This is a genomic window from Marinobacter litoralis (assembly GCF_003336705.1).
Taxonomy (GTDB): domain Bacteria; phylum Pseudomonadota; class Gammaproteobacteria; order Pseudomonadales; family Oleiphilaceae; genus Marinobacter; species Marinobacter litoralis.
In genome coordinates this window covers 850,761-903,369 of sequence record NZ_QMDL01000002.1, presented here as the reverse complement: position 1 = coordinate 903,369, position 52,609 = coordinate 850,761, and the positions used below count along the sequence as shown (strand labels likewise).

General features: G+C 55.4%; 51 protein-coding genes. 25 read left to right on the top strand and 26 right to left on the bottom strand.

Going from position 1 to position 52,609, the window contains the following annotated elements; translation table 11 throughout:
• Positions 1–225: 225 nt before the first annotated feature.
• The 4 genes from DOQ08_RS09765 (at position 226) to DOQ08_RS09750 (ending at position 3,644) form a co-directional block, all read left to right on the top strand.
• Positions 226–2,073, top strand: a complete 1,848-nt coding sequence (locus DOQ08_RS09765) for a DUF4209 domain-containing protein (protein WP_114334694.1) — start codon at positions 226–228, stop codon at positions 2,071–2,073.
• A 105-nt stretch (positions 2,074–2,178) separates the two neighbouring features.
• Positions 2,179–2,454 (top strand): hypothetical protein, encoded by a 276-nt coding sequence (locus tag DOQ08_RS09760; RefSeq protein ID WP_114334693.1) that lies wholly within the window; start codon positions 2,179–2,181, stop codon positions 2,452–2,454.
• A gap of 25 nt (positions 2,455–2,479) precedes the next feature.
• Positions 2,480–3,097 (top strand): DJ-1/PfpI family protein, encoded by a 618-nt coding sequence (locus DOQ08_RS09755; protein ID WP_114334692.1) that lies wholly within the window; start codon positions 2,480–2,482, stop codon positions 3,095–3,097.
• A 19-nt stretch (positions 3,098–3,116) separates the two neighbouring features.
• Entirely contained in the window at positions 3,117–3,644 is a 528-nt protein-coding gene (locus DOQ08_RS09750) for a GNAT family N-acetyltransferase (protein WP_114334691.1), read from the top strand.
• A 37-nt stretch (positions 3,645–3,681) separates the two neighbouring features.
• Here the strand turns inward: DOQ08_RS09750 and DOQ08_RS09745 are convergent, their stop codons facing one another.
• From DOQ08_RS09745 to DOQ08_RS09735, 3 genes are all read right to left on the bottom strand, one after another.
• Positions 3,682–4,224 carry a hypothetical protein gene (locus DOQ08_RS09745; protein ID WP_114334690.1) on the bottom strand — a complete coding sequence of 181 codons (543 nt, stop codon included), beginning with the start codon at positions 4,222–4,224 and terminating at the stop codon, positions 3,682–3,684.
• 13 nt (positions 4,225–4,237) lie between these two features.
• Positions 4,238–5,413 (bottom strand): hypothetical protein, encoded by a 1,176-nt coding sequence (locus DOQ08_RS09740; protein ID WP_114334689.1) that lies wholly within the window; start codon positions 5,411–5,413, stop codon positions 4,238–4,240.
• An 88-nt stretch (positions 5,414–5,501) separates the two neighbouring features.
• Entirely contained in the window at positions 5,502–6,959 is a 1,458-nt protein-coding gene (locus tag DOQ08_RS09735) for an exonuclease domain-containing protein (RefSeq protein ID WP_114334688.1), read from the bottom strand.
• 312 nt (positions 6,960–7,271) lie between these two features.
• On the opposite strand from DOQ08_RS09735, the gene DOQ08_RS09730 reads away from it, so the two are divergent.
• From DOQ08_RS09730 to DOQ08_RS09720, 3 genes are read left to right on the top strand one after another with little or no spacing between them, the layout of a single operon-like run.
• Entirely contained in the window at positions 7,272–7,658 is a 387-nt protein-coding gene (locus DOQ08_RS09730) for a DUF6632 domain-containing protein (RefSeq protein WP_114334687.1), read from the top strand.
• Positions 7,659–7,711: 53 nt separating this feature from the next.
• The gene (locus DOQ08_RS09725; RefSeq protein ID WP_114334686.1) at positions 7,712–8,137 is read left to right on the top strand and encodes a group II truncated hemoglobin; all 426 of its coding nucleotides are present in this window, start codon (positions 7,712–7,714) and stop codon (positions 8,135–8,137) included.
• A 21-nt stretch (positions 8,138–8,158) separates the two neighbouring features.
• Positions 8,159–8,536: a nuclear transport factor 2-like protein gene (locus DOQ08_RS09720; RefSeq protein WP_114334685.1), complete on the top strand. Its 378-nt coding sequence runs from the start codon at positions 8,159–8,161 to the stop codon at positions 8,534–8,536.
• 24 nt (positions 8,537–8,560) lie between these two features.
• On the opposite strand, the gene trpE is transcribed toward DOQ08_RS09720, so the two are convergent.
• The 6 genes from trpE to DOQ08_RS09690 all read right to left on the bottom strand — a co-directional run bounded on the left by trpE (position 8,561) and on the right by DOQ08_RS09690 (position 14,030).
• Positions 8,561–10,048, bottom strand: coding sequence for an anthranilate synthase component I (gene trpE, locus DOQ08_RS09715; RefSeq protein WP_114334684.1), 1,488 nt, complete (start codon positions 10,046–10,048; stop codon positions 8,561–8,563).
• A 31-nt stretch (positions 10,049–10,079) separates the two neighbouring features.
• Positions 10,080–10,769, bottom strand: a complete 690-nt coding sequence (locus DOQ08_RS09710) for a phosphoglycolate phosphatase (protein WP_114334683.1) — start codon at positions 10,767–10,769, stop codon at positions 10,080–10,082.
• Positions 10,769–11,452, bottom strand: a complete 684-nt coding sequence (gene rpe / locus DOQ08_RS09705; protein ID WP_114334682.1) for a ribulose-phosphate 3-epimerase — start codon at positions 11,450–11,452, stop codon at positions 10,769–10,771. The genes DOQ08_RS09710 and rpe overlap by 1 nt, the downstream gene beginning before the upstream one ends.
• A gap of 96 nt (positions 11,453–11,548) precedes the next feature.
• Positions 11,549–12,298 (bottom strand): co-chaperone DjlA, encoded by a 750-nt coding sequence (locus DOQ08_RS09700; protein WP_114334681.1) that lies wholly within the window; start codon positions 12,296–12,298, stop codon positions 11,549–11,551.
• Positions 12,295–12,987 (bottom strand): N-acetylmuramate alpha-1-phosphate uridylyltransferase MurU, encoded by a 693-nt coding sequence (gene murU / locus DOQ08_RS09695; protein WP_114334755.1) that lies wholly within the window; start codon positions 12,985–12,987, stop codon positions 12,295–12,297. The genes DOQ08_RS09700 and murU overlap by 4 nt, the downstream gene beginning before the upstream one ends.
• Complete coding sequence (locus DOQ08_RS09690) at positions 12,984–14,030, bottom strand: aminoglycoside phosphotransferase family protein (protein ID WP_114334680.1); 1,047 nt, start codon at positions 14,028–14,030, stop codon at positions 12,984–12,986. Before DOQ08_RS09690 ends, murU begins: the two co-directional genes overlap by 4 nt.
• A gap of 239 nt (positions 14,031–14,269) precedes the next feature.
• Between DOQ08_RS09690 and DOQ08_RS09685 the strand changes: the two genes are divergently transcribed.
• From DOQ08_RS09685 to slmA, 9 genes are all read left to right on the top strand, one after another.
• Positions 14,270–16,594, top strand: coding sequence for an LPS-assembly protein LptD (locus DOQ08_RS09685; protein WP_114334754.1), 2,325 nt, complete (start codon positions 14,270–14,272; stop codon positions 16,592–16,594).
• A 68-nt stretch (positions 16,595–16,662) separates the two neighbouring features.
• Positions 16,663–18,006, top strand: coding sequence for a peptidylprolyl isomerase (locus tag DOQ08_RS09680; RefSeq protein WP_114334679.1), 1,344 nt, complete (start codon positions 16,663–16,665; stop codon positions 18,004–18,006).
• Positions 18,003–19,013 (top strand): 4-hydroxythreonine-4-phosphate dehydrogenase PdxA, encoded by a 1,011-nt coding sequence (gene pdxA / locus DOQ08_RS09675; protein WP_114334678.1) that lies wholly within the window; start codon positions 18,003–18,005, stop codon positions 19,011–19,013. Before DOQ08_RS09680 ends, pdxA begins: the two co-directional genes overlap by 4 nt.
• The gene (rsmA, locus tag DOQ08_RS09670; RefSeq protein ID WP_114334677.1) at positions 19,010–19,840 is read left to right on the top strand and encodes a 16S rRNA (adenine(1518)-N(6)/adenine(1519)-N(6))-dimethyltransferase RsmA; all 831 of its coding nucleotides are present in this window, start codon (positions 19,010–19,012) and stop codon (positions 19,838–19,840) included. The genes pdxA and rsmA overlap by 4 nt, the downstream gene beginning before the upstream one ends.
• A complete protein-coding gene (locus tag DOQ08_RS09665; RefSeq protein WP_114334676.1) occupies positions 19,833–20,636 on the top strand; it encodes a symmetrical bis(5'-nucleosyl)-tetraphosphatase in 804 nt (267 codons plus the stop codon). Before rsmA ends, DOQ08_RS09665 begins: the two co-directional genes overlap by 8 nt.
• 64 nt (positions 20,637–20,700) lie before the next feature.
• A complete protein-coding gene (locus tag DOQ08_RS09660; RefSeq protein ID WP_114334753.1) occupies positions 20,701–21,021 on the top strand; it encodes a DUF423 domain-containing protein in 321 nt (106 codons plus the stop codon).
• Between the two features lie 17 nt (positions 21,022–21,038).
• Positions 21,039–21,239, top strand: coding sequence for a sulfur carrier protein ThiS (gene thiS, locus DOQ08_RS09655; protein ID WP_114334675.1), 201 nt, complete (start codon positions 21,039–21,041; stop codon positions 21,237–21,239).
• 81 nt (positions 21,240–21,320) lie between these two features.
• A complete protein-coding gene (locus DOQ08_RS09650; RefSeq protein WP_114334674.1) occupies positions 21,321–22,130 on the top strand; it encodes a thiazole synthase in 810 nt (269 codons plus the stop codon).
• A gap of 83 nt (positions 22,131–22,213) precedes the next feature.
• Positions 22,214–22,801, top strand: a complete 588-nt coding sequence (gene slmA, locus DOQ08_RS09645; RefSeq protein ID WP_114334673.1) for a nucleoid occlusion factor SlmA — start codon at positions 22,214–22,216, stop codon at positions 22,799–22,801.
• A gap of 11 nt (positions 22,802–22,812) precedes the next feature.
• On the opposite strand, the gene DOQ08_RS09640 is transcribed toward slmA, so the two are convergent.
• From DOQ08_RS09640 to DOQ08_RS09615, 6 genes are all read right to left on the bottom strand, one after another.
• Positions 22,813–23,637: an inositol monophosphatase family protein gene (locus DOQ08_RS09640; protein WP_114334672.1), complete on the bottom strand. Its 825-nt coding sequence runs from the start codon at positions 23,635–23,637 to the stop codon at positions 22,813–22,815.
• Between the two features lie 52 nt (positions 23,638–23,689).
• Complete coding sequence (locus tag DOQ08_RS09635) at positions 23,690–24,985, bottom strand: pyridoxal phosphate-dependent aminotransferase (RefSeq protein ID WP_114334671.1); 1,296 nt, start codon at positions 24,983–24,985, stop codon at positions 23,690–23,692.
• A gap of 109 nt (positions 24,986–25,094) precedes the next feature.
• Entirely contained in the window at positions 25,095–26,411 is a 1,317-nt protein-coding gene (locus DOQ08_RS09630; protein ID WP_114334670.1) for a substrate-binding domain-containing protein, read from the bottom strand.
• Positions 26,412–26,483: 72 nt separating this feature from the next.
• On the bottom strand, positions 26,484–26,795 hold the full coding sequence (locus DOQ08_RS09625; RefSeq protein ID WP_114334669.1) for a DUF3301 domain-containing protein: 312 nt from the start codon (positions 26,793–26,795) through the stop codon (positions 26,484–26,486).
• A gap of 155 nt (positions 26,796–26,950) precedes the next feature.
• A complete protein-coding gene (locus DOQ08_RS09620; RefSeq protein WP_114334668.1) occupies positions 26,951–30,031 on the bottom strand; it encodes an efflux RND transporter permease subunit in 3,081 nt (1,026 codons plus the stop codon).
• Positions 30,031–31,128, bottom strand: coding sequence for an efflux RND transporter periplasmic adaptor subunit (locus DOQ08_RS09615; protein ID WP_114334667.1), 1,098 nt, complete (start codon positions 31,126–31,128; stop codon positions 30,031–30,033). Before DOQ08_RS09615 ends, DOQ08_RS09620 begins: the two co-directional genes overlap by 1 nt.
• A 357-nt stretch (positions 31,129–31,485) precedes the next feature.
• On the opposite strand from DOQ08_RS09615, the gene DOQ08_RS09610 reads away from it, so the two are divergent.
• Positions 31,486–32,001: a DnaJ domain-containing protein gene (locus tag DOQ08_RS09610; protein ID WP_114334666.1), complete on the top strand. Its 516-nt coding sequence runs from the start codon at positions 31,486–31,488 to the stop codon at positions 31,999–32,001.
• 1 nt (position 32,002) lies between these two features.
• On the opposite strand, the gene DOQ08_RS09605 is transcribed toward DOQ08_RS09610, so the two are convergent.
• The gene (locus DOQ08_RS09605) at positions 32,003–32,806 is read right to left on the bottom strand and encodes a secretin N-terminal domain-containing protein (protein ID WP_227537568.1); all 804 of its coding nucleotides are present in this window, start codon (positions 32,804–32,806) and stop codon (positions 32,003–32,005) included.
• Between the two features lie 368 nt (positions 32,807–33,174).
• Here DOQ08_RS09605 and DOQ08_RS09600 point away from each other — a divergent pair, with 368 nt between their 5' ends.
• Entirely contained in the window at positions 33,175–34,227 is a 1,053-nt protein-coding gene (locus tag DOQ08_RS09600) for a 3-deoxy-7-phosphoheptulonate synthase (RefSeq protein ID WP_114334665.1), read from the top strand.
• On the opposite strand, the gene DOQ08_RS09595 is transcribed toward DOQ08_RS09600, so the two are convergent.
• On the bottom strand, positions 34,172–34,843 hold the full coding sequence (locus DOQ08_RS09595) for a LysE family translocator (protein ID WP_114334664.1): 672 nt from the start codon (positions 34,841–34,843) through the stop codon (positions 34,172–34,174). The two genes, DOQ08_RS09600 and DOQ08_RS09595, sit on opposite strands and share 56 nt — an antisense overlap.
• A 136-nt stretch (positions 34,844–34,979) precedes the next feature.
• On the opposite strand from DOQ08_RS09595, the gene DOQ08_RS09590 reads away from it, so the two are divergent.
• The gene (locus DOQ08_RS09590) at positions 34,980–36,419 is read left to right on the top strand and encodes a dihydrolipoyl dehydrogenase (protein ID WP_114334663.1); all 1,440 of its coding nucleotides are present in this window, start codon (positions 34,980–34,982) and stop codon (positions 36,417–36,419) included.
• 19 nt (positions 36,420–36,438) lie between these two features.
• Here DOQ08_RS09590 and DOQ08_RS09585 read toward each other — a convergent pair whose 3' ends face one another.
• A complete protein-coding gene (locus DOQ08_RS09585; protein WP_114334662.1) occupies positions 36,439–36,714 on the bottom strand; it encodes a DUF2061 domain-containing protein in 276 nt (91 codons plus the stop codon).
• Between the two features lie 224 nt (positions 36,715–36,938).
• Here DOQ08_RS09585 and DOQ08_RS09580 point away from each other — a divergent pair, with 224 nt between their 5' ends.
• From DOQ08_RS09580 to DOQ08_RS09570, 3 genes are all read left to right on the top strand, one after another.
• Positions 36,939–37,412: a Dps family protein gene (locus tag DOQ08_RS09580; protein ID WP_114334661.1), complete on the top strand. Its 474-nt coding sequence runs from the start codon at positions 36,939–36,941 to the stop codon at positions 37,410–37,412.
• A 243-nt stretch (positions 37,413–37,655) separates the two neighbouring features.
• On the top strand, positions 37,656–38,300 hold the full coding sequence (locus DOQ08_RS09575) for a DUF2057 domain-containing protein (protein WP_227537566.1): 645 nt from the start codon (positions 37,656–37,658) through the stop codon (positions 38,298–38,300).
• A gap of 35 nt (positions 38,301–38,335) precedes the next feature.
• Complete coding sequence (locus DOQ08_RS09570) at positions 38,336–39,274, top strand: porin (protein ID WP_114334660.1); 939 nt, start codon at positions 38,336–38,338, stop codon at positions 39,272–39,274.
• Between the two features lie 90 nt (positions 39,275–39,364).
• Here DOQ08_RS09570 and DOQ08_RS09565 read toward each other — a convergent pair whose 3' ends face one another.
• From DOQ08_RS09565 to DOQ08_RS09540, 6 genes are all read right to left on the bottom strand, one after another.
• Positions 39,365–40,489 (bottom strand): NAD(P)/FAD-dependent oxidoreductase, encoded by a 1,125-nt coding sequence (locus tag DOQ08_RS09565; RefSeq protein WP_114334659.1) that lies wholly within the window; start codon positions 40,487–40,489, stop codon positions 39,365–39,367.
• Positions 40,489–41,799: an SAM-dependent methyltransferase gene (locus DOQ08_RS09560; protein ID WP_114334658.1), complete on the bottom strand. Its 1,311-nt coding sequence runs from the start codon at positions 41,797–41,799 to the stop codon at positions 40,489–40,491. The genes DOQ08_RS09565 and DOQ08_RS09560 overlap by 1 nt, the downstream gene beginning before the upstream one ends.
• Positions 41,800–41,955: 156 nt before the next feature.
• Positions 41,956–43,251, bottom strand: coding sequence for a TRAP transporter large permease (locus tag DOQ08_RS09555; RefSeq protein ID WP_114334657.1), 1,296 nt, complete (start codon positions 43,249–43,251; stop codon positions 41,956–41,958).
• A complete protein-coding gene (locus DOQ08_RS09550) occupies positions 43,248–43,793 on the bottom strand; it encodes a TRAP transporter small permease subunit (protein WP_114334656.1) in 546 nt (181 codons plus the stop codon). Before DOQ08_RS09550 ends, DOQ08_RS09555 begins: the two co-directional genes overlap by 4 nt.
• 106 nt (positions 43,794–43,899) lie before the next feature.
• Positions 43,900–44,976, bottom strand: coding sequence for a TRAP transporter substrate-binding protein (locus tag DOQ08_RS09545; protein ID WP_114334655.1), 1,077 nt, complete (start codon positions 44,974–44,976; stop codon positions 43,900–43,902).
• A 176-nt stretch (positions 44,977–45,152) separates the two neighbouring features.
• Positions 45,153–46,196, bottom strand: coding sequence for an acyltransferase family protein (locus tag DOQ08_RS09540; protein WP_114334654.1), 1,044 nt, complete (start codon positions 46,194–46,196; stop codon positions 45,153–45,155).
• A gap of 171 nt (positions 46,197–46,367) precedes the next feature.
• Here DOQ08_RS09540 and DOQ08_RS09535 point away from each other — a divergent pair, with 171 nt between their 5' ends.
• The gene (locus tag DOQ08_RS09535) at positions 46,368–47,435 is read left to right on the top strand and encodes a beta-N-acetylglucosaminidase domain-containing protein (RefSeq protein WP_114334653.1); all 1,068 of its coding nucleotides are present in this window, start codon (positions 46,368–46,370) and stop codon (positions 47,433–47,435) included.
• A 3-nt stretch (positions 47,436–47,438) separates the two neighbouring features.
• Here the strand turns inward: DOQ08_RS09535 and DOQ08_RS09530 are convergent, their stop codons facing one another.
• Entirely contained in the window at positions 47,439–48,452 is a 1,014-nt protein-coding gene (locus DOQ08_RS09530) for a ChaN family lipoprotein (RefSeq protein WP_114334652.1), read from the bottom strand.
• A gap of 18 nt (positions 48,453–48,470) precedes the next feature.
• Complete coding sequence (locus DOQ08_RS09525; protein ID WP_114334651.1) at positions 48,471–48,659, bottom strand: CopG family transcriptional regulator; 189 nt, start codon at positions 48,657–48,659, stop codon at positions 48,471–48,473.
• Positions 48,660–48,756: 97 nt separating this feature from the next.
• Here DOQ08_RS09525 and dauA point away from each other — a divergent pair, with 97 nt between their 5' ends.
• A complete protein-coding gene (gene dauA / locus DOQ08_RS09520; RefSeq protein WP_114334650.1) occupies positions 48,757–50,499 on the top strand; it encodes a C4-dicarboxylic acid transporter DauA in 1,743 nt (580 codons plus the stop codon).
• 23 nt (positions 50,500–50,522) lie between these two features.
• Positions 50,523–52,469 carry a CASTOR/POLLUX-related putative ion channel gene (locus DOQ08_RS09515; RefSeq protein WP_114334649.1) on the top strand — a complete coding sequence of 649 codons (1,947 nt, stop codon included), beginning with the start codon at positions 50,523–50,525 and terminating at the stop codon, positions 52,467–52,469.
• Positions 52,470–52,609: the final 140 nt, after the last annotated feature.

Here is a 52,609-nt window from a genome sequence, read left to right as displayed (position 1 = left end):
CGGATAGCGGCTGTTGGTGCTTAGTGAACGGTGTAAGGTCCTGAAACTATAGCACTTTCAGCCGCTTTCTTTTATCCCCTCATGAGAAATCCGGGCTAAAGAGGCGCAGCAACTCGCCGTCGGCGGCCAACTGACGCCCTGTACGTGGCTCCTTCGTTGTCATCGTTCTTTCGTGTTATGAGTCTCTACGAGACTAGGCTTTGCGTTCTAAAAGGAAAGGAATGTATGGAGACTGCAGTAAAGTTAAATCGGGAGATCTTTATAGAATGCGGCTGGAGTTATGACGTATCCCCGGATAACCACTATGGATACTCTTCAGTTATGGGTTGTCTGCAAAAATCTGCAAAGGCAATGGATGAAACGGGGAGGCCTGAGCACGCCAAGGTCCTAGAGCTGCTCTCGAAAGCAGCTTCAATGATGATGAGACCCAGTAGTCTCAATGATCCTTTCACCGCATATAACCAAGACTTTCAGGCAGGAAAACGGTCTTCTCGGCCAGAAGACTTTACCGAGGAAGAACTAATTTTCTTCGAATCTATTCTAAGTGATATTGATGAGCCATGGTTAAGAGCAAGGTTGGCAGATCTACTTTGGCTGCTAAGAAAACCGAAGAATCCCGAGCATGCAAAAATTGCAATAGATTCGTATATTGATAATCCGATTGATTCGGAAACTTGGCACCGCGATGTTAGAAATGGATGGGAGCGAGCTGCTCGTTTATCCATGCAAATCCGAGATTATGATCGGCTAGATAATATAAAAAATAGTTTGTTTTCTGCGTTCTGCTCTGAACATCCAAGAAGTAAGTTCATGACGTTGTGGGTCGCGGATTTAATGGACCAGCTAAAAATTGATAGAGATTTTAAAGAAGATATAGCTTCATCGCTAAATAAAAGAGCGATCGATTTGAAGCGTGAAGGCGACTTTCACTCTTCGAGATCGTATTTTGAGTTGGCAGGAAAAAAATATCAGCAGTGCTCTGCGGAGCAAAGCTGGCTGAAAGCAATGATAGCGATAGCCGACTGTTTCGAACTGGAAGCTGATTCGAGATCGCAGGGTAGCAACATGGTTGCCAATTCTTTTTATGAGAACGCAATACAGGCATACCGTCGAATCCCCAATAAGCACAGAGAGGGTTACGATGTCGATAGCAGAATTTCAGTAATACGAAATAAAGTTAAAGAATCAGGGCGTGCGACATTAGACGAAATGGAATTTATCGAAACGCCTGGGGTTGATATATCTGAGATTGCAAAGTCATCAATGGCGCATGTTGCCGGGAAAGGCAGTCGGGAAGATGCTTTGATGTACTTTAGTGGTTTGTTCAGTGGTCCGAAATATCAAGAATTGGCTTCTAACGCAAAAAAAAGTATGCAGGAATGCATATTTAGCAGTCTGTCAGGGGCCAGCCATATGAGTAGTGACGGTCGCGTTGTTGCTAAAACCCCTCCTATGAACTTGACAGCTGGTGAGGATGATCCAGCCAATCAAGCAGTTTTGAAAAGGCATGTTCATCAGCAATTTTCTATTGAAGTGCAGCTCGTGGTGCAGGGTCAAATACTACCTGCATTGAGACAGTTGCTTATGGAGCACAGGTTTACAAAGGACTTGTTCATAGCTGCGTGCTATCAATCCCCTATTGTCCCAAAAGATCGAGAGCAACTCTTAGGAGGAGCGTTATGGCTAGGTTTCGAGTACGAATTTGGTGATGCGATCCACTTACTTTGCCCTCAATTTGAGCACATTGTTAGGGCGCAGCTTAAGGAATCCGGTTTCCATACAAGTACGATTTCTAACGATGGAATAGAAACTGAGAATGGACTTAGTACGTTGATGGATTCTCCGGAAGCTGTTCAGCTATTTGGTGAAGATCTGTCCTTTGAAATAAGAAGTGTTTTCACTGAAGTTCTCGGCTTTAACCTACGTAATGAAACAGCGCACGGGCTACTAGACGACAATGCATCTTCCTCTCTGTCTGCCATTTACGCGTGGTGGATGGTTCTCAGATTGGTCCTTCGCTCAATTGTGTTTGGAGGCATCAAAGCCGATAAGCGACGTGCGGATGGACAGTGAATTATAGAGGCACATAACCAAACCATGCGACGGACGTCAAAACCTTCGCTTCGATATGCCCTTGCCACTAGTGATGGCGAGCGTTATATAATTAAGTAGTTGATCATGGCAAATAATCGCAACCAAGGCGGGCCGATTGAATCAAGGCTGATCAGCCTCTTCGCATCGCTGTTCTTCTCTATCCCAACGGCAGCATTCGTTTGGTTCTGGGTAAACCTGGAGCTGGCCGTGTATTGGGATGGTTTTCTCAGTAGTCGTTACCTCGTCACCTGTATTATCGTTTTTGCCGTGTTGGCCTTGCTGCTCCCGAAACTGTTTCCAGCCATTCTCGGGGGCATCTGGCGCGGTATCGGCAAGATATGGAATTGGTGGGGGTTTTAGTCTTTTGAAAGGATAGGTAGGCTCCATGAAAAACAAACGATCAATAGGCGTTGTTCTCTTCCCCGGATTTGAGCTGCTCGATGTCTTTGGCCCGCTAGAGATGTATGGCTTGGCACCGGACCATTTCGAGATCCAACTGGTGTCGGAAAAAGGCGGTGAAGTGGCCAGCGCCCAGGGGCCGAGGTCGGTGGCTGATGTGGCATTTTGCGATGCACCGAGCTTCGATATTCTTTTGGTGCCGGGTGGTATAGGAACACGGGCGGAGGTTTTGAACGACGTATTCCTGCAATGGGTTGTCGGTCAATCCAAAACCTGTGAATACGTTACCTCAGTATGTACCGGTAGTGCCTTGCTGGCAAAGGCCGGAATACTGGATGGCGTGAGTGCCACAACCAACAAAAAGGCGTTTGATTGGGCCGCCTCTCAAAGCGAGCGGGTTCACTGGGTAAAAGAAGCGCGCTGGGTTGAAGATGGGCGGTTTTTTACGTCTTCCGGCGTATCGGCTGGAATCGATATGACCTTGGCTCTGATTCAGAAAATGCTGGGGCCTGACATGGCGAACAGTATTGCTACGCTGGCCGAATACGAATGGCAAAACGATGCCAGCCGGGATCCCTTTGCACGCATCTATGGGCTCGTTTAATGCGTAATAGGAGAACGAATTGCTCTTAGCCGAATCCATTGAGCTGAAATTGCTCAACCTAAACCATAAAAACGAGCTATTCGCCCTCGTAGACAGCAATCGCGAACACCTGCGCGAATGGTTGCCCTGGGTCGATGCAACTCAGTCCCCGGCAGATTCCGAATCCTTCCTCGAATCGGCAATTAACCAATACCAATCCGGCCAAGGCCCGCAGTACGCCATTTTCTCGGGCTCGGTTTTATGCGGGGTGTGCGGCTTTCATCCTTTCGACTTGGCAAATCGCACCGGTAGCCTAGGGTATTGGCTGGGCCAATCTTATTCAGGCAAGGGCATCATGGCGCTGGCGGTGAGAGCACTGGTCGAGCAGGGTTTTCGGGAATACGGCTTAAACCGAATCGAGATTGCCTGTGCCACCGGCAATACCAAAAGCCGAGTCATTCCAGAGCGTTTGGGGTTCAAGCTTGAAGGCGTGTTTCGGGAGCGGGAGTATGTGAACGGGCGTTATCTCGATCAGGCAATTTACTCGATGCTGGCCTCAGAGTTTTAAGCGCTGACTTTGATGCTACCTGCCGAGCTCTGAAATCCTACAAAAAGTAATCTTCCTCAAGCGCATTGATGATTCTGCTGCTCATCGCCGGCGTGGACTGCTCCACGTATTCTTTATGCTTGTCCGCGAGTTTCCCGAAGTAAAACGGATGCGTCAGCACTTTGCTGCTGCCATCGAAAAAATAGTCCTTTGCCGGCGCGCCGTGTTCGAAGGTCTCGACACGAACCTCGTATTCCGTTGTTGTGGTAATGGGTAGAATGAAGAAAGAGGCAAGGGGGAAGATCATCGTGGCCATATCTGCGCCAGTTTGGTCCACGCCGCACTCTGAATCGAGAAAAAGTGCGAGATCCGCTTTATATTCGGATTCGGCTTCAACGTAGTTCAATGCCTCAAAGCGATCTTTCAGTTCTTCGATGAGCCTGCTGTCATGACAAGCGGGGTTGCTGTTGGCTGCGCTGGCGATGTAAACGCTTTCTTTGCCGGTTACGGCTTGTTGGTTGAAGCCTTTGTCACTGGGCGGGAACGCGATGGCGCAGCCTAGCAAAGACTGCGTTAGAGCCAGCAGTAGCAGGTACTTCATAACGATTGCCCCTCTATTGTTTGTATTCGCAGGTATGAACGATCTGAACCACGCAGCGATATTCCTGATTGCGGTTTTCTACGCATTCTTTCTTTTCCATGTTCGGGTCGCCCAGCGTGCTGATCATGCCCCGGTAGTTTTCTCGGCATGATTGCCGGGCCTGGGTGTCGGCATTGGTGGCCGCGAGGTTCAGCGCTTGGTCATAAGGGAAGTGCATATCCGTTGTTCCGCGGGCCTGGATTTCTGCCGTGGCTGTTTTGCGGGGCGCTCTGGTTGACGGTGTCTTGGCTGCGGCCGGAGTTTTCGGGCGGCTTTGAGTGGAGCTGCCAGAAGGCTGGTTTTGGGGTGGCGTGGTTTGTGTTGTTTGCGGCCGATGAGTTACAGAGCTGTGAACAGTATAAGCCGGTGTTGTATTAGGTGCTGTGAGCGGGTCATAACTGGCTGTGGGCATGTTATCCGCGGCTTTGGCTGCTGATGAAATCGCACTGCTCCAATCCGCTTCTGCGGCGCTGTTGATAACGATAGCAACGGGCGCTAAGACACCATAAAGCGTTTTGCCGACGGCTTTCATAACAATGGTGCTGCCGTTTATATCTTCGTCGTTTTTCACCGTTTCCAGTTCACGTGTGACATCCAGGCCGTTGGCCTCTTTGATCAAGAGATCAAATATACGGATGCTTCGGGAGATCGCATCGGTCGCGATGGCGGTTACCGTTCCACAGTTTATCAAGTGTTTGGCATCCGAGAACGTCGAAACTTCGTGGCGGCCGTTTGTCTCGATCTCCACATCGAACAACGTTTGGGGAGTCCGTTCCAGCGTCGCCAACGTGAAATGGGTGTCGAGTGTGCCTTCTGTGGTGTGGCTGAATTTTGTATTGATACACTCCACACCGCTTTCGGAAGGGGAGGCCTTAATTTTTAAAATGTACAGCTTGTCACGGGAGCCGCTGAAAAGGCTGCGGTTTCCCTGTAGCCTCTCTTTGGCGACAGCCTGTAGCTCCGCCAGAACGTCGCCGTCTGCAGAGTCGTAACCATCATTAATGCCGTAAATCGAAACGCGGGCCAGGGTGCCGTCGTAAGCGGAGGTTTCGAGCTCTTCACCTTCGAACTGAATGCTCTTGTTGCTGCTGCAGCCGCCAAATGTCAGTAGTAGAGTCAGTATGCAAATGGTTCGCTTTAAAGAGGTCATCCTACTGCCGTTATTGGTATGAAGGCTGAGTATTGCATGAAATTTGGTCGCGATCAGCTTTTTTGTAGGTGGTAGTGCTTACTAAACACTAACCGCGAGTGGTTGTCATCAGCACATCGGGCGTACCCACGGCCGGCAGTTCGATCAGGGAATGGTTTTTAGGCCCACTGCCCATCAGCGCTTTGACCAGTAACTTGTAAGAGTCCAAGTCAAAGGTGACCGACTGGCCAGACAGCGACAGGTCATAGAGCTCTTGTTCGTCGTGCACCGTGGTCACGTGAATCCAGTTGTAGATCACCAGAATATCAGGCTGCGCCCCATCACTTCGATGCTCCACAATCGCGACCGGGCCTTTCCACGGCCAGGTTTGCAAGCGTAATTGGTGAAAGGCGATCTGCACCCTCAGATTGTACCGAGTCACGTCTTCAATCCCTTCGCAGGCGCCTTTGCAGCGCCCCAGCGCGCGCTGAAAGCAAGGGCCATCCCGTTCCGGTTCAAGTCCTAACAGTTGGTTGCACAGTTCATTTTTGGCGGCAATGCCGGTCAAAGCACGCTCGGCATCGCGCTTGCTGCGAAACAGTCCGAAATAACTGGCAAGCCGGTGTGGTTCTATCTCCCGAACCAACCGTGCCTGCAGATAACCGGACTCGTTCGGTGTCAGCTCGATACTCACCAGGTTTTTCGCTGCGCGGGATCGGCGATTGAAAAGCGGGTTCAGCGTTTTGATCTGACGAAGCTCCAGCAACAGGGCACCGAGTTCGCCGGCGGTTTCGGTGTAGTCGATTCTCCGCAGGCTTTCAGAAATGCGTACGCCTTTGCTGGTGTTGTGATCGCCGGAGAAATGCGAGGCCACGCGCTGGGAAATGTTGGTGCTCTTGCCCACATACAAAAGCACGTCGTTTTCGCCGTAAAACCGATAGACGCCCGGTCCCCGTGGCAAATCACTCAGGGTGTCTGGCGGCAGGTGTGAGGGAATGCTCGGCCGTTGCAGTAGGGTGCCAATGGCCGCTTCCATTTGATCATCGCCTTTTTCCGCCCGTGCGTGAGTAAAAAACTCCATCATGGCAGACACATCACCCATGGCCCGGTGCCGTTGTACCTGAGCCAAGCCGTGGCGTTCGATCAGCGTGTCCATGTTGTGCCTGCGAAATTCCGGATACAGGCGGCGGGAAAGCTTCACGGTGCAAAGTACCCGTGCCGAAAACAGCCGCCCGAGCCGGCGGTATTCCGATTTGATGAATCCGTAATCGAAGCGCGCGTTGTGGGCAACAAACACGGTGTCTCTTAACTTCTCTTCGAGCGTATCGGCTATGGCTTCAAACGGCGGTGCCTCGGCGACCATGGCGTTGGAGATGCCGGTCAGTTGTTCGATAAAAGGCGAGATACGCATGCCCGGGTTCAGCAGCGTTTGCCATTCGTCCACCACCTCTCCGGCGCGCCAGAAGCGGATCCCGATTTCAGTGATACGGTCGTGGGAGGAATTCCCGCCGGTCGTTTCAATATCCAGAAACGCAAACGTGGTTTGTTCGAGATAGCTGGTTGTCATGGTCTCACACAAGTGGCGGTAGTTTCTGTCGGCGAAAGCTCGCCGTCCGAGTATGGTAGCTCACCAAATTCTGGGGTGCCCTAGGCGCTAACCCAAAAGTGGTGCCCCACGGGGTAACGAACTACCCTAAACCTAATGATGTTCGTTTTCTAAGCTGTTTTCGTGACTGGTCTGTATAGAGCCAGCGGCTGTATCGGCATAGGGAATGGTGCACTTCCTGCCGCTCTGTACGGAGTGTGAGCAACAACAAGGCACGTATTCGGAAGGCATTGCTTGGCATTGTTATTGACTAACAAATGCTGGAGAACGGCCATGCAAGATGCTCAAAGAACCAAGTACCTCAGTGTCGCCCTGTATGTCTTTGGGGCGATTTTCATAGTGGGTGTGCCAGCCATGATGATGGTTATCTGGCCTTCCGGTTGGAGCTGGGAGCCGGCGCAGCCTGAATACGAACAAATGATCATGGGGATGTACATCACGCTCGGTGTGTTTTTGATTCGTGCGGCTAAAGCACCCATGGAACATGCCAGTCTTATCTGGTTTACTATCTGGTCCAGTGTTGTTCACGCTGGCATTATGCTCGTGCAGGCGCTTATGGATGAGGCCGAGTACGCGAACCTATTGGGCGATATTCCAGCCTTGTTTTTAGTCGCTTTTGTTCTTTTCTATTTGATGCCAAAACGTTCCGGGGCTCAGTGAAGTAACTGATACTCGAAAGGTTGGGGTGTCACGCAAGACTTGAGGTGAGTTGTTTGAATTCTGAAGCACTGCAATACGGTCAGGGTGACACTTCATACCGCGCCGCCGGGGAGCTGGATGGCATTACCCGGTTGGTGAACGCGTTTTACGATTACATGGAAACGCTGCCGGAAGCCCGGAAAATTCTGGCGATGCACCGGCCGGATTTAACCGAATCCCGCACCAAGTTGGCTTACTTTTTATCGGGCTGGTTAGGCGGGCCAAGGCTTTATGCAGAGCATTTCGGTAGCATCAACATTCCTATGGTTCACAGGCATTTGCCCGTGGGCGAAGAAGACCGTGATGCCTGGATGCTTTGCATGAAGAAAGCCGTGGCGGACCAGCCATTTGATGAGTCGTTCAAGGTGTATTTGATTGAGCAGCTTTGGGTGCCGGCGGAGCGAATCCGAAGCGTTTGTAGTGCACCTGTTTCACGCTAATAATAATCGGAGTTTTTAGTCATGCAGCCGAAAGACATTGTGGCGCAATTTATCGCTGACGTTCACGGTCAGCGTTTGGATCAGGCAAAGACGCTGCTGGCTGAAGAGGGCTTTGAATACGTCGGCCCGAACATGCGTTTCCTGAATCGTGACGACATGGTGTCGTACCAGTTCGGCATGGTGGCCATTCAGAAAGACTTGGTGCTGCGCCAGCTCAGTGCCGATGGCGAGCATGTGTTCGCGATTCTGGATTACAAGACCTACTTCGAGCAGATTGGCGATGTGCGTCTGGCGGTGTGGTTCAAGGTTCGGGACGATAAGATTCAAACCGTGGAAGCGTTCTACAACGCCGCCGTGGTTGAGAATATGTTGGGGGGAAACCTGCCGTCAGCGAACTGATCGGCAGGTAATTCGTTCCGGGCTTTAGTGGTCGTAGTCGTTGTAAGTCATGGCGACGGCCTTGAAGATGGCCCGGCCCTTGTTCATGGTTTCTTTCCATTCCAGGCGGGGTACTGAGTCGGCGACCACGCCGGCGCCTGCCTGAATGTGCAGGGTGTTGTCTTTGATTACGGCGGTGCGGATTGCGATGGCCGTGTCCATATTGCCGTTGAACGACAGGTAGCCCACAGCCCCGCCGTACACGCCGCGCTTCACCGGTTCCAGTTCATCAATGATTTCCATGGCCCGAATCTTCGGGGCACCGCTCAGGGTGCCTGCGGGCAGGGTGGCGCGCAGAACGTCCAGGCAGCTGGTGTCTTTGTCCAATCGGCCGGTGACGTTAGAGACGATGTGCATCACGTGGGAATAGCGTTCCACAATCATCTTGTCGGTCAGGCGCACGGTGCCGGTTTCGGATACCCGGCCAGCGTCGTTGCGGCCCAGGTCGATCAGCATCAGGTGCTCGGCGATTTCTTTCGGGTCGGCCAACAGTTCTTTTTCCAGTGCGTTGTCTTCAGCATCGGTAGCGCCACGTTTGCGGGTGCCGGCGATGGGGCGCACGGTCACTTCTTCGTCTTCTACCCGGGCCAGGATTTCCGGCGACGATCCCACAATGTGGAAGTCGTCCAGATCGAGGAAATACATGTACGGCGACGGGTTGAGTACCCGCAGCGAGCGGTACAGGTTCAGCGGGGGCGCTTCAAACGGGATCGACATGCGCTGGGAGATGACGGTTTGCATCACGTCACCATCCAGCACGTAGCCTTTGATTTTATCCACAGCGGCTTCGAATTTGTCTTGCGAGAAGCCAGAGACAAAGTCGCTTTCGTCCACTTCTTTGCCGCGCAGGTGCTCCGGTGTGCGGGGTGCATCAGCGGTGGTGCGGTGCAGCTGGTTTTCCAGTTCGTCGATGCGGGCCTGGGCTTGTTCGTAGGCACCCTCAATGGCCGGGTCAACGTGTACGATCAAGTGCAGCTTGCCGCGCAGGTTGTCGAATACCACGATTTCGTTCGACACCATCAGCAGGATGTCCGGGGTGCCGATTTTATCCGGCGGGCAGCTCTTGCGCAGGCGCTTTTCGATGTAGCGCACGGTGTCGTAACCGAAGTAGCCCACCAGTCCGCCGTTAAAGCGGGGCAGCTCGGGCAGGTCTGGTGCGTTGAAGCGCTTCTGGTATTCGTCCACAAAGACGAGAGGATCTTCCACTTCGGCCTGTTCCACCACCTTGCCGTTCTGGCTCACTTCAATGCGGTGATCGTAGACTTTCAGCACTTCTCGCGAGGGTAGGCCGATGATGGAGTAACGGCCCCACTTTTCACCACCCTGAACGGATTCGAACAGATAGGAATACGGGCCACTGGCCAGTTTCAGGTAGGTGCTCAGAGGTGTGTCCAGATCAGCCAGGACTTCGCGGTACACCGGAATCCGGTTGTAGCCGTCTTGGGCCAGTCTGGAGAAGTGCTCAGGTGTCATCTTGTCGTTTCCTGAATTCGGGTCTGCGTGTTTATAAAAGCTCGGTCAGCGAATCCACCACCGCATCGGCGCCGAGGCTGTCGATGGAGGCGCCGAAGTTGTAACCATAGCGCACGGCCACGCAGGGCATGCCTGCTTTCTGGGCCGCGTTCACGTCTGCGGCGGAGTCTCCCACCATCACGGTGGTGCCGATGGTGCTGCCCAGTTTTTCCATAGCGTGCAGCAGCGGAGCGGGGTCCGGTTTTTTCACGTCTAAGGTATCACCGCCCACAAACAGTTCGAAATAGGGCGCCAGTCCGGTTTGTTCCAGCAAGGGCGCAACAAACTGGTCGGGTTTGTTGGTGACCACGGCCATGCGGCAGCCGTTGGCTTTCAGGTGGTCCAAACATTCGAACACACCTTCGAACACCACCGCGTGGCGGCCGTTCAGTTCGGCGTAGCTCTGGTAGAAAATGCTCAACGCATCCGGGTGCAGGGCATCGTCTTTCGGCAAAGCAGGCTCCCAGTCGGTTTTACCAGCCAGTGCCCGGCGCACCAGAATGCTGGCGCCATTGCCCACCCAGTTGCGTACGTTGGCAAGCCCGGCCGGGCTTCGGCCCAGTTTGGTGAGCATGTCATCAACGGCGGCTGCCAAGTCTGGAGCGCTGTCTACCAGTGTGCCATCCAGATCAAACAGGGCAGCCGCAGGCCAGCGCGGGTTAAACAAGCCTTTCAGGCTCATTAGACGATCACCTTGCGGGCCTGTTCCAATTCTTCGCGCATGGCGTCGATGGTGGCCTTGTAATCCGGGGTGTTGAAGATGGCAGAACCGGCCACGAAGGTGTCGGCACCGGCTTCTGCAATTTCACGAATGTTGTCGATTTTCACGCCGCCGTCGATTTCCAGACGGATGTTGTAGTTGCTGTCGTCGATGCGCTTGCGGGCTTCCCGCAGCTTGTCGAGCGTGCCGGGGATAAACTTCTGGCCACCGAAGCCCGGGTTGACCGACATCATCAGTACCATGTCGAGCTTGTCCATCACGTAATCCATGTAGCTCAGTGGTGTGGCCGGGTTAAACACCAGCCCGGCTTTACAGCCGCCGTCGCGGATCAGTTGCAGTGAGCGGTCAATGTGGCTGGACGCTTCCGGGTGAAAGGTGATGTAGCTGGCGCCAGCGTCGATAAACATGCGGATCAGGTCATCAACAGGAGACACCATCAGGTGAACGTCGATGGGGGCGGTAACGCCATGCTTGCGCAGTGCTTCACACACCATGGGACCGATGGTGAGGTTGGGCACGTAGTGATTGTCCATAACGTCGAAGTGCACCACGTCGGCACCCGCGGCCAGTACGTTATCGACTTCCTCACCCAGGCGAGCGAAATCGGCGGAGAGGATAGACGGAGCAATCAGGAAAGGGTTCATCGGCGCACTCTCGATCAGGTGAATTACGGCAGCTGTTAAAGCTTGTAAGTCTATCAGCTTGTCGCCGGTTTTCGCAGCGCGAGGGATGTGGTTTTGTTAACGGTTATGGCGTTTGATCAACTCCCACGCTTGTTGGTAGCGCAGAAGTTGATCTTTGGCGGCACCCAGCTCGGCAGGCGACAGCTTTTGTTGAGAGAGTTTGTCCGGATGGCAGGTGGACAGGCGCTTGCGGTAGGTGCGTTTGATGGTTTCAAAACTGTCTCGGCGGGTAACGCCCAGTATCTCGCAGGCTTGTTCGTAGTTTTTGGGCTTCTCGACGGTGCTGGCGGAGCGAATCCACACTTTGCTGGCGTAGCTGGAAAAGATGTCGTCGCTGACGGCCATGGGTAAACCGAGGTTGTCGATGGCGTCTTCACAGCGGTAACGCCTTTCTTTACTGGGTTTGCCGAGAACTTGTGCGCCGTGGCACAGGCACATGGCCATTTTGATGGCGGCTCCGGGTGACAGCTTGGCCACGATGCGGTTCCAAAGCCCGCGGTGGAACGCGATACCGCTGGCCTCTTTGCCAAGCTGGTATTGTTCGATGGCTTTTTTACGTTGGCGAGACGATAGCCGCAGCGCTTTCATCAATAATTCCGCATAGCGGATATCGCCTTCCATCACCCGGCCATCGGCTTTGGCGATGTAGCCCAGAAAGAAGAACAGGGGCTTGCGGCAGCGGCGTGGCAGCCTTGCACGTTCGATCAGTGTGTTGGCTTGATGCCCGCAACTGGACAGCTCGCGCAACAGATCCGAGAAAACCGATTCGATGCTTGCCGGCAAAGACGGCCCTGTGGCTTTGGTCATGGTTGCGGTGTGTTTTCCGTCAGCAAGGTGTCGAGTTGTTCCAGCCGGGCAGGGGTGCCCACATCAATCCATTGGCCCGAATGCTTCAGGCCTCTTACTCGTTGCTGTGCCATGGCATCGCGAAGTACCGGGCCGAGTTTGCCGGCGGTGTCGTCGAATCCGCTGAACAGTCGGCGGCGCAGCAGACTGATGCCAGTGAAGGTGAGCTTGGTGTCACCGTCTGAGAATAGCAGGCCTTCCGGTGATAGCTGGAAGTCGCCCGTTGGGTGGTGTTCGGGGTTGTCGGTGAGCACCAGCATGGCATCGCAGTTCGGGTCGGCCGGAGGCTGCAATTGGCCGAGAGGGAAGTCGGTCCAGATGTCGCCGTTGATCACCAGAAACCAGTCGTCGTCATTGTCAGCAAGCAGGGGCATGGCCCGCACGATGCCACCGGCGGTTTCCAAAGGTTCGCCCTCGGGAGAGTAGTGCAGGTTTAAGCCAAATTGTTCGCCGCTGCCCAGTTGTTGCTCGATTTGCTCGCCCAGCCAGGCGTGGTTGATCACCACGTCTTGAAAGCCGGCCCGCTTCAGGTTTTCCAGATGATGAACAATCAGCGGCTTGCCGCCGGCGCGAAGCAGAGGCTTCGGGGTTGTCAGCGTGAGTGGGCGCATACGTTCGCCTTTGCCGGCGGCCAGAATCATGGCTTTCACGATGAGCATTTCTCCGGGAAGGGCACCGGGCCAATTTTGTTTTCAATCACCGGGATGACGGTGCAGCAGAGCCATTCATGGAAGTGCCGCAAGGCTGGCTGGCGGGCGCTGGCATCGCGGATGTAGCTGACTGTGCGGGGGATGTCTCCCAGATAACCGGTTTTACCATCGCGAATTGCCAGGCGGGCAAATATACCGGCGGCTTTCAGGTGCCGCTGCATGCCCATCAGTTCGAACCATTGGCGGAAGGTTTCCGGATCGGCCTTATGTAGGCCAGCGTTCAGACTGGCCACGCGGTAGTGTTCCAGCCATTCCACAATCTGCTCTTCCGGCCAGCGGACGTAGCAGTCTTTCAGCAGTGAGACAGCGTCGTAAGTGACCGGGCCGGTGACAGCATCCTGAAAATCGATCACGCCGGGGGCGCTTTGGCCATCGCGGATCAGCAGGTTGCGGGAGTGATAGTCACGGTGCACGGTCACTTCCGGTTCGGTCAGTGCGCTTTCTTTTAACAGGCTGAAAGTGGTGTCGAGCAGCGCCCGCTCCTGATTGCTGAGGTTCAGACCGAGATGTTGTTCCAGCAGCCAGTCGGGGAAGAGTGCCATTTCCCGGTCCAGCATGGCGTCGTCGTATTTTGGCAGCGGGTAATCAGCGGGAGCCGACTGCTGCGCAATGCGAACCAGTTCGTCCAGCGCTTGGCGATAGTAGGTGTCGGCATTGTCAGCGGTGGTCGCGCCGAGCATCAGGTTGTCGCCGAAATCTTCGAGCAACAGGAAGCCCTGGTTGAGGTCTTCGCCGGCGATGTCGGGCACGTGAATGCCGTGCTGGTGCCAGTGCTTGGCAATGGCAACGAAGGGCTCGCAGTTTTCGTGTTCAGGCGGTGCGTCCATCACGATGAACGGCGTGCGCGCTTGCCCGGAGTTTTCCCGCCATACCCGGAAGTAACGGCGGAAGCTGGCATCGCCGGAAACGGGCTCCGGGCTGGCGCTGTCAAAACCGGGAAATTGTCTGACCCAATCGGTCAGCTGCTGAAGACGGGTATCCATGATTTTATGGTAATTCCTGAGTTGTTCTGTTGTGTAGCAACGTTAGCAGAGGAGTATAAAGAGCGTAAAACGGATTTGCAGCGGTGTTTCCGTTAACAAGCTCGGGGGGCGCGTGTAAACTAGGCAGCTGTTCTCGAAAACAGCCACCATTCATCTGAAACAGGAAGCCTGCCGTCGTGCCCAGCCGTTACCGTCAGCAGTTGTGGTTTAAGCCCCGTTTAACCGGGCTTTTGCTGGCAATGGTTGTTGCGCCAGTGGCCTCTATTGCGGAAGAGCATAGCCGCCAATCCCCGAGCGCGGCGGAGATCGACTGGCGGCCCAGAAGTGAGCTGCCCCCTGAGGTGCAGGCGCAGGTTCCGGTGTTTTGTGGCGGTGGGTACTTGCCGTCTACTTCTGCGAGTGGCGACATCCCCGTGTTGTCTGCCGGTGCAGTGGGGGATCAGCCTTTGGAGGCCAGCGCGCTGGATGCCCGCTACAAGGTGGATGCCGAGCTGTACCTGAAAGGTGATGTGCGCCTGCGGCAGGGCAGTTTTCAGGCCTCCGGTTCTGAGGCCCGCTATAACACCCAGTCCGGCCAGTTGAGCCTGCAAGGCCCGATGGTCAGTCGCGGCGAGGGCTTTTTGCTGACCGGTGAAAACGCCCATTATTCGGCCGATTCCGGCCAGTTGGATATCAATACGGCCACCTTTCTGTTGCACCAGTCCGAGCTGCGTGGCGAGGCCTCGTCGCTGTCGAGGGTGGGCGAGAATCAGGTGTTGATCACCGATGGTCTGCTCACCACCTGTGGCCCGGGCGAGAATGATTGGGCGATTGTGGCTTCCGACATCAAACTGGATCAGGCCGAGGGTTTTGGGACTGCCAAGCATGTGCGGCTGGAAGTGCTGGATGCGCCGGTGTTTTATTGGCCCTACATTACGTTCCCCATCGATGACCGCCGCAAGACCGGTTTTCTGTACCCTCAATTTGGATCTTCAAGCGCGGGCAGCGGTGCCTTCTTCGCGCTCCCTTATTATCTGAATCTGGCGCCCCATTACGATGCCACGCTTACGCCCCAGTACATTCATGGCCGGGGGCTGTTCACCGAAGCGGAAGGGCGTTATCTAAGCCGGTATGGCGAATCGGTGCTGCAGTTGGGGTATATCGATGATGACCCCGCCTATAAAGACGAAGTCGCCGGTGCCGACGGTGAACGCTGGGCGCTGGATTTCTCCACCCGCGCCAGTTTCGGTGGTGGTTGGCGGGGTTACGGTGATTTCTCCGTGGTGTCGGATGAAGATTACCTGAGCGATTTGAACCGCTCGCTGGAAATTGACCAAACCACGCATTTGCAACGCCGTGGCGGTGTGAGCTATTCCGACCGGTACCAGTATTTCGATGCCTATTTGAACGATTACCAAACCGTGGCCGAACGCATTGCCGACGTTAACAAGCCCTATGCGCAGTTGCCGGAAGTCCTGTACGCCGGAGCGGTAGATGTGGGCGCGTTCCAGACCGGAATCGAAAGCCAGTACACCTGGTTCTACCGGGATAACGATAATCTGACCGGATTGGATAAGGCCAACGGCCACCGGCTGCGGGCGATTCCGGAAGTGGCGTTGCCAATGCGAGCGCTGTGGGGCTTTAGCCGGCCTTCAGTGAGTCTGGATTACACCCGTTATGAGCTGGAGGATTACACGCTGGCCAACAGCAGTATTGACCGTACTGTGCCGGTGTTCGAATGGGACAACGGTTTGTATTTTGACCGCCGCTCCAGCCTGTTTGATATTCCTTACAACCAAACATTAGAACCCCGTTTGTACTACGCTTGGGCCGACGCGGACGCGGACCAGAACGACATTCCGGATTTTGATACCGATGTGAAAAGCTTCCGCTTTGATCAGTTATTCGAGCGTAACCGTTTTAACGGCGGCGACCGGGTAGGGGATGCGAACCAACTGACGGTAGCATTGACCAGCCGGTTCAACGATCTGATCACCGGTGCCGAGCGTGCCCGGATCAGTATTGGCCAGATTCGCTACTTTGATGACCGGGACGTGAACTTGTTCGGTGCAGGCGCGTCTGATCGCGCAAATTCACCGTTGGCGGGCGAGTTGGTGTTGAACCCATTGGATAATCTGGAAATTCGTACCTCGGGGCTTTGGGATCACGACACCCAGAAAACCGAAGAAGGGCGCAGTCAGTTGATCTTCCATTCCGAGGATTATCGTTATTTGGCCACGCTGGGCCACACCTATAGCCGCCCGGATGAACTTGAACAAACCGATATTGGCACGGTATTCCCGGTAACCAATAAACTCAGTGCCATTGGCCGCTGGGTGTGGGACTCGGAACTCGACCGCACGGTTGGGTCGCTGGCGGGTCTTGAATATAACAACTGCTGCTGGAGTTTCCAGGTGGTGCACCAGAACTACCTGACCGATGACGAACAACTGGATACCCGTTTGCTGTTCCGTATTGAGCTGAAAGGCCTTGGCGGCAGCGGCGGTGCATCTAATAGCATCGGTGATGCGATCTACGGTTATGACGAGCGCGAACGCCGCCGTTTTGGAACTAGGTACCGTTAAAACGAACTAAGGCTGTTAACCCTGACGCACGCCGGGGCGGCTGAGAATTTAAAAACCAAGAGGTGATTATGAAGGCGACTGTACGCCACGGACTGACTCTGCTGTTGGCACTGACCATGATGGCCTTGTCAGTGGCAGCCCAAGCGGAACGAAAAGTATTGGATCGTGTGGTAGCCATTGTCGATGACGGTGTGATTCTTCAAACCGAGTTGGAAGCCCGGTTGAACACCATCATCGGCCGTTTGAGCACCCAAGGCACCGGATTGCCTCCTCGCAAGATGCTGGAAGAGCGCGTGCTTGAGCAGTTGATTGTGGAGTCGGTTCAGCTGCAAATGGCCGACAAAATGGGCATGCGGATCAGCGATAACGAACTGAACGAAACCCTGAGCAACATTGCCGCAAGCAACGGCCTGACGTTGGCCCAGTTTGAGGAGCAGCTGGCGGAGGAAGGTGTGACTTATCGCCAGGCTCGGGAACAGATTCGTAATGAGATGCTGACCAGCCGGGTGCAGCAGAGCCGAGTGGGTAATCGCATTCGTATTACCGACCGCGAAGTCGAAAACTACCTGCAAGCCCAGAAGGCTTCCGGTAGCCAGGGCGCGGAATACCGCTTGGCGTACATCTTCATCCAAGTGGACGACCCCGGTAACGAAGGGTCGGTCAATGAAGCTCGTGAAACGGCCGAGCGTTTGCGTGAGCAAATCCTGAACGGCCGGGATTTCCGGGAAGTGGCCGTTGCAGAATCCGATGCCAGCAACGCCCTTGAAGGCGGTGATATGGGCTGGCGCGCAGAAAGCCAGTTGCCTTCATTGGTTGCGCCGGTGGTGCCGAATCTGGAAGTAGGTACGCCTTCGGAAGTGCTGGAAAACAACAGCGGTTTCCACTTGGTGATGGTGATGGACAAGCGTGGCGGTGAGCCGCAAACCTTCATTGAACAGCATAAAGCCCGTCATATTCTGATCCGCCCGTCTGAGGCCGTGACCGAAGCGGAAGCCGAGCGCAAGATTCGCGACACCTACCGGCAGCTGCAGAACGGCGCTGATTTTGAAACGCTGGCCCGTAAAGAGTCGGATGACCCCGTATCGGGATCTGACGGCGGTAATCTGGGTTGGGTCAGCCCCGGCCAGATGGTGCCGGAATTCGAGAAGGGCATGATGGACGCTGAGATCGGCGAAGTGTACGGCCCGGTTCGTTCACAGTTCGGTTGGCATCTGATCTTGGTGGAAGAGCGCCGCAATCAGGATGTGACTGCCGAGAGCCGAGCATCAAAAGCGCGTCAGGCCATTTACATGCGTAAGTTCGAAACCGAACTGCAGAACTGGTTGCGGGAGATCCGTGACGAAGCCTTTGTTGAGTTCAAAGGCGAGTACGCCGATATGAACGAAAACAGCGAGGAAGAAGGCGCATCATGACGAAACCGGTCATTCTGGCACTGACCGCCGGCGAGCCGGCCGGTATCGGGCCGGAGCTGTGTTTGCAGCTGGCGGGTGAAAACCGGGCTGCAGGCATTGTGGTGGTTGCCGGCAAAAACCTGATGGAACAGCGAGCCCGGCAACTGGGTCTTGCGGTGCAACTGCACGACTGGCAACCCGGTGTGCAGCCGGAAACCCGAGCTGGGCATCTATCGGTTTGCCACGTAGACGGTTGTCATTTTACTGAAGCTGGCAAGCTGAATACCGGCAACAGTCAGTACGTGCTGGATACGCTGACGCTGGCGGCCCAAGGCTGCGTGAACGGTAATTTTGATGGCATGGTCACTGCGCCCGTCCACAAAGGCGTGATCAACGAAGCCGGTATTGCGTTCAGCGGCCATACCGAATTCCTTCAGGAATTGTGCGGCGTTGAGCGAGTGGTGATGATGCTGGCTACCGAGGAGCTTCGAGTAGCCTTGGTAACCACTCACTTACCTCTGAAGGACGTATCCGCAGCGATCACTCCGGAACGCCTGAAGCAGGTGACGCGAATTCTGAACGCAGACCTGAAAACCTTCTTCGGCATTGAGCAGCCCCGCATTCTGGTAACCGGGCTGAACCCTCATGCTGGTGAAGGCGGCCATTTGGGCCGGGAAGAAATCGAAGTGATCGAGCCCACGCTGGATCAGCTTCGGCAGGAAAACATACAGCTGACCGGCCCGCTGCCGGCAGACACTTTATTCACACCCCATTGGCTGGACGATGCCGATGCGGTACTTGCCATGTACCACGATCAGGGCCTGCCGGTGCTGAAGTATCAGGGCTTTGGCCGTGCGGTCAACATTACACTGGGGCTGCCGATTGTGCGCACCTCGGTGGACCACGGCACCGCTTTAGACCTGGCCTGTACAGGCAAAGCCGATGCAGGCAGCCTGCACACCGCCATTCGCGTGGGTGAACACATGGCCCGCTGCCGACAGGCGGCTACAGCCGGAGAGCTTTCATGAGTAACCAACATGGCCATAAGGCCCGTAAACGCTTCGGCCAGAACTTTTTGCACGATCCGGGCGTGATCGAAAAGATTGTCCGCTCGATCAACCCGAAACCCGAAGATGTGATCGTTGAGATTGGTCCGGGTTTGGGCGCGATTACCGAAGAAATTCTGGCCATCAACCCGCGCTTGCAGGTGGTTGAGCTGGATCGGGATTTGATTCCGGTGCTGCGCACCAAATTTTTCAACTACCCGGACTTCAAAATTCACGAAGCCGATGCGCTCAGCTTTGATTTCAGTCAGCTGGCAACGGATCGCCCGCTGAGGATTGTCGGCAACCTGCCGTACAATATCTCGACCCCGCTGATATTCCACCTGTTGGCCCAGGCCGGTGTGGTGCAAGACATGCACTTCATGCTGCAGAAAGAAGTGGTGCAGCGTTTGGCCGCAGTGCCGGGGGATAACAATTACGGCCGTTTGGGCATCATGGCCCAGTACTTCTGCAAAGTGCAGCCGTTGTTCGAAGTTGGGCCGGGTGCGTTCCGGCCAGCTCCGAAGGTGGATTCTGCCATTGTTCGGCTGGTGCCTCACAAGGAACTGCCGCACCCCGCCAAAGATCTGAAAACTCTGCAAGCGGTGGTGCGGACGGCCTTCAATGCTCGCCGAAAAACCCTGCGCAAGGCGCTGGGGGCGATGGTAACGGTAGAACAGTTGCAGTCTTTGGACATCAACGACGGCCTGCGCCCGGAAAATTTGAGTCTTGCCGACTATGTTCGAATCGCTGATCTATTGGCCGATGTGAAATCTGCGAACGGCGGCACTGAAGAGGTAAGTAATGACTGACTACGCCATTGGCGATATTCAGGGTTGCTACGATCGCTTGCGGGATGTGTTGGCCTCGGTCGATTTCTCGCCCTCGCGGGACCGGCTGTGGGTAGCCGGAGATTTGATCAATCGGGGGCCTTCGTCGCTGGCTACCTTGCGATATCTCGAAGGTTTGGGCGATGCCACCAAGGTGGTTCTGGGCAACCACGACCTGCACTTATTGGCGGTGGCCTTGGGTGGCCATAGCCCGAAAAAGAAAGACACGCTGCACGACATCCTTGAAGCACCGGATTGCGATCGTTTGCTGCACTGGCTTCGCCAGCAGAAGCTGTGTGTTCACGATGCCGGCCGAAACCTGATGATGACCCATGCCGGGCTGCCTCATATCTGGAATGTGGATCAGGCGGTGGCCTACGCCCGCGAAGTGGAAGCAGTCATTCAGGGCAGCGATGCCGACGAATACTTCAGCCAAATGTATGGCAATAAGCCAGAGCGCTGGTGTGATACCCTCTCTGGCATGGACCGTTGGCGAGTGATTACTAACTACTTTACCCGTATGCGTTTTATTGCTGACGACGGCAGTCTGGAACTGACGGCCAAAGAATCGGCCGACAGCGCACCGGAAGGTTACGCACCCTGGTTCAGCTACCCCCGGCAGGATGACGTGCAAGTGATTTTCGGCCACTGGGCAGCCATCGAAGGGGATACTGGCAGCGATCGCTTTATAGGCCTGGATACCGGTTGCGTATGGGGCGGTGCGCTGACGCTGATGAATCTCGACACCGGAGAGAAAGTTCACTGTGATTGCAGTTAGCCCCAAAACCATTGTGTTGCGCTGGGCCCTGGTAGCCGGTGCCTTTGCCGGCTTGTTGGCGGTAATGGCCGGTGCGTTTGGTGCTCATGGCCTGCGCCATATTGTCAGCGAACGTGGTTTGGAGGTATTCCAGACCGCCGTCAGTTATCAGATGTACCACGCCTTGGCGTTGGTGGTGGCGAGTATGATGCCCGCACTACGCCTGAATCATCGCTTGCTGACCATGGCCTGTGGCTTCTGGTTGGCGGGCATTTTTCTGTTTAGCGGCAGCCTGTATCTGTTGGTGCTGACCGGTGCCCACTGGCTTGGGCCGGTAACGCCGATGGGTGGGGTGTGCCTGATGATTGGTTGGGCGCTGCTGGCTGCAGCAGCATTGAAACGATGATGGAGAATAGCAGAGCTATGCAGGTTCAGGTTAATGGAGAAGTGATGGAACTCCCCAAAGGAGTGACCATTTCGGCTTTGATTGAGCACCTTGCGTTGACCGGCAAGCGGGTCGCGGTTGAGGTGAACGAGGACATCGTACCTCGTAGCAAGCATGCGGAATTTGCCCTTAATGAAAACGACCGGGTAGAGCTTGTGCATGCCATTGGTGGTGGTTGATACCACCACCATTGTGGTCAGCCCCCGCTTGGTTCACAAACCGTGAACGCCCCCTCTTTTTTCATACAACTCAGGTAGGTTATGACAGATACACCGGAAATCCAGCTCCCCGAAGATAAGCCTCTGGAACTTGCAGGCAAGGTATACCAGTCCCGTCTGTTGGTGGGAACCGGAAAATACAACGATCTGATGGAAACTGGGCACGCCATTGAAGCCAGTGGGGCAGAGATTGTGACAGTGGCCGTGCGTCGTACCAATCTCGGGCAAAACCCGGATGAGCCGAATCTGCTGGATGTGATTTCACCAGACAGCTACACCATTCTGCCGAACACTGCCGGCTGCTACACCGCGAAAGACGCGGTGCGTACCTGCAAGCTGGCCCGGGAACTGCTCGACGGCCGTGATCTGGTGAAACTGGAAGTGCTGGGTGAACATAAAACCCTGTATCCCAATATGCCGGAAACCCTAGCCGCCGCTGAAGAGCTGATCAAAGACGGCTTCAAAGTGATGGTGTACTGCTCGGATGACCCGTTGCTGGCGATGCGTCTGGAAGAGATGGGCTGTATTGCCATCATGCCGCTGGGCGCGCCGATTGGTTCAGGGCTGGGTATCCAGAACCGCTACAACATTCGCTTGATTGTCGAAAACGCCAAAGTACCGGTATTGGTTGATGCCGGTGTCGGCACGGCTTCAGATGCCACCATCGCGATGGAATTGGGTTGTGACGGCGTGTTGATGAACACGGCCATTGCTCAGGCGAAAGATCCGATCAGAATGGCCAACGCCATGCGATTGGCCATCGAATCCGGCCGTGAGGCTTATCTGGCAGGCCGTATGCCGAAGAAGCTATACGCCAGTGCGTCGTCACCGATTGACGGCACTTTCTTTTAAGCGATGTCTTTAACGACCCTCTCCCGTTCGAGGAGAGGGCGTATAAAATTAAAAACAGAATTCCAGAGCGCTGTTACCCTTATATGACCAAACCAAAACCCAGCCGGCGGGAGACCATCCTGCAGGCTCTTGTTGAATTGCTGCAGAAAGATCCGGGTGCCCGTATTACCACGGCAGGCCTCGCCAAATCTGTGGGTGTGACCGAAGCCGCTTTGTATCGGCATTTTCCCAGCAAGCGGAAGATGTTCGAGGCCTTGATCGAATTCGCGGAAGACGCGGTGTTTTCCCGCTGTCAGGTGGTCCTGCAGGAGCAGGAGGATGTGTGTGTGCGCCTGCAGCAGATTGTGCACCTGGTGCTGGTGTTTTCCGAGCGTAACCCGGGCTTGTGCTGTGTATTAACAGGCGATGCTTTGATGGGCGAAGACGAATCCCTTCGCAAGCGGGCATCCCAGTTTTATGAGCGCCTGGAAACCCAGCTGCGCCAGTCGTTGAAGGAAGGCGAAATCCGGCAGGGATTGCGCCCTCGCACCAGTGCGGCCCGTGGGGCCGACTTTGTGATGGTGTTTCTAGAAGGCCGCATTCAGCGCTTTGTTCGCTCGTCATTCTCCCGGTTGCCGAGCACGGATTTTGACGAGGCCTGGGCCTTGGTTGCGGAGTCGGTCTGGGGCTAAAGCGCCCCGGATTACTCGTAGCCGGATGCGGTTCGAAGAATAGAACGCACCGGCTCCCACACCTCGGGTGCCGAGATCAGAATGTCGCGGCCCCATAGGTCCGCCGGGTAGCCGGCGGGCACGTCACCGAAATGGCCTACCGTTGCGCCCGCTTCCCAAGCGATCAGGCGCGCCGCTGCGAAATCCCACGGGCTGACGTTTTCGTAGTAAATATCCAACCGGCCACAGGCCACCCAGCAAATATCCAGCGCGGCAGAGCCGATCCGGCGTAAGTCGCGGCACTGGTGAATCATGGCGTCCAGCCGCTTGATCAAAGGTTCCAGGTTGTCTTTGGTATACGGAAAACCGGTGGCGAACAGCGACTGCCTTGGCGAGGTAGCACCGCTGTGTTCGATGGGCTGGCCGTTCAGGGTTGCCCCTTCGCCCTTGGTGGCCCGGAAGGTTTCACCGGGGAAGGGGGCATGCACCACGCCCACCTGAACCTGTCCGCGTTCGGCATAGGCAATGGAGACTGCCACCTGCGGGTGCCCGTAAGCATAGTTCACGGTGCCGTCGATGGGGTCGATGATCCACAGCGGGGTGTCCAAATGCTCGGCCTGCGTCAGGTCCGGCATGGTTTCTTCCGACAGAATGCGGTGGTTGGGGAAGCGTTCCCGAATGGCGTTGGTGATGAACTCGTCGGCCAGTACGTCGGCGTGAGTCACCAGTTCGGTCTGGTCTTTGTAATCGGTGCGGAGGGTACTTTCTTCCCGTTCGCGGCGGATCAGCTCGCCGGCCTCTTTGGCCAGAGCTTCGGCGAAGTCGGTAATGTCGCGAAGAGAGAGAGAATCAGACATGGCACCCCCAGAGAAATTAAGCGTGAGGGTGCCAGTCTAGCATGCTCGAGCGTTACAGGCTGTTCAGCCACTTCTCCATTTTGTCCATGGCGAGCACGATGCGAGGGCAGGCTTTTTGGACGAATTCATCACCCAGTTCCTGATCGGCGTAATCGCCGCCCGCCAGAGCCAGCGACTGTGCGCCGTCAAAATCGACAAACGCCAAACGCGCACCCATGTGGTCCGGCACAAAACCGAAATCACTGGAGGGGAGGATGGCCACGCCGGTATCTTCCAGCAACGCTGAACAGAATGCCTGCGAGGTTTTGATGTCTCGATTAGCCAATCGTTCGCTGAAGCCGGAAAAATCCGGGAACACGTAAAACGCACCTTCGGGCTTTTGCACGATGGCACCCATGCCGCTCAGGCGGGAATGAACGTATTCGCCCACCACTTTGAGCACCCGGCGAGACTGGTTCAGGTATTCGTTGATGTCTTCGCCGCCATTAAAGGCCGTGATCGCCGCGTACTGGATGGGGGCCGCCGTTGAAGTGAAGGTCTCGCTGGCAATGATTGCCATGGCCTCTTGCAGCGGGCGCAATTCGGGCGGGAAGATGAAGGTGCCCAAACGCCAGCCGCCGGCACCCAGCCACTTACTCATGCCGGTGCTGATGATGGTGCCTTCCGGGTAGTAGCGGGCAATGGATTTGTGCCGGCCTTCGAAGTGTACTTCGCCGTAAATTTCATCCGACAGCAAGATCAGGTTGTACTTGCGGGCCACGTTGGCGATCGCCAGCAGCTGGTCATCGGTGTAGGTGCAACCGGTCGGGTTGGACGGGTAGTTCAAAATCAGGATGCGCGGGCGCGACGGGTCGTCCCGGCAGATGATGTCCAGTTCTTCGGCGGTCAGCTGCCAGTTGTTCTCGGCGTGGGTAGGCAGCCAGTGCACCGAGCGGCCGATGATGCGGGCCTGCGGCGCATAGGAAACCCAACTCGGGCGAGGAATCAGCAGGTCACCGTAGTAGGCCAGCTGCAGGATGAACAGCAGTTCTTTGGAGCCCGGGCCGATCAGTACGTCTTCCCAGGTGGAACGCATGCGCTCATTGCGGTTGATGTAGCCGGAGATGGCTTCACGCAGGCCTTTGAGCCCTTTTACGGGAAGGTAGTCCTTCTCGTGTGCATGCTCTTTGAGCGCCTCTACCACCCGCTCCGGAACCGGGAACGGCGATTGTCCCAAGCCCAGCTTGATGATGTCTTTGCCTTCAGCGCGCAGTTGGTTGCTCTGCTCGTTGATGCGAAGCGTAGCCGAGGGCTGAATGCCCCGGACGTTCAGGTTGATCGCAAAGAGATGGTCTTTTTTGATGTCCATTGTTCCTGTCTGCTGTTGGGAGGTGACAATGGCAGTATAGGCCCGCGTAACGGGCCTGTGTTTGCTATTAGCGTAGGCATTTGCCGCTACGCCAAACAGCGGACTTTCATCACCGGGATTTTATCCACACTTCCACCCGGCCGTTGCGCTGATTGCCTGAGCCGCCAACGGGCATGTAGTGGCCGTAACCGGTGTAGGACACATAGGGAACGCCTGCATGATTCAGTGCTCGCCGTACCGACAGGGCTCTCAGTTCGGAGATCATTTGGGCACGTAGCTCGTCGCTTTGGGCATCGGCAAAACCGATGAGTAGCAGGTCGTCAGCAGAGCGTTTGTGCTGCTGCAAATAGTGTTTCACGCGCAGCAAGTCCCGGTGTGCTTTGTTATCGAGTTTGGTGCGGCCTTCCGAGAATCGGAAGTTGACCGTCAGGCGCTGGTAGCTTTGGGTCAGGCGTTTGAAGGTCTCCGGCACGGAGTCGTCAAGCTCGGGTTTTACGGCGATCGGGTTTTGGGAAATAAAGCCGGAGGCCGCCACCCGACCTTGGCCCTCGGCGCTGAGTGCATATTCAATCAATCCTTTGGCCAAGTCGGGGGCTTGTTCGCCCAAGGTGTACATGAACAACCGGCGGGACAGCGGGTAATCCTCGCTGGCGACCGTGAGCTGGTTAGGTTTAAGAGCCGGGGCATCACCGTCAGAAATCGCGAGCAGCTTGCTGTTACGAACAGAGGCTAATCCGGCAAAACCAATGCTGTAAGGGTCCCGGGATACGTCATCGGATAGCTGATCGTTGGATTCGTATCGAAGTGCTGAATCATGCAGGGGGGCAGTTTTATCGAGCACCAACGTCTTGAAGGTATCCCAGGTGCCAGAGCGGTCGTCTCGCGCATACAGGCGAATCGGGTTGTTGCTACCACCGATCTCTGACCAGTTTCGGATCTGGCCGCTAAACACTTTGCGCAGCGTTTCAATGCTCATCTGACTGATCGGATTAGATTGATGGACCAGAATGGCGAGGCCGTCGATGGCAATAACGTGCTCGCTGGAAAGTCCGGTCAGGTCTGCAATATGGCTGACTTGCTGAACTTCGCTTGCTCGTGCCGGACGGGAAGATGCCCAGATATCGGCCTGGTCGACGGCCAGGGTGCGAAAACCCGTGCTGGAGCCATGGGCGGCGACCCGTACGGACAGTTTTTTGCCTTGTTGGCGGGCGACCAGGATTTGTTCGTTTTCGCGGGATGTGGACTGGCGGGCAACCTTTCCGTTGGTCAATTGCTCCAGATAACCTTGTACCAATGATGGCGCCAAAGTGGCACCGACGGTATTGGAGCCATGAATCTCCAGGTCATGGGCCGACGCCAGTGAAGGTAACGTCAGTACCGAGCAGAGGAGAAAGCGAAATAAAGAAAATCGATAAGGAACAGCCATTTAAAAGCACCCATGCTGGAAATTGCGATAGCGGTAGGATGCTACAGAAATGTGACATTTGTGTTTCAAGTGTCAGAATTTATGGGGTTCCAGTTCCATCTGAATGATTTTGCGCCCGAGCATGATTATGCGGCCGGTATAGCGCTCTTCGCCGGTAGTGGTGAAGTCAAACAGAAACCGGCGCCAGACCCGAACGCTGCCGGTGTCGTCTCGTTTGAACCAAAGGCCTCTGAGAAACACAGCGTCATCCAGCAGCATTACGTCCATGGTTTTGCAGTAACGGCGAGCGGCATCGAGGACGAAGTCTTTGATGGCTTTGGCTTGCCACCAATACCATGCGGCAAAGCCTGCAGTGAAAAGCCAGAAGAGAGTTCCGAGAGTCAAAGTGCTGGCGGCCCTGTTGGTGATTTGGGATGAACGGTCAATTGGACCGCTAAAGCGCCAGACTACCTTATTGCGTCTGTTCGGGGAATTGTTGCGGGGTAAAGCGTTTAGCCACCACCCAAAGCAATCAGCTTAGGTGGTGGCTAAACATTCGGTCAGCTACTGCTTTTAGCGACCTCTTTTTCATCGTTGTATTCGTCACCGGCTTCGCTGTGATGATCACGAGCCAGCAGGATGTAGAACGCTGGCAGCACGAACACGGTGAACAGGGTGCCAATGCCCAGGCCGGCGCTGATGGTCAGGCCAATGGCGAATCGGCTTTCTGCGCCGGGGCCTACTGCGATCAGCAGCGGCACCATCGCAAAGATCAGAGCCAGTGAGGTCATGATGATCGGGCGCAAGCGAATGGCTGCCGCTTCGACCACGGCCTCGACCTTGTTCAGGCCTCGCTCTTTTTGCAGCTGGTTGGCAAATTCCACGATCAAGATGCCATTTTTAGACACCACCCCGATCAGCGTGATCAGCCCCACCTGGGTGTAGATGTTCATGGTGGCAAAGCCAAGCACGATAAACACCATGGCACCGGCCACCGACATGGGCACAGACACCAGAATGATGATCGGATCGCGCCAGCTTTCGAACTGAGCCGCCAGCACCAGATAGATCACCAGCAGCGACAGGAAGAACGTCACTACCAGCGCACTGCCTTGATTTGCCAGCTGCCGTGAGGCACCGGTGTAGTCAAAGCTGAAGCCTTGCGGGAACACTTCATCGGCTGTTTGCTCAATGAACTCCATGGCGGTGCCTGCAGCAACGCCCGGCATCACCACGCCTTCCAGCGTCAGCGAGTTTTGCTGGTTGAACTGGGTGCGGTTCGACGGCTCTACTTCTTCGGTGAAGCTGGCTACGCTGGATAGCGGGACCAGTTCGCCGCTGCCGGTGCGAATGTAGTAATCGTCCAGCGATTCCTTGCTCGGGCGGAACTGGTCATCCACCTGCGGGATCACCTGATACGAACGGCCTTCCATGTTGAAGCGGTTGATGTAACCGCCACTGAGCATGCTGGACAGCGATTGCCCGACTTCCTGCATTGACAGGCCCAGATCGGCAACGCGGTCACGGTCGATGTGAATTTTGGTGACCGGCTTGTCGAAGTTAATGGACTTCTTCAGGAACATGAAGTTGCCGCTCTGCATGGCTTTGCCCAGGATTTCATCGGCCACCTGGTCCAGTTGCTCGTAGGAGCCACCGGTACTGATCACGAACTGGAACGGCAAACCGCCACCGGAACCCGGCAACGAAGGCAGCGGGAATACCGCGGTCTGCAGGCCGGTGACTTTCTTCAGTTCGGCATCGAGCTTTGGCTGAACCTCGAATTGGCTGACTTCACGTTCACTCCAAGGCGCCATTTTGAAGCCGCCAAAGACGGCGTTCGGGCTGGTAATGCCTATGATCATGAAGTCCTCTTTGTACCCGGGCAGCTCCGACATGCGGTTTTGTACTTCCTGACCGTGCTCAAGCAGATAGTCCAGGGTAGAGGTTTCGGGACCAAGGCCCTGGTGGAACAGGATGCCCTGATCTTCGGTTGGAGCCAGTTCGTTTTGACTCATCATCTGCATGAAGTAGATGGAACCCAGCACCACCAAAGCGAAGAAGACGACCACAGATTTGGTTTCCATCAACGACGACAGTGCCGCTTTGTAGCCATTGGCTATGCCGTTGAAGAATTTCTCGACGAACTGTTCAAACTTTCCGGGTTCGCCGTGAGGCTTCAACACCTTGGCGGACAGCATCGGTGAGAGTGTCAGGGCGACGATGCCGGAAATCACCACGGTGCCGGCCAGCGTGAACGCGAATTCGGTGAACAGCGAGCCAACCAGCCCGCCCATGAAACCGATAGGCACGTACACCGCCACCAGTGTGGTGGTCATGGCGATAATGGGGGTGGCCATTTCACGAGCGCCGTTAATGGCGGCCTCGAAGCGGGACTCACCTTGTTCGATGTGCCGGTGAACGTTCTCCACCATGATAATGGCGTCATCCACCACCAGACCGATCGCCAGAACCATCGACAGCAGAGTGAGCAGGTTCAGAGAAAAACCGAATATCAGCATGATGAACGCGCCGCCGATCAGTGAGAGCGGCACGGCAACGGACGGCACAACGGAAGCGCGGATGGACCCCAGACACAGGAACACCACCACCAGTACGATGATCATGGCTTCGATCAGGGTGCGTACTACCTCGTTGATGGAGTCTTCGATGAAGTCCGAGGCGTCATAGGCAAGGCGCACACCCATGCCACTGGGCAGCTGGCTTTCAATGTCGGGCAGTTCGGTTTTTACCAGATCTGCCACGGTCAGCGGGTTGGCACCCGGAGCGATTTCGATAGCGACGTAAGTGGCGGGCTGGCCTTTATACAGCGCAATCTGGTCGTAGGTCTGTGAGCCGAGCTCAACACGGGCGATGTCCTGCAGGCGAATCAGAGAGCCATTGGACTGCTTGACCACCAGATTGCGGAACGCATCCGGGTCGGCAATGTCGGTGTCACTGGTCAGGCTGACTTCGGTGTATTTGCCCCGGGTTTTACCCACAGCGGCCTGATAGTTGTTGGCTCTGAGCTTGGCAGCAACTTCGGTGGGCGTCATGTCTACTGCGGCCAGACGCTCGGGGTCCAGCCATACCCGCAAGGCAAAGGTTCGGCCCAGCAGCTGGGCTTTACCGACGCCGGGCAGCGCCTGCAGTTTCGGCTGCACAACACGGGTCAGGTAATCGGTAATTTGCGGGACATCCAGCTCGGTACTGTAAAACGCGATGTACATCAGCGCGGTGCTGTCGCCGGTGGTGGAGGTAATGACCGGGTCCTCGGCTTCTGCCGGCAGCACGTTACGCTGACTGGCCACCTTGGCTTGGATTTCCGCCAGAGCGTCGTTGGCATCGTAGTTCAGTTCCATCTTGGCCTGAATGGTCGATACGCTTTGCGAACTGGTGGAAGTCAGGTAGTCGATACCACTGGCTTCGGCAATGGCCTGCTGCAGTGGTGTGGTAATGAAACCTTTGATCAGGTCCGAGCTGGCACCGGGGTAGGCCGTAGTGACGGTTACCGTGGTGCTTTCCAGTTTCGGATACTGGCGGATTTCCATTTCCATGGCGGCCCGGGCACCCACCAACAGGATCAGCAAGCTGACCACTGTGGCCAGAACCGGCCGATGGACGAAAATGTCGGTGAAACGCATTATTCAGACGCCTCCTTGCCGGATTCGTCCTGAATCTTCACGCGCTGGCCGGCACGCAGTCTCAGCAAGCCCTTGGAAACCACGGTTTCACCCGCTTCCAGGCCCGATGTGATGGCGGTGCGACCGTTTCGAACTTCACCCGTTGTTACCGTGCGGCGCTCGACGATCTGATCGCCGTTGTCGTTTTCGGTTACAACAAACACAAAGTTACCGTAGGTGTTGTAGGAAATGGCGGTACGCGGAAGCGTGACGACCTTGTTGTCTCTGGGCTGGCCCGTCTGAATGGTTGCGAACATACCGGGGCGCAGCAGGTGATCTTCGTTGTTCAGCGTGGCCCGAATCCGCACGGTGCGGGTTTCCGGGCTAACCGAGGTGTTGATGGCGCTGACTTTCCCTTCAAACTTGTGCTCCGGCACGGCGGCAACTGTCACCGATACAGGGAAGCCGCTTTCCACGTTGGCCAGATGCTTCTCGGACAGGGTGTAGTCCACGTAGATGGGGTCGAGCATATTCACTTCGACAATCGGGCTGCCGGTGGGCAGGTATTCGCCTTGATTGACCATACGAATGCCGAGCCTGCCATCAAAAGGCGCCCGAATAATTTTCTTGTCGCGCTGCGCTTGCGCTTCGTTGACGCGAGCACGAGCGGCGTCGTAATTCGCTTTTGCCGTATCGTATTGAGACTGGGACACTGCGCGCTTGGGCAGCAGGTCGGAGATACGTTTGAAATCCTGGTCTGCCAACTGCGCTTCGGCCCGTCGGGTGCGCAAGGCCGCTTCATCAATGGCGGCATCCAGTTCGATTAGAATGTCGCCTTTCTTGACGTTGTCGCCGGATTCGAAGTTGATGGTTTTGATGACGCCGGGCACTTCGTTGGAAACAGCAATGCCGTTTACAGCTTCAATGCTGCCGACGGCCTTGATAGAGGGCTGCCAGTTCTCGGTGGTCGATTGGGTTACGGAGATGATTGCCGGTGGTTGTGGCTGTGACAGCATCTCTTTCAGTTGGCCAAATTGCATAAATTTGTAGCCGAAGATACCGCCGAGGACGAGACCTAGAAAAACGATGGCGATGACAAAACGGGATGCGGTGCGCATAGATGAGTTCCTGGGGCTGGTTTCCTGATGCGTATTCCGTCGCCAATACTAAGAAAAGCGAAAGCTTGTTATGGCGAGTTAAGAACTGATGACGATTGCTTATAGATAGACACAAATGGCCAGCAAACGTAGCGGGTAGCATGCTACAAAAGCTACAGTGTTTTGTCATTAACTTGGTTGCATTAAAAGACCTTTTTTAAGGGTAATTACGGTCGTATTCAATAATATTAGGCCTATTTGATTATTTTGGTGTCAGATGCACAAAATTGATTCGTGCGTGAGGGGGCTGAACGCAGTACATTGGCCCTCAAACCGTGATGCGATGATCCGTGAGCCGGGACAGGAGAGGATGAAACCATGCAGCTGATATTGGGCCTGGCCCTGGCCGCTGCGGTCTTTGTGGTGCTGAAAAAGTGGGGTGCTTTGTCTCCGCAAGGGCAGAAAGCCGCCATTTGGAAAATTGTGCTGGTGGCGGGCGGCGCGATGCTGCTGTTTATGGTGCTGACCGGGCGAGTGCATGTTTTGACCGCGGCGGTGGCTGCGCTCATTCCTTTATTACGTAAGCTGCCTGTACTGCTCCGTTATGCGCCCTTGTTTCGAAAAATGATGGGTGATTCGTCGGGGGCCCAAAACGATGGGGCCTATGGCCCGAATGGCGCGTCGGCCGGCCACAATGCTTCAGCCCCCGGAACGATGTCAGAACAAGAGGCCTGCGACATTCTGGGTGTGCAACCGGGGTGTTCACGGGATGACATAGTTACAGCTCATCGGAAACTCATGCAGAAACTGCATCCGGATCGCGGCGGCAATGATTATCTGGCGGCCAAGCTGAATGAGGCTCGTGATCTGCTATTAGGCAAGCGCAGCGCCTGAATCAGGGGAGAACGTCCACTTTGACTTCCACGGATTGGTTGTCGGCTTGCTTGCCGTTGGCGCGATAGAGAATGCCTTCTCGCTGGTGTGTTGCCTCAGTGCGGGTGCCGCCAAGTTCAACCCACTGCCCGGGTTGAACCCGGCGTATGGTTACCAGCGCTTCGGTTTCATAGCCCTCTAGCGCGGCCGGATCTTCCTCGAAGGAAACAATGTTCAATTCTATGGCTTGATCCGATATGGCTTGTGGGCACACCACGAAGCCACTTCGGGTTTCGACCTTTTCCAGAATCACCGCAGGGTTACGGCCACCTTGAACGGCGAATGGCAAGCTGCGTACATTACCCGAGGTGATGTGCGCCGACTGGCCGTCCTGAACAATCAGCTGGCGTGTCGTGTTGGTGTTTGTGCTGTAGGTGCGGCTTTGCACACTGGCGTTTGCTTTGTTGTTGGAAATGCTGACGCCTGCTCCTGATCGCTTGCCGCCGATGTCCTGCCGGTAGCGAACGCTGATGCGCATTTGAACCGGTGGTACGTCCATGGTGTTCACCAGCGTACCGATTTCATCCAGCAGGGCCGGTTCTCCCCGTACCACCAATTGCAGGCCTCTGGCTGTTACGGTAACGGGTGCCTGTTGGTAAAGTGCGCGGATCTGTTGGGAAACATCGTCAGCGGTCCGGTTCTTCAGCTGATAAATGCGGGCCTCGGGTTCAGCCTGAACCGTGGCAGCAAATACGGACAGCACCATCAGGCAGGCTATCCCGAGTGCTGGAAAACGGGCGAACCGGCGCAGTTTTACGATATTCATTCAGGCCTCCAGTATCCGTTCAGCCGGCAGTAGGCGAAAAATTAATCAGAATTGCCGGTTGCCAACCCTAAAACCGTGGGTATATAGTAAAAAGCATGAAGACTCTACACGCAGCCTGTCAATTGAATGTTCTGAAAGCTTTCGGTGAAAACCTGAAGGCCGCAGGTTCTGCTGTGTATTTTTGGTGGTGTGGTTATGGCTTTTATTTTAGCCAGAGCTCGGGCCGCCCATAAGATCTTCATCGACCGAATTTAGCGAGGAAGGCAGCCCGGCAAACAACCCAGGCTGCCACCGGACTCAAAAAGCCCCGACTGGTAGCCCAGCCGGGGCTTTTTTGATTCTGACTTAGGGAAAACGGGAACACGGATATGAACATGCCTCTGAAAACTGAAACGTTGGACACAGTATCGTCGACCACTTGCCAGCCTCGCCAGGAAGCGAAGCTGCCGACCGCCAATGAGCTGCGCCAACAGTTTCCTGCCGGTGAGCCGCTGACCCGGGCCATTGCCGGCTACCGAGAGCAGATTCGCAATGTGCTGAAGGGTGAAGACCCGCGCACGCTGATCGTTATCGGGCCTTGCTCGATTCACGATGAACAGGCGGCGTTGGATTACGGCACCAAGCTGAAAGCGCTCGCGGATGAGGTCAGTGACCGGTTCCTGATTGTGATGCGCGCGTACCTCGAAAAACCTCGCACCACGGTGGGTTGGAAAGGGCTGTTGTACGACCCGGCTCGCACCGGTGCGGGTGATCTGAATCAGGGGTTGGTTCGTTCCCGTAAATTGCTGTTGGCTCTGTCTGAGTTGGGTTTGCCGCTGGCGACCGAGGCGTTGAGCCCGTTCATGATGGATTATCTGGGTGACTTGGTGAGCTGGACGGCCATCGGTGCTCGCACCACAGAATCCCAGATTCACCGTGAACTGGTCAGCGGCTTGCCAATGCCGACCGGCTTCAAGAACGGTACCGACGGTGGCGTGGCCGTGGCGATCAATGCCATGAAATCTGCGGCGCACAGCCATCATCATATGGGTATTTCCCACTCGGGAGCACCGGCGATGATTACCACCGCTGGAAACCCGGATACCCATCTGGTTCTGCGCGGCGGCCGAGGCGTGACCAATTACGATGAGACAAGCATTGCCCGGGCGGTGAAGGAATTGCAAAGCGCCGGTGTGTCAGCGTCCGTGATGGTGGATTGCAGCCACGATAACGCCTGCAAACAGGCGGAACGGCAAGTAGAGATTGCCCATGAGGTGATGGCTCAGAAGCGCAACGGCAACGCCCACATCAAAGGGTTGATGCTGGAAAGCTTCCTGGCCTTCGGCCGCCAGGATGACGGCGAAGACCTGATTTACGGGTGCTCGATTACTGACCCGTGCCTGGGCTGGGAGCAGACAGAGGCTCTGATCCGCTCACTGTAGAGAACAGGAGCTGCCCGGCCAGCAGCACCAGAATGCCGCCCATGACCCTGTCCAGCCAGTGTCCGAACCGGTTGAAACCCCGGCGGACACGGGGGTGGGTAAAGAACAGCGCCACCAAGGTAAACCACAAGCCGGTGGCCACCGCCATATAGAGGCCATAGCCGGCCTGAAGCAACACGGGTGTGTCCGGGTTGATGACCACGGAAAACAAGGACACGAAAAACAGAGTCGCTTTCGGGTTAAGCACATTGGTTAGAAAGCCGAGACGGAACGCAGCCCAGCCGGTTTGAACCTTGCCATTTTTCGTTTCCACATGAACACCGCCGGGCTTGGCGCGCAGGCAATGCCAGGCGATCCACAACAAATACAGCGCACCCACAATCTTCAGCACGGTAAACAGCATCACCGATTGCTGAATGATCAGCCCGATGCCCAGCAACGAATAGCCAACGTGCAGCAAAATGCCTAGCCCGATCCCGACGGCACTGAGCAGCGCATTCCGGCGTGATTGGGTGATGGCCTGGCGCAGCATCACCGCGAAGTCTGGCCCGGGGCTGGCCACGGCCAACAGGTGAATCAACGCCACGGTAAGAAATTCCAGCCAGTAGTTCTGCACCTGTTGTCCCCATCTTAGTGAAAGCCGAAAGCATAGGCGGATTTTTTATCGTTTTCACCTGTCATGAGTCAATATGCTTCTATACTCGAAGCGTAAGTTATAGAAAAGTCAGCGAAATGTTGTATGAGGAGGCCTGATGGAAAAGCGTCAAGTAGATGTCGCCATAATTGGTGCCGGCACCGCGGGCATGGTGGCTTACCAGCGGGCACGTAAGAAAACCGACAAGGTGTTGTTGATCGAAGGCAAGCAATACGGCACCACCTGTGCTCGTGTGGGCTGCATGCCCAGCAAGTTGCTGATTGCTGCTGCCGAGAGTGCGCATAACGCCAGCCAGGCTGGTTTGTTTGGTGTGCAGGTTGGTGATATCAAAATTGATGGCCGGCAAGTGATGGCGCGAGTGCGCAACGAGCGTGACCGGTTTGTGCAATCGGTGGTCCGGTCCATGGAGAACCAACCGGAGGAACAGCGGCTGATGGGGCACGCGCGTTTTGCGGGCCCGCACCGTTTGATTGTGGGTGAACACACCGAGGTGGTCGCTGATCGAATTGTAATTGCCACGGGGTCACGGCCGAATGTCCCCGGCATGTTTACCGATGCGAAAGATCGCTTGGTGGTGAACGACGACATTTTCAGCTGGGACGATTTGCCGGAATCGGTTGCAGTGTTTGGCCCCGGTATTATCGGACTGGAGTTGGGGCAGGCGTTAAGCCGGCTAGGCGTTCGCGTTCGTTTGTTTGGCGTGCGAGGCGGCATTGGCGGCATCCGCGATGAAAAAATCCGAGACTACGCTCTGAAAACCTTCGGTGACGAGTTCCCTGTGAGCGCGAAAGCTGATACCAAGCGAATCGAGCGCACAGAAGAGGGCGTGAAGATTACATGGGTAGAGGGCGGTAAAGAGCATAAGGAGTCGTTTGAGTATCTGCTGGCTGCGACTGGGCGACGGCCGAATATCGATAACCTCGATATTCAGAATGCGGGTATCGACCTGGATGACCGCGGTATGCCAGACGTTGACCCCAACACCTTACGTTGCGGTGATAGCCATATCTTTTTGGTTGGAGACGTCAACAACGAACGACCTCTTTTGCACGAGGCGGCTGATGAAGGCCGCATTGCGGGCGATAACGCAGGCGGCTGGCCAGACGTTCGAGCAGTAACGCGAAAAGCCTCGATGGGGGTGGTGTTTACGGATCCTCAGATTGCCTCCGTTGGCTTGAGCTACCAGGATGCAGACAAAAAGTGCCCGGGCGGATTTGCGGTTGGTGAAGTCAGTTTCGAGAACCAGGGCCGCAGCAAGGTGATCGGTAAAAATCGCGGTTTGTTGCGGCTGTATGGCGAACACGGCAGCGGCTTGTTTCTCGGTGCCGAGATGTTCGGCCCGGCAGCAGAGCACATTGCGCACTTACTGGCGTGGTGTGTGCAAAAACGCATGACGGTTAGCGAGATGCTGGCCATGCCTTTCTACCACCCGGTGATTGAAGAAGGCTTGAGAACAGCGTTGAAAGATCTTCATTACAGCCTCGAGGAAGGTCCGCAAGCGGTGGATGAGTGCATGGACTGTGGCCCGGGCAGTTAGCCCGGGGTTGGCGGCGGGGTCAACCGTGTTGTGGGGTGGGCTGAAAGCGACTTTTAGATGACGTGGTTGAATTCCCGGTGTGGCGTGCCCACATCTTTTCATGGAAGAAGTAAGCAACCGTGTTGATGGCTGGCTCCACCATGGCAATCAATCCGCCGATCAACAGGTCGCCGGTTAACAGGTAAGCGACGGAGAAGGCGACGGTAAAGTGAGTGATCGCAAAGGTGATGGTTTTCAGCAGCGATGGATCGACACTTTGGCCGTGATTGTGAACATAGTGCTTTAAAGCGCTCATGACATTCTCCGCGAGGATGAAATTGATAAAGCCATTACAGAGTAAATGAGAATTTATCGCAAATAGAATGTGTTGGCGAAGCTGATAGCGTTGCTCTATAGCTAGCCTGTAGAGGGCATAATTAAATGCTATCGATGCGATTAGAGAACTAAACTTCAATGCGTAAACGGATGGGCTTATTGTCTTAACTATCCCAAGCCCAAAATAAAACCAGGAGGTTCATCATGGGTAAGAATTTTATCGGTCTTGATACTGCACAAACTCAGAAGCTGGCGGATTCTCTGAACGGGCTTCTCGCGAACTACCAGATTTTTTACATGAACGTTCGCGGTTACCACTGGAACATCAAGGGCGAGAACTTCTTCGAATTGCACGCGAAGTTCGAAGAACTGTACGACGACCTGCTGCTCAAAATTGACGAGATTGCTGAACGCGTTCTGACTCTGGGGCACGTTCCGGCTCACGCTTACAGCACATACATTGAGCAATCAGAAGTGGTTGAACGTAAGAACGTTTCGGATGGCAAAGAAGCCGCTACGAACATCGTGGATAGCTTCAGCAAGCTGATTTCAAAGCAGCGTGAAATCCTCAGCCTTGCCGGTGAATCTGACGACGAAGGTACATCTGCACTGATGAGCGATTACATCTCAGAGCAGGAAAAAACAGTCTGGATGTACCGGAGCTACCTGGGTCACTAAACCCGTATAGGCAACGGCATCTCAAATGGCGGCTCTTGGAGCCGCCATTTTTTTATCTGAGCACTTATCATTTTAACGTCCAATAAACCGCGCCTTAGAGTGCGGTTTTATTCTTTCTAGGTACCGGGTAATAAAAACGGCCTGTCCATAACGCGTTGTAATAGCGCTGTCATACCCCCCCTCCATAGTGTCATTCCAGTTGATTCAACACCGTTACCGGTGACCACTCATTGGATTCAGAGCGTGACGAGATATACCCGTATTACCCATTTGATGATTGCTCTGCTGCCATTGCCAGCTCTGGCTGAGGTACAGCTGACGCTTGGGCCTTGTGTAAACGTGCAGGCAGTGCAGAGCAGTGAACAGACCGCGTCCTCCGGCCAGACCCTCACGTTGGCTGACGGCACTCAACAGTTGGTGGTGGAGTGCGCCACCGAAGTCGGCCGGGAGGAAATTCTGGAAACCAGTGATGCCTTTGTTATCCGCTTCCGCGCTGAGGATGCCGGACTGAGGCTGAGTGCTCCGGAAATCGATACCCGCAATGGCATGGAGAGTTTCAATCTGCAGGGCAATTGGCAGCTGACGGATGATCAGGGCCGAGCGGTAGCGTTCACGACCGATGTGCTCGAGAAAGAGGGCTTTCAGCTGGTGCGGGACTATCCACGAGAGCTGGCCGCGTACAACCGGTCGGGCGCTGTTGCGGCAGTAGCTGTGGGAGCACGAACCGCCGGTGCGGAACTGCAAATAAGCCAGGAAGGATTGTTGCGGGATCCGCACGCCGATGCGGATCAGGAAATGGTCAGCAGGATGCTGCGCTACTGGTATCTGAAAGCCGACGAACAGACTCGAAAAGAGTGGGATAGCTGGGTCGAATCCGGCAACCGATAAACACCAAACCAAAAATGAAAATGGAGTTATAAAAAATGAAGAAGCTTCTTCTGGCTGTTGCTGTGTCTACTGTTGCTGCAGGTTCTGTTAATGCGGCGACTGTTTATGAGAAAGATGGTTTTACTTACAAGCTGAACGGTGATTTCCAGGTTCAGTTGCGCAAGAAGATCGGTGATGACACCAATGAATATGTAGATTTCGATGACCTGGAGCTAAAAAACTACGTTAGCTATGACCTGGGTAACGATATGAAAGCCTTTGGTCGTCTGGATTTTGACTTTAAAGACCATGCCAACGGCAAAGACGTCGATGAGCCAATTGAAGAAGCTTACGTTGGTATTCAGTATGGCGTAACTTCGTTCTCCATGGGTAAGCAAAACTTTGCCTCTGACGAGTTCGGCATCGAAGAAGCTTATGAATCACCACTGGACGAAGATCAGTTTGACGCAGTTATAACGGATGGTGACGATACGTTCCGCGTTGATGTAGAGCTGGACAATGTTTACCTGGTTGCTTCCTACGAACTGGAGGCTGAGGACAAAGGCGGTATTACCGGTGAGTTCTTCGATTTGTTTGCCTCTACCGAAATTGCTGGCTTGGAATTAGCTGCTGCCTACCAGCGTAACACTCCCATTGGCATGGATGATAAAGACACTTGGGGCCTGAGTGCCGGTTACGACTTCGGTCTGTTTGGTCTGGCCGCTGACTACAGCGTCACTGATGACAGCGAGACGGATCTTGAGACGACGTTGTACAACATTGCGGCCACCATCGACGTGACTAGCACCACTGCGGTTGCGCTTGGCATGCAGAACCAGGAAGAAGACAACAGTGACGACGTGACGGCTTGGTACGCGAACGTGACCTACAAGTTCCCGGCTGCCAAGAACGTCAGCGTGTTTGCTGAAATCGCTGACACCGATGAAGACGACACTGACATGGGCTTCCTCGCCGGTATGCGTGTGAAGTTCTAAGCCGTATCTCCAAACCGCAACCATGGTCACGCCAATGGTTGGCGCGAGGAAAACCAAAGGCCGGGCAACATTGCCCGGCCTTTGTGCGTTCTAGACAGCAAGGTCCAGGGGCGGAATTTCTTGATGCAGGAACCATTTTTCTGTGACGACTTTCTGGGTGAACCAATGTGACCGCATCAAGGAACTGGCGATAGGTTGCTTGAGCCAATCGGGCACTTCAAATCCGCGCTCCTGTTCCGCGGCACGGTGGCCAAACCGCTCAGAAATTTGCTCACTATAGCGTTGCAGTGACGAAGCGGAATAATCCGGCGCGTTCAGAATGACTTTGGCGGCAATTAACGCGGACTCAATAGCGGGCCGGATGCCTTCACCGCTTTGGGTATAGGCCAGTCCGGCGGCATCACCAATTAATAGAACCCCATCATCCAGCAGGGGACGTTGGGCATGGCCATACAGTAAGTATGCGTGCCCCTTGAAACGGCCGGGCAGATCGCTGGGAATTCGCCCGGACTGTTTCATGTCTTGCACAAAGGCTTCCAGGTGCTCTGTCAGCTGATGGTTGTCTTCCCGCCCGAGGCCGATATTCAGGAAGTTGCCCTTTCGGAAGACCCAAGCGTAGCCTTTGAGATCGCGGCAAAACCACAGCTCCGGCGTGTCACCCCGAGCCTCGCAGGCTTTGGCCTGAGCTGGCGTCATTTCGAATTCCACTTCTTTGGCGGCTACAACGGTTTCATGTTTCCCCGGGCCAGCGCCGATCTGCTTCGCAACAGGGCAAAAATGCCCGCCCGCTCCGACCAAGAGCGGGGCTTGCCACTGTCCGTTTATCTGCCAGAGGCCGTTATCCCGGGTGATGGACTTTACCGGGGTGTTCAGTTGTTTGCGGGATTGGACCCGGTCCAGCAGGTAGGCATCGAACTCGCAGCGTCTAATGCCGTAACTGACCACGCTGCCATGACAATTCTCCACCGGGCTTTGGCCCATCATGCCGATCCGGAATCGGCTGATGGACTGCAGCGTTCGATGTTGGCGGTAATCGTTAATATCAACATGAAGGCTTTCAAGCACCGCCGGCGTTACCCAGCCGGCACAGGTTTTGTCTCTGGGAAACGACGTTTTATCAATGATCAAAACGTTCTTGCCGGCATTCTCCAGAGCATGGGTGAGGGTGGAGCCGGCCGGGCCGGCACCCACGACGATGGCATCGAAGGTTTCCATTATGAGTGCTCCGGTGTGGTCGGGGTAGCGTACAAATCCTGACGGGTTCGCGGCACCCGATTGTTATCGCCATGGCTGAAAACAACCTGGAACAGTTGCAGCGAGCCCGCCCGAAACGCGGCGATTGAACCTGCTAAATAGAATCGCCAGGCACGGGTGAAGCTTTCATCGTACATCGCGGTCACGGTGTCCTCGTGCCGGGTAAAGTTCTCCAGCCAGTGGCTCAGGGTCTGGGCGTAATGTAAACGCAGGTTTTCCACATCCAGCACTGAAAAGTCATTGAGTTCGCATATCTGCATGAACTCGGCAATGCTGGGTGGGTAAGCACCGGGGAAAATGCGCTTTTCGATCCAGGCGTTCATGAGCATGGGGCGGTTGCGTCCAATACTGTGGAGCAAGGCCATACCGTCGGGTTTCAAGCTGCGCTTGATCAGGTTTGATAGGGCCGGGTAGTTCTCCTTGCCCACGTGTTCGAGCATGCCTATGGACACAAACGCATCGTACTGGCCTTCAATGTTGCGGTAGTCGTCTTCTACATAGGTGATTTGCCGGGTTAGGCCCTGCCGTTCGGCCTCGGCTTTGGCGTAGTCGAGTTGTTCCCGGGAGATGTTGTAGGAACGAACCGTAACGCCATAATGACGAGCCATATAGCGGGCCAAACCACCCCAGCCACAGCCCGCTTCCACGACCGTCATGCCGGGCTTTAGCCGCAGTTTTCGGCAGACGTGCTCAAGCTTGGCCAGCTGAGCTTGCTCCAGCGTATTGTCCGGGTGTTCATAGTAGGCGCAGGTGTACTGCATTTCAGCCTGATCCAGCCACAGTTTGTAGAAGTCGTTGCCAAGGTCGTAATGGTGGTGGATGTTTTCTTTGGCTTGCGACAGATCGGAAGAGCGTGGATTCGGGTTCTTCCAAAGGTTATCTAACCACTTCGGCCACTGTTTTCGGGCAGCGTGAACCGAGCGGTACACGGTTTCCAGAAAGTCGGTCAGGTCACCGTCGATGTCGAGTCGCCCGGCGCTGTAAAGATCGCCCATAGCGAGGTTCGGGTCGGTTACCAAGGCATAAAGCGCTTTGGAGTCGTTAAGGGTTAGGGTGAAACGGGTGGCTTGGTGCTCGGGTTCAATGCAGTCGCCATTCCACAATTGGAAGCGAATGGGGGGAGAGCCCGCGAAGCGGATGAATTTTTCGAGCAACCAGCGCTCGTAGCTGTGAGGTTCCCGATCAGGCTGGCGCGCCTCATGAGGAATGCTCAGAAGGTGCGAAGCGTCCTTGCCTGAATGCGTAGCCTTTTGGGCGTTGCTGCTAGACATAATCCAGGCTCCCGTTGGTTGTAATACCAGGCGGTCCCGAAAGCCAGACTGAGAGTCGCACTCCTTGGATTGTATATAAAATGATCAGGCTTGGGCAAGGTGAGAGAGGTGAAGAGGGCAGGCCGGGAACAGTCCGGCCTGCCTTTTATCGGTAGCTTAGTAGGTGGCGCTCATTCCGAACCATTCCGGGAAGATGACAATCATCGCCAACACCAGAATTTGAATGAGAATAAACGGAATAATGCCCTTATAGATGTCGGTTGTTTTCACTTCGGCGGGCGCAACGCCCTTAAGATAAAACAACGAGAACCCGAAGGGCGGTGTCAGGAAACTGGTTTGCAGGTTCATGGCAATCAGAATGGCAAACCAGAGCATGTTGATGCCCATGGCTTCTGCCACGGGTGCCAGAATTGGCACGATGATGAAGGAAATCTCCACGAAGTCGATGAAGAATCCCAGCACCAGAATCACCACCATCGCCAGGATAATGAAGCCCCACTGTTCGCCCGGCAGCATCATCAGCCACTCTTCCAGCAAGTAGTCACCGCCGGTATAGCTGAACACCATGGAGAAGGCGGTCGCACCAATCAGAATGGCAAAGACCATGGCCGTTACTTTCACGGTGTCTTTGGATGCATCCCACACCATTTTAAAACTGAACTGGCGGTAAATGATGGCCAGAATCACGGCACCAACACCGCCCAGTGCAGAGGATTCGGTGGGGGTGGCGATACCGGTGAAGATAGAGCCCAGAACCACCACGATCAGTGCCAAAGGCGGAATAATCGCCAGTAGCGCATTACGGATTTCTTTGCCGCGGCTGATGCTGTCGTCCGGTGGCATGGCCGGGGCCGTCTGCGGTTTTAAGCGGGTCAGGAACAGGATATAAACAATATACAGGCCAATCAGCACCATGCCTGGCCCGACTGCGGCTTTGAACAAGTCGCCAACCGGTAGGCCCAGTACATCACCCAGAATAATCAGAATAATCGAGGGTGGCACGATCTGCCCGAGGGTGCCCGAGGCGCAAATAGTGCCTGTGGCCAGTCGTTTGTCGTAATTGTGGGCCAGCATGACCGGAAGGGAGATCAAGCCCATGGCGACCACGCTGGCGCCCACAACGCCGGTAGAGGCCGCCAGCAATGCACCCACCAGAATGGTGGAAATGGCCAAACCACCCGGCAAGCCGCCAAACAAGCGGCCCATTGAGGTCAGCAGTTGCTCGGCCAGCTTCGTGCGCTGAAGAATCACGCCCATGAAAATGAACAAGGGCACGGCCATCAGCACCGTGTTCTGCATGACACTCATAATGCGATAAGGCATGAAGGCAAACAGGTCCATGCCTTCGGCGAAGATGCCAAAAAACAGCGCAACGCCGCCAAAGGTAAAGGCAACGGGGAACCCGAACATCAGCATGAACAGGGCAACGAGGAACATAATCATACCGATCATGCCAAACCTCCTGCGCTGTGTTCGCTTTCGTAGGATTTTTCACCGGCCAGTACGCGGATTGCGTAGGTGATCATGTTCAAACCGGCGGTACCGATAAAGAACGCACTGACAGGAATAACCGATTTAATGATCCAGCGATGGGGTAAACCGCCGGGATCGCCACTGCCTTCACCCATCTCGTAGGCGTCAACGGCGAAGCTATAGCCATACACGCCGATCAGGTACGCAAAGGGGATAACGAAGATCAGAGCGCCAATCAGGTTGATCCAGGCTTTGTTTTTCTGTTGCCAGTTGGTGTAGAACACGTCCACTCGTACGTGGCCGTCTGTGCGCAGCGCGTAGGGAATCCCCATCAGGAAGACCACCGAGTACAGGTGCCATTCCATCTCTTGCATGCCAATCGACACGTCACTGAATACGTAGCGAGTGACAACGTCATAAAACACGTTGGCGGCCATCAGGATCATGGCCACGCAGGCGATCCAGCCGCAGAGTTTCGAGAGCCAGGCCAGGCCCTCATCCAGTCTGATAATCCAGCGCATTAAACCTCTTCCTCCGCTGAGCGGATGTTTTATGTGGCTTTTAAATGAAAAAGCCGGAACCACTTTTCAAGAGCGATCCCGGCTCTGATTCAGCATGGCCCAGAGTTTACTGAACTTCTCCCATGGTGTTGAGGTATGCGCGTTCAGAAATTTCGGTATAGGCGCGACTTTGTTTCTGGTAACTCAGCTGTGAATCGATGATCTTTTTAGCCATTGGGCTCTTTTCAGCGGTTTCTTTCAGCAGCTTTTTGTTGGCATCGTACATGGCCTGGAAGATGTCAGCCGGGAACCGTTTGATCTGGACGTTGGGGTAGTCCTTTTTGATGTTCGCCCAAGCTTCCGCGTTGGCGTGCTGAGAGTGCACCAGCATGTCGTAGGAGGCGGTGCGCATGGCTACGCGCATGATTTCCTTCAGGTCCGCCGGCAGTTTTTCCCACACGCGCTTGTTGATCAAGAATTGCAGTTCGGTCGCAGGCTCGTGCCAGCCAGTGTAGTAGTAGTCAGCAATTTGCTGGAAGCCAAGGCGCAAATCCAGCGCCGGGCCAACCCATTCAACGGCGTCAATGGTGTTGCGTTCAAGGGCGGTGTACAGCTCACCCGGTGCAATGTTGGTGGGGTTTACGCCCACTTCGGCGAAGACTTCGCCGGCAAATCCCGGGATCCGCATTTTCAGACCTTGCAGGTCGTCCAATGACTTGATTTCTTCACGGAACCAGCCGCCCATTTGAATGCCGGTGTTGCCGCCGGGAAACGACAGCATGTTGTGGGGCTCATACACTTCCTGCATCAGCTCCATGCCACCACCGTGGTAGAACCAGGCGTACTGTTCCATGGCGTTCATGCCGAACGGCATGCTGGTGAAGAACAACGTTTCGGGTACTTTGCCCTTCCAATAATAGGAGGCGGAGTGGCCCATGTCGTACTGGCCTGCCTTCACCATGTCGAAAACACCCAGCGGAGCTTTGTGTTTGTTGGCCGAGTCGATGCGGATTTTCAGGCGACCGTCGGACATTTTTTCAACGGTTTCGGCAAAACGTTTGGTGGTGTCACCGAAGATGGGGAAGTTCGGCCCCCAGGTTTCGGCGAGTTTTAATGTGAATTTTTCTTGAGCAAGCGCCTGCGAAGCAGAAAACGTGGTGGCTACGGCGAGCACGGTCGCCGATATAAAGGAGCGGATTTTCATGTTCTTTCCAGCCTGTTGTATTGTTTTAATTGTGTGTTGGAGGAGCTGGGCGATCGTGCCAGCGGGTACTGCTGAACAGTTTAGTTCAGGTTTGCATACTTGGCGGAGGATGTGCAGTAAAAACTGCGCGAATTACGACATATGTCTAGGTGCGGGGCGAGGCACAAATAAATCGTTCAGGCGCCTTCGCCGGGGCTGGCCGCGGTGGTTCGGGTGCGGTAGTTCCGCCACTGGCGGAAAGCGCTTAAGGCCGGCTTTTCAACGCCATAATGAAGGGCTGAAGCCAGCGCAATGACCGTGCAGAGAGCCAACCCAACGCCCATAGGGCCGGGGAGCCCCCACTGGTAAAACAGCGTGATCAGTCCATAGCCAATATTTTGATGGACCAGATAGAGGGTATAGGAAATGCTTCCCAGCCATATCAGGCCCGGACGGGATAGCACGCTTAATCGACCGCTGGCAGCCAGAATGAAAACGCCGTAGCAGGCGAGAACGAACAGGTTGTAGGGGGCTTTGTAGGCGATCAGGCAATGGCCGACGGTCAGAACCAGCAAGATGACATCGGCGACGGGTGGTTTGCCGTATTTGTGCCAGCGAAAGAGCAGCATGCCGCTGATAAACAGCGGTGCATAACGCACGAACAACAGATCCTTCACCAGAAAGTCCATTGATTCCGGAATCGCCTTCCACCAAATCACGCCTATATAGCTGGCTGCAGCCCACAGCCAGAGTGCAGGGCGAAGCCGTTGCCAGCTCTTCAGTCCGTAAAAAAGCAGCGCAATCCAGACATAGAAGTTGGCTTCAATCACCAGGCTCCAATAGGCCCCATCAACATGCGGATGCTCCAGATATTCGTGCAGAAGGGTCATATTCAAAAGCGCTGACACCGGTTCGACGGCGCGGTCTTCGGGGCCAAGCCAATGTACGGAAAGAAAGGTCAACGCGATGCCGGCCCACAAGGCGGGTAACAGCCGGAATGCTCGGGCAAGGCCAAACCAGCCGGCGGTCTGGGTGCGCTCCAGCGTCATGAAAATGACGAAACCGCTGAGCATGAAAAACAGATGCACGCCGTAGCGCCCGAACTCCAGAAAGGCGGGGCTGTCAAAGCTGTGACCGTAAAGTTCATTGTAGTAAGGCAGGAAATGGAACAGAACAACGCCGAGCGCGGCAATGCCGCGAAGTGCGTCCAAGGCTGTCAGGCGACTTTGGTTGTTCTGCATGGCGTTGGTAAGTTCCGGTGACGATGTGCGTTTATCATAGCCGGCCTGAGCCTGGGCAAGTATACAATTCGGTTGCCCGAAACTGACTATCCGTTCATGGTTGTTGGATCGAAGACGGTTTCGGGACAGGTGTATGATGGCTGAAAGCCAGTGCCAAGGAGCAAACAAGGTATGACAGTTGAACTCGGTATGATCGAAGGGTTTTACGGCCCCATGTGGACGTGGCCCGAACGGCGCAAGCTGTTGAAGACCTTGGCCGGGCACGGCTATGGCTTTTACCTCTACGCACCCAAAGCTGACCCTTATTTGCGCAGGCGCTGGCAGGAGTCGCATCCGGCTGAAGAATTTTCAGCGTTGGCTGACTTCGCTGAATTGTGCAAACACGAAGGCGTTCGCTTCGGCGTGGGTTTGAGTCCGTTCGAGATCTTTAACCAGTTCGACGAGAACGCGCGCCACGCTTTGGCGGCCAAATTAAAAGCGCTGGACCGGATCGGGGTGCAGGAGCTGGCCATTCTGTTTGATGATATGCGCTCGGAAACGCCGTCGCTGGCGAGTACTCAGGCCGAGATTATGCGTTGGGTGAAAGCGCACAGTGACGCAACCATGTTCAGCATCTGCCCGACCTATTATTCCGATGATCCGGTGCTGGATCGTGTGTTCGGTGAACGACCTTCGGATTATCTTGAAACGCTGGGGGCCGAGCTTGATAAAGATGTACGGGTGTTCTGGACCGGTGAGGAAGTCTGTTCCCGGGAAATCTCCCCGGGGCATTTAAAGCGGGTGGGCGACCGTCTGGGGCGCAAACCGGTGTTGTGGGATAACTATCCGGTGAACGATGGCGACCGAATGTCTCGGCACCTGCACCTCAGAGCCTTTACCGGCCGGCCAGCGGCTAATGCGGCGCACTTGGCGGGCCATGCTATTAATCCGGCGCTGCAGCCGGTGTTGACCTCGATCCCGGCTTTGACGCTGGCGGAATCCTACCGGCTGGGGCCGGACTACCAGTACGGCCGGGCTTTTCATCATGCTGCCCGTGAGCTGCTTGGCGAAGAATTGGCAAACCAGATTCAGCAGGATTTGTTGAGCTTGCAGGATGCGGGGTTGGGGCGGCTCAGCGAGGAGCGAAAGCGTGCCTTAGCACACACCTACGATGCTTTTGATCATCCGGCGGCCAGCGAAATTATGCGCTGGCTCGCCGGCGACTATCTGGTGACCGACGAGATGGTGCAAACCCAGTGACGATTAGTCTTGCTCGCAAGTGGCATTTGAGCGGCGTTTGAAACGTTCTTTCATAGCGCTATTCCGCCGTTCACGATCCCGAAATTCCGGTGGCAAAGGTTGAATCAGATACAAGAAATCGCCTTTGCGCCGATGTTCCTCCAAAGACGGGGCTGGTTGATCTGAGGGCCAGAACACCGGGCTTAGAACAGCAACCGACAGCTCCGGAGCGCGTTTCTGCAGCAGAGCGACCGTGCCGAGTTTCTCCTCGCTGTGAAAGGTGCCCGTCAGATGCAGCACTTGATGCCCCGGGTAGCTGTTTCTAGCCTGCAAAATACGGCTGGCCATGGTGTTATCGCGCAAGAGTTGGGCCTTGTAAACGTTGGCCATGCGATCTGCTATTGCGGGGTCGCTTGCACCGTGGCTGCCGGAAATGGCTTCGATAAACTTTTCCCGATAGGCCGGTGTATCCCGGAAGGGGTGTGCGGGCAGTTTTTGCCGTTGTTTATCGGGTAGTGCATTGAGGTAGTCGGGCCCAATTCGGCCGACACAGCGAACCGTTAGCGCCGGGGCATTGGCAGCGATCACCGGAAGATTGTGGGCGCGCGCGTATTCGATGATGGGCCGGTAAGAGCCGCGATAATTGTCCCAGGCATCGGCGTCTTCGATCATTTCCGTCTCACCCGTGCGCCCGGCGAGATAGTCGTCCAGATCGTCCTGATGGTCCAGATTGAATTGTTCCAGTGTCAGGGCTATGTGTGGATTGATGGCGTGCAGGTGCTTCAGCACTCGCGCCTGAAGAAGGTGAGAGGCTTGGTGGCCATGATATTCGCCAATCACGACGACATCGGCTTTAGACAGTGTGTTAACGGCTTTTTCAAGCGGAATGGATTGGCGCGAGCGTGGGTCAATCACTACGCTTTCGTACAGTGTTGCCGGCGTGAAGCGGCTCGAATTGGAGTGTGGCTGAGTCAGTGCACAGCCCGACGAGACGAGCAGCGCTAAAGTGATCAGCGTAGCGAATGAAGGCTTGATCATAAACGCAGGGTGCCTTGCTTAGTCGAGGTTTTTGTTGCGTTGCTCGCGCCAGTCTTCCCCCAGTTTTTGCTCCACGTACTCGCGGATAAACTGACGAACTTTCTGGGAAGGGGTGACGTCATCCTGTTTGCAGAGTTCTTCGAATACGGCTTTTTTATCCGGGTCGATCAGCAGGGTCAGGCGCGCAGTGCGGTTTTCTTTTGTCATGTCTTGAGAATGCCTTGTATGTTAATCAGGTTAACATTGAATGTTATTGGGATGAGCATATAATTTGAGGCCTGTCTTCGCAACCGGGAGTTCGCTAATGCCGCATCGCGCTCATCTTTTTTCTTTGAGGTTTGCCCACGCACTTCGCGAAGCCTGTGTTGATGAGCGGTACACCAGCGCCCGGTTTTTGAAGGATGTGATGGCGGGCGTGACGGTTGGCATTATCGCCATTCCTTTAGCTATGGCGCTGGCCATCGCCAGTGGCGTGGCACCTCAGTACGGTTTGTATACCGCTTTTATCGCAGGCTTTATCATCGCGTTGCTGGGTGGTAGCCGGTTCAGCATTTCTGGCCCCACCGCTGCCTTTGTCGTCATTTTATACCCGATTGCACAGAATTATGGGTTGGGCGGCTTGTTGCTGGCTACGCTGATGTCCGGGGTGTTGCTGGTGATGATGGCGGTTATGCGTTTGGGGCGCTTTATTGAGTACATCCCGGAGTCGGTCACGCTCGGGTTTACCGGCGGCATTGCGGTGGTGATTGCCACTCTGCAGGTCAAAGACTTCTTTGGGTTGTCGGTTGACAGTATGCCCGGGCACTATTGGGACAAACTGGCGGTGCTGGCTCAGCAGATGCCGGCGATGGATGGCATGAGCACGCTGGTGGCCGGAGCAACCTTGGCTGTCATGCTGCTGTGGCCAAGGCTGAAAACGCCAGTGCCTCCGCACCTTCCTGCGGTGGTGATTGGCAGCTTGTTGGCGCTTTGGTTCAACTCGAACGGTGCGGCGATTGAAACCATCGGTTCCCGGTTCAGCTACCTGTTGCCAGACGGCAGCATGGGTGCAGGCATCCCCCCCTTCTTGCCCGAATTTGCATGGCCCTGGCAGCAACTGAACGCCGAGGGAGAGCCGGTTGGTTTGTCTTGGGGGATGGTTCAGGAGCTGTTACCGGCCGCATTTGCCATTGCCATGTTGGGCGCCATTGAGTCCCTTTTGTGTGCGGTAGTGCTGGATGGCATGACCGGAAAACGCCACAGTGCCAACAGTGAGTTGATGGGGCAGGGTATTGGCAACATTGTGGTGCCGTTTTTTGGTGGTATTACCGCCACCGCGGCCATTGCCCGCTCTGCTGCCAACTATCGGGCGGGGGCTGAGTCGCCGGTGTCGGCGATGGTTCATGCGCTTGTGGTGTTGCTCGCGCTGGTTTCGCTGGCGGGTGTGCTCGCTTACCTGCCCATGCCAGCGATGGCGGCTTTGCTGATCATGGTGGCCTGGAACATGAGTGAAGCACCTAAGGCCGTACATCTTCTGAAAACCGCACCGCGCATGGATGTGCTGGTTTTTCTCACTTGTTTCAGCCTGACTGTTGTCCTGGATATGGTGATCGCGATAACCGCCGGGGTGTTGTTGGCCGCGGTGCTGTTCATGCAGGAAATGGCGCAGATGACCAAGGTCACCGATATTTCTGATGACAAACGCGTGAAGCCGGCTGGGTTACCGGAAGGCTGGCGGGTGTTCAAAATCAACGGCCCTTTATTCTTTGCCGCTGCTGACCGGGTGTTCGGGGAATTGGCTGCCTTGTCACAGCAAGCGCGAGGTATTGTTCTGTATATGGACGGCGTGACCGTGCTGGACGCAGGAGGTTTGTCCGCTCTGAACAAACTGGTGGCCAGTTGCCGTGATGCCGATACTGAAATTCTGATTGCTGACCTGCAATTCCAGCCTCTGCGAACCTTGGCTCGTGCGGGTGTGAAACCGGAACCGGGTGTCAGTAGTTTCTATCCGACCCTTGAGGCAGCGCTTGAGGCGGCATCTTCTGGTTCTCGCGGGAATCTGGGTTAAACTGCCTTCAAAAGAGGGTTGTTATGCTTCCATTTCGAATAATCGATCGCGTTAAGTTCATCCTTGAGCGCCAACTGCTTAAAGGTGCCGGCTTCCAATTGTTGGTGGTCGGGCTTTTTATCGGTTTGATTTCTTTGGTGGGTGGTTTGTTGGTGGTTCCGCAGGGGGGCGAGTTTGATGACCCCGGCGCGGCTGTCTGGTGGGCTTTTCTGCGCCTGACGGACCCGGGCTACCTCGGCGACGATGTGGGTACCTGGCAACGGATTGTTTCTACGTTGCTGACCATCCTCGGGTATGTGGTGTTTATGGGCACGCTGGTGGCGATCCTGACCCGCTGGCTGATTGCTAAAATGACCGATCTTGAGCGAGGTCTAACGCCCGTTACCTTGAAAAGTCATGTGGTGGTGCTCGGCTGGACCGCACAGACACCGCCATTAGTGGCCGAGTTGTTCGGCTCAACAGGCCGAATGCAGCGTTTTCTCGAGAAGCACGATGCCCAGCGGCTGCGCCTTGTGGTGCTGGCAGAAGAAGCCAGCGTTGAGCAGCTCTACGAGTTGCGCAACGAGCCCGGTGTGGGTAGCCGTGCCCGAGAGGTGATCTTGCGAAGCGGCTCGGCAATTCAGCCGGAGGCCTTGCATCGAGTGGCTTGCCTGGATGCGGCGGCGGTGATCGTGCCCAGTCAGGGCTATAACGCCGGCAGCATAGTGACCTCTGATGTGGAAACGGTGAAAGCGCTGTTATCCATTGCCGCCCAAGCCCGGCATTTAAATGCATCCTTACCCTATGTCGTCGCCGAAATTCAGGATATGCGCAAATTACCCGTTATCGAGAGGGCATACCCGGGTTCGGTTGAGGTGGTTGCGGGTGGCTCCACCATCAGTCGTTTGATGGTTCAGAACGTGCTGCACCCGAATTTATCCGAAGTCTATAACGAGTTATTGACGGCCGATGGCGGCAACGAGATTTTTGTCCGAGGCGGCGAAACTGCCGAGGGCCTGACGTTGGGCGAACTGGCCTCGCAACGGCCATACGCGATTGTTTTGGGGCTCCTGCACCCGGCTAACAACGGTACCTGGAAGGTAAATCTGCTGGCGACATCTGACACCGTGATCCGAACCGAGGACCGCGTGGTACTGCTTGCCAGAGATTACGCCCACACCGGGCCAGACCCCAAGGCGGAACCTTTGGCACCTGTCGAGCGAGTGGCGATGCCTGTGGCAGCCCGGGTAAAGCCCGAAAAACATCGTGTTCTGGTGCTGGGGTGGAATCGTCGGGTACCGAGTTTGGTGGCGGAGTTTGGCAGCTATTCCGGGCTGCAGTTCGAACTGGACATGGTGTCTGCCACGCCGCTGGATGAACGGCAGCGCGAGTTGTCCCGCTACGGTGTCGATATTGAGAAGATCAACGGTCGGCTGCTTGAAGCTGATTACATGGTGGAGGATGAGCTCAGGAAGCTGGACCCGGCCTCATACGATACCGTGATGTTGTTGAGCAGTGATCGCATTGGTTCCGGTGAGGAAGCGGATGCCCGTGCAATGGTCGGATACCTGCAATTGGAAGATATTCTGTCCGAAGCCGCGGTTCGGCCGCAGGTTACGCTCGAATTGAGCGACCCGGACAACCGCCACCTGATGTACGGTCATCAGAGTGAAATGCTGATCAGCCCGATGATTCTTAGCCATGTGCTGGCTCAAGTTGCGCTGCGTCGGGAGTTGAGAGTGGTACTCGACGAGTTGTTTACCGTGGGGGGCGCAGAAATTCAGTTCCGTGATCCCGAAGACTACCCCTTGCCGGCCAGTGCGGATTTCCAGTTCCTCGAGAAAACACTGGCGGCCAGAGGAGAGATTGCGCTCGGCGTTCGTCGCGAAACAGCGGATGAGCGTGGCCGCCACCTGCAAATGAACCCGCCGCGGAAACAATATATGGACCTTCGCAAAGGTGACCAGCTCTTGGTGATGTGTCGAACCTGAGCGGTTCCTACGCATTAGCGAGTGTGTGAGTACTGCAAGTGTTTGAGGTAAAAGTGGTTCGCAGCACTATTCACAGGGAAAATGCTGGAAATACATAATATAAATTTCAATTATAAGATCGGAGGCAGTAAAGTGTCGCC

Excerpts from the sequence above, each read along its gene's own strand:
- DOQ08_RS09765 (WP_114334694.1), top strand. The coding sequence starts at position 226 with ATGGAGACTGCAGTAAAGTTAAATCGGGAGATCTTTATAGAATGCGGC.
- DOQ08_RS09760 (WP_114334693.1), top strand. The coding sequence starts at position 2,179 with ATGGCAAATAATCGCAACCAAGGCGGGCCGATTGAATCAAGGCTGATC.
- DOQ08_RS09755 (WP_114334692.1), top strand. The coding sequence starts at position 2,480 with ATGAAAAACAAACGATCAATAGGCGTTGTTCTCTTCCCCGGATTTGAG.
- DOQ08_RS09745 (WP_114334690.1), bottom strand. The coding sequence starts at position 4,224 with ATGAAGTACCTGCTACTGCTGGCTCTAACGCAGTCTTTGCTAGGCTGC.
- DOQ08_RS09740 (WP_114334689.1), bottom strand. The coding sequence starts at position 5,413 with ATGACCTCTTTAAAGCGAACCATTTGCATACTGACTCTACTACTGACA.
- DOQ08_RS09735 (WP_114334688.1), bottom strand. The coding sequence starts at position 6,959 with ATGACAACCAGCTATCTCGAACAAACCACGTTTGCGTTTCTGGATATT.
- DOQ08_RS09730 (WP_114334687.1), top strand. The coding sequence starts at position 7,272 with ATGCAAGATGCTCAAAGAACCAAGTACCTCAGTGTCGCCCTGTATGTC.
- DOQ08_RS09720 (WP_114334685.1), top strand. The coding sequence starts at position 8,159 with ATGCAGCCGAAAGACATTGTGGCGCAATTTATCGCTGACGTTCACGGT.
- trpE (WP_114334684.1), bottom strand. The coding sequence starts at position 10,048 with ATGACACCTGAGCACTTCTCCAGACTGGCCCAAGACGGCTACAACCGG.
- DOQ08_RS09710 (WP_114334683.1), bottom strand. The coding sequence starts at position 10,769 with ATGAGCCTGAAAGGCTTGTTTAACCCGCGCTGGCCTGCGGCTGCCCTG.
- rpe (WP_114334682.1), bottom strand. The coding sequence starts at position 11,452 with ATGAACCCTTTCCTGATTGCTCCGTCTATCCTCTCCGCCGATTTCGCT.
- DOQ08_RS09700 (WP_114334681.1), bottom strand. The coding sequence starts at position 12,298 with ATGACCAAAGCCACAGGGCCGTCTTTGCCGGCAAGCATCGAATCGGTT.
- DOQ08_RS09690 (WP_114334680.1), bottom strand. The coding sequence starts at position 14,030 with ATGGATACCCGTCTTCAGCAGCTGACCGATTGGGTCAGACAATTTCCC.
- DOQ08_RS09685 (WP_114334754.1), top strand. The coding sequence starts at position 14,270 with ATGGTTGTTGCGCCAGTGGCCTCTATTGCGGAAGAGCATAGCCGCCAA.
- DOQ08_RS09680 (WP_114334679.1), top strand. The coding sequence starts at position 16,663 with ATGAAGGCGACTGTACGCCACGGACTGACTCTGCTGTTGGCACTGACC.
- pdxA (WP_114334678.1), top strand. The coding sequence starts at position 18,003 with ATGACGAAACCGGTCATTCTGGCACTGACCGCCGGCGAGCCGGCCGGT.
- rsmA (WP_114334677.1), top strand. The coding sequence starts at position 19,010 with ATGAGTAACCAACATGGCCATAAGGCCCGTAAACGCTTCGGCCAGAAC.
- DOQ08_RS09665 (WP_114334676.1), top strand. The coding sequence starts at position 19,833 with ATGACTGACTACGCCATTGGCGATATTCAGGGTTGCTACGATCGCTTG.
- DOQ08_RS09660 (WP_114334753.1), top strand. The coding sequence starts at position 20,701 with ATGGCCGGTGCGTTTGGTGCTCATGGCCTGCGCCATATTGTCAGCGAA.
- thiS (WP_114334675.1), top strand. The coding sequence starts at position 21,039 with ATGCAGGTTCAGGTTAATGGAGAAGTGATGGAACTCCCCAAAGGAGTG.
- DOQ08_RS09650 (WP_114334674.1), top strand. The coding sequence starts at position 21,321 with ATGACAGATACACCGGAAATCCAGCTCCCCGAAGATAAGCCTCTGGAA.
- slmA (WP_114334673.1), top strand. The coding sequence starts at position 22,214 with ATGACCAAACCAAAACCCAGCCGGCGGGAGACCATCCTGCAGGCTCTT.
- DOQ08_RS09640 (WP_114334672.1), bottom strand. The coding sequence starts at position 23,637 with ATGTCTGATTCTCTCTCTCTTCGCGACATTACCGACTTCGCCGAAGCT.
- DOQ08_RS09635 (WP_114334671.1), bottom strand. The coding sequence starts at position 24,985 with ATGGACATCAAAAAAGACCATCTCTTTGCGATCAACCTGAACGTCCGG.
- DOQ08_RS09630 (WP_114334670.1), bottom strand. The coding sequence starts at position 26,411 with ATGGCTGTTCCTTATCGATTTTCTTTATTTCGCTTTCTCCTCTGCTCG.
- DOQ08_RS09620 (WP_114334668.1), bottom strand. The coding sequence starts at position 30,031 with ATGCGTTTCACCGACATTTTCGTCCATCGGCCGGTTCTGGCCACAGTG.
- DOQ08_RS09615 (WP_114334667.1), bottom strand. The coding sequence starts at position 31,128 with ATGCGCACCGCATCCCGTTTTGTCATCGCCATCGTTTTTCTAGGTCTC.
- DOQ08_RS09610 (WP_114334666.1), top strand. The coding sequence starts at position 31,486 with ATGCAGCTGATATTGGGCCTGGCCCTGGCCGCTGCGGTCTTTGTGGTG.
- DOQ08_RS09605 (WP_227537568.1), bottom strand. The coding sequence starts at position 32,806 with ATGAATATCGTAAAACTGCGCCGGTTCGCCCGTTTTCCAGCACTCGGG.
- DOQ08_RS09600 (WP_114334665.1), top strand. The coding sequence starts at position 33,175 with ATGAACATGCCTCTGAAAACTGAAACGTTGGACACAGTATCGTCGACC.
- DOQ08_RS09590 (WP_114334663.1), top strand. The coding sequence starts at position 34,980 with ATGGAAAAGCGTCAAGTAGATGTCGCCATAATTGGTGCCGGCACCGCG.
- DOQ08_RS09585 (WP_114334662.1), bottom strand. The coding sequence starts at position 36,714 with ATGAGCGCTTTAAAGCACTATGTTCACAATCACGGCCAAAGTGTCGAT.
- DOQ08_RS09580 (WP_114334661.1), top strand. The coding sequence starts at position 36,939 with ATGGGTAAGAATTTTATCGGTCTTGATACTGCACAAACTCAGAAGCTG.
- DOQ08_RS09570 (WP_114334660.1), top strand. The coding sequence starts at position 38,336 with ATGAAGAAGCTTCTTCTGGCTGTTGCTGTGTCTACTGTTGCTGCAGGT.
- DOQ08_RS09565 (WP_114334659.1), bottom strand. The coding sequence starts at position 40,489 with ATGGAAACCTTCGATGCCATCGTCGTGGGTGCCGGCCCGGCCGGCTCC.
- DOQ08_RS09560 (WP_114334658.1), bottom strand. The coding sequence starts at position 41,799 with ATGTCTAGCAGCAACGCCCAAAAGGCTACGCATTCAGGCAAGGACGCT.
- DOQ08_RS09555 (WP_114334657.1), bottom strand. The coding sequence starts at position 43,251 with ATGATCGGTATGATTATGTTCCTCGTTGCCCTGTTCATGCTGATGTTC.
- DOQ08_RS09550 (WP_114334656.1), bottom strand. The coding sequence starts at position 43,793 with ATGCGCTGGATTATCAGACTGGATGAGGGCCTGGCCTGGCTCTCGAAA.
- DOQ08_RS09545 (WP_114334655.1), bottom strand. The coding sequence starts at position 44,976 with ATGAAAATCCGCTCCTTTATATCGGCGACCGTGCTCGCCGTAGCCACC.
- DOQ08_RS09540 (WP_114334654.1), bottom strand. The coding sequence starts at position 46,196 with ATGCAGAACAACCAAAGTCGCCTGACAGCCTTGGACGCACTTCGCGGC.
- DOQ08_RS09535 (WP_114334653.1), top strand. The coding sequence starts at position 46,368 with ATGACAGTTGAACTCGGTATGATCGAAGGGTTTTACGGCCCCATGTGG.
- DOQ08_RS09530 (WP_114334652.1), bottom strand. The coding sequence starts at position 48,452 with ATGATCAAGCCTTCATTCGCTACGCTGATCACTTTAGCGCTGCTCGTC.
- DOQ08_RS09525 (WP_114334651.1), bottom strand. The coding sequence starts at position 48,659 with ATGACAAAAGAAAACCGCACTGCGCGCCTGACCCTGCTGATCGACCCG.
- dauA (WP_114334650.1), top strand. The coding sequence starts at position 48,757 with ATGCCGCATCGCGCTCATCTTTTTTCTTTGAGGTTTGCCCACGCACTT.
- DOQ08_RS09515 (WP_114334649.1), top strand. The coding sequence starts at position 50,523 with ATGCTTCCATTTCGAATAATCGATCGCGTTAAGTTCATCCTTGAGCGC.